The sequence below is a fragment of the Sulfuricurvum sp. genome, assembly GCF_028710345.1.
Taxonomy (GTDB): Bacteria; Campylobacterota; Campylobacteria; order Campylobacterales; family Sulfurimonadaceae; genus Sulfuricurvum.
In genome coordinates this window covers 57,672-115,342 of the sequence record NZ_JAQTUH010000005.1, presented here as the reverse complement: position 1 = coordinate 115,342, position 57,671 = coordinate 57,672, and the positions used below count along the sequence as shown (strand labels likewise).

Sequence of the window (57,671 nt, the reverse complement as noted above, 5' to 3'; positions counted from 1 at the left end):
AGTGAGAGACGCAAATCAATAAACCCGATATCTGCTTCACGTGCAATCTGTGCAACAATTGAGGATTTACCAATCCCTGGAGGTCCCCACAAAAATACGGGAACTTTTCGTTCACACAAATGTGCAAGAGAGCGTTTTGCGCTTTGAGGGTTCATAATGATAATCCTTAAAATGACAATATTTAGATTAATTATGCATTTATTGTACGAAAAAGGTAGAACAATAATTGTATAGAGAGTACCAAACAACCTAAAAGGAAACTCTATGTCAATACAAAGCTATATCGCTGACAATAAACTCGAATGGATGATCGTTTACAATGCCCCTACCGAAGCGTACAAATACGCATATCGCGGATGTCTCGTCGTTGTAGAAGGTAAAGTTATCACCGCTGATAAAAGTCTCCCTCCTAAAGAGATCGTGAAACAAGTTATCCTTGCTACCAACTCAGACAATATCGATTTCTTGGCGTGTGAACTCACATCATTAGACGTTTTTGAAGGTTTCGTAGCGAAATACAAAGAGTTCTTGACTCCTGAGGGGAAATACCTCCTTTTCGTCTCTGATATTATTGGAAAAGGCTCATTTGTATATGAAGGACTTACATTTAATACATTCGCACTGGATGAAAGTTCAGTTTGGAACGATTTACTCGATATCGCTGATCTTTCAAAAGGTGATTTGAAAAAGATGTCAGACAAAGAAAAAATCGATGCAGTAGTAAAAGAGACTTTACGTAGTAATCTCCGTTTGAGCGAGAAAACCTATGAAGATATCAAAGCATTACAACGTGGTGGAAAAGCTTCATTTGGAGCGGTGTAAATACACTATATGATCCTCATTGAGGGATCATATAATATAAGGCTCAAGTTGATGAACATCATCACTGTCACGGATAAGCATTGACTCAACCTCAACTGTTACAATACTCTCTGGATCATTATCTTTTAAATTAATCATATTCTCTTCAAAAAAAGTCAAAATAGATGATAAAATTAAAAAATCATCCCCCTCAAAACGGAAAATTTTTGCCTCAGGAAAATATTCTTTGAGCTGATTTGCTACTGATAAGAGTAGTTCATTCCCTTTATTCCATGACATATGTTTGTTAAACGTTGTAATATTGTGGAGACGTACAATATATACGTATAATTGAGTATCTATCTGATGCAACATAAGTTGCAAATATCCTTCATTATATAGCCCCGTGAGATTATCATTAAAAAAGTATGAAAAGCGTTGTTTTTCCAAATCACTTTGTGGCATTTGAGTTGTTTGCAAGATCACTTCATCGACTAAAACATGATTTGCCGCATCGACAACACTCGGATGAAATTGTATACCGCTTTTTTTATTTAATTCACTAATCGCATCTTGAACCGTTAGTCTCCCTTTGTAAATACGATTCGTCGTCATCGCATCAAAAGCATCAGCGACCATCATAATATGAGCTTCCATTGGGATTTCATCCCCCTTTAATCCATACGGATACCCTCTTCCGTCATAGTGTTCGTGATGAAACTTCATAATCTCCGCGAGTTCAGCATACATTTTGACTTTGGAGAGCATTTTATACCCTGCCGTAACATGATTTTTAATCAACTCGTATTCCAGAGCATTAAGACGTCCTGGTTTGAGTAAAATCGTGTCAGGAGTAGCGATTTTACCGATATCGTGGAGAATCGCCGCCTTTTCGATTTTATGGATCATCACCTCATCTATTTTTAAGTACGTCGCTAATTTACGTGAATACTTCGCCACACGTAAGGTATGTCCTGCTGTATACGCATCACGTTGTTCAATCATGTCTACAAATGCCAAAATGGTCTCTTCGTAGTTATTAATCTGCTCTTTTTGGAGATGTTCATTCATTTTACGCTGTTTATAAGCACTTAATGCCATTGTAATATCGTGTACTACGGTATCGAGTATATTTATCTCCTCTTCATCAAAACCTTCTTCTCGATTCGTCCAAAATGTCAAAATATCCAATCCGCTTTTATCATCTTCGATAAGCGGAAAAGCAATCGATGCACTTAACTCATAATCTTCGTGACGGCTACGGTTTCTGAAAGGAAGCTCTATAAGACAAGGATTTTGAATATTCCAATGGCGATTGATAACGGCATTATGGATAGAACAATAATTCGGGTAATTACCCAATTCTTCTAATGAGATATGCTCTTTGGTAAAAATTCCATAAATATCTCCCGAAATATAGCGTTGATGAAACACCTCCCCATCAAAGTGTCCAAACAAAATAATTTTATAGTTAGGATGGTGCTTGAGTGTCTCTAAACTAGTTTCGATAATTGAACCAAGTGAGTAGGTACTTATAAGAGATTCATTTAACTCGGTTATCGTTTCAAGAAGTCTTTTTAAATAATGTTCCCTAGTGTAAAGAACCTGTACCTCTTTGGTACGCTCTTTAACTTTTTTCTCCAACGAGCTATTTAATTCTTCGATTTTTTCTTTATTGTTGAATATATTATGGATGAAATAGAGGAGTAATCCCAGTCCGAAGAGATAGACTCCGATAACCATAAAATAAAAAATATGAAACTGCCGTTTGATGGTCTCTAGGGCATCATGGTATTTTGTCAACGGCAAGGTAATCTCAATCCCCCCACGCAACTCACCGACAACAAAATTAGAATGGCAGGTGATACATTTTGGTTGCGTATACAAAACCCCTACAAAATCGAATTGTCTATTATCGGGAGAAAAACGGTAGTAGAGTGATTGCTTTGGATTTTTTTTAAGATTAATCAGGGCATTTCTAACAAATCCGACAGCATGGTTTTGTTCATTTTTTGGTTTTAAACTGTAGATATTAAAATGATAATCGTCGTTGTTAATCCCCTCTTTAAAAACTCCTCCAAATTTATTGTGCCATATTTCCATCTCTTTAATCATAGTGTAATGGGCAGTTGCTTCTTGGACGACAAGATGCTGTGACTGTTCTATTTGCTCCGCTTTGGCATTATTTAGTATCAATAGAACAATCATTAAGCCGATAAAACTCAATATGGCGGTCAACCCTATAAATATTTTTTGTTCATTTCCTTTAATCATTATGTTTCCTTTATACATTGACTCGATTCAGAAACAATACGGGCTATTCCAAACAATCCAATTATCTCTCCATCACTATTCTTGATTGGGTACTTTCGATTATCAACCCAGCCTGAGTGACCATTATTATCGCGGTAGGGCTGAATTTCAGACGCAACATCGACTTCTCCGCTAAAAACCTTTTTTTCCAAGACAAAATAGTGATCCGCATACTCTCTAGGGAATACTTCATAGTCTGTTTTTCCAACCAAATCTTCTTTTTTTAAGACATTTGTCAATTTTAACAGAGTTTCACTTCCGGCAGTAAATACATGAAAACGGTCTTTAAAATAGATAAAATCATCACTATTTCTCATCATAGCTTCAAAATTATTCAGTAGCATTTGCTCTTCAACTGATTTTGCTAATGCAATAGGATCTTGAATCTGAATTTTCCAAATATCATCACGTACTATACATTCAATTTTTAATATTTTTATATGTCCTAGAAAATGATTTATCCGTATCGTAGTTAGAAAAGATTGAGATTCATTTTGTAATCGATCTAAAAAATCATTATCTTCACAATACACTAAATCTCTAAAAGTAATCTCACCTGACATCAGCATATCGTTACTATACCCAATCAAATCAATAATATCAAAATCGGCGTAAAGTGCTTTAAACGGTGGGGTACGTTGGAGGATAATGACACAATTCGATGCTATTGATGAGGTAAAGTTGCCCATTTGATATCGTGTACTGATGATTTGATTTCTACCGGAATGTTTTGCTTCATAGAGAGCTTCATCAACCAATTTTAAAACTTTTTGAATACTCTCTGGTTTTATCCAATTAGGGTGATATAATCCACCGCTAATCGTTATTTTTAAAGACTCACGAGCGGATACAAAATGGTGTTCCTCTATTAATAGGCGTAAATCTTCCATTTTTTCAACCGCTTTATAATCTTCGATACGATTAAAAATAATAACGAATTCTTCACCGCCGGCACGATAAGCGCTATCTTCAGGACGTATATTTTGTTCAATTAACTTTGAAAGTTCTATCAAAACTACATCGCCGATATCATGTCCATAATTATCATTAATCTTTTTAAACCAATCAATATCGATCATTGCCACGGCAAATGGGCGATGATGCTCTTTATAGTGATTAATTAATCCTTCAAGTTCTTGCTCTAAATTAAGTCGATTTTTCAACCCTGTCAAAGGGTCATGCGACGCCAGTTGCTGTAATGTATAATTACTCTGCTCTAAACTTATCATTCTTTGTTCTATCTCTTGTTCAAGATGGGTTTCATTCCATTGTAATTCTTTTAGTAGTTCATGAATTTTATGAACCATGGGTTGGAAAAGAAAAATAATCTGTAACAGAAAAATAAAAAAAATAGATACCCATATTAAAAATTCTATTTCGTTGATTAGCGCTATTGTCTCTTCACCCTCATGCTGATATTGCATAACTGCTTTATCCAAATCCGGCAGTAAAGAGTCTGATTGTAGAATTATTTCATGGGCTATCACCTCTAAATTATCACTGCTTTGAAGATTCATTAGCCGATTGACTAAGTGTAAATATTCATCAATGCGCACTTTTAATTGTGTTTTTCCAAAATAGATATCTTTTAATGTATCGGAGAGTTTTAGTGTTGTTTCGTGATCTAAATGTCCTGTGGAGAGCTTATGATTACCCTCATCCATATCAGATATTGCTTTAGTTAGAGAATATTCGATACTTCTAATATCATTCAAATCATGTTTCTCATTATGTAAATAATAGTGCTGAGTTAATGATGAAATACGTTGAGAGAGCATTCGCTGTTTTCCAGCTATATTAATGAGTGTAGGTGTAGATTTGGAAATATTTAATAATAGATGCAAGGGGAAAAAAGTAATACAGAAAAATACGATGATCAATATTGTTGCTAAAAGATAACGTTTTGTAAAAGGTAAATTCAAATTATCAATTTGATTCATCATTGCATTACCAACATTATTGCTATAAAATAATTTTTATGACATATTGTGAATATTTGATAATTATAAATATATAAGCTTATTGTATTCTTTAATAAAATAGTTGATTAATTACTCCGCCCTTTTTTCCAAACACCCTTTTTCTAAACAATTAATCTTCGGCATCGCTTCGACATAACGTTCCAGTAACTCAGAAACTTTTTTCTCATCAAATCCACACAACTTTTCTGTTCCTATTATCATCAACGGTCGGCGAATCAAAATCGGATTGGAGATCAAAAGCTCCATTGCCTCGACTTCATCCAGTGTTTCGGGAAAAATCTCACCATTTTTGATAGCAGGTGCAGCAGGATTGAACCAATCAGATATTTTTTTATCCCCCATAAAACTCCGAAGAGTTTGTGCATCTAAGCCGTGTTCGAGAAGATTACGTTCAATAAGGGTACAACCGGATGATCGTAGTATTTGTTTTTGTTTGGCATTAGCTGCACAAAAGGGTTTTTCATAAAAAATGACCAATTTGACCATCAATTTACCCCTATTAGGGCGCGCCCTTTTTTATTAAGATAGAATGTATCAAATCCATCATCACCCAATGTCATACATTCACCTAAATATCCCTCATCATAGAGATTACTGATTATTGTTTGTACTTCACCCACATCCATTTGAGCGTATTCAGCAATGTCAATTGCCTCGTAGATATTGTATTCGATCTCGTCACTGAGTGCGAATATCGCCTGCATGACTCGTAGCGTTGATTCATTCATAATTACCCTTTAACTGATGTATCTGTTTTGTCAGTACGATGGATTGAAGCGGATGGAGCTTTTCCCGTGAAATCCACGTTTTAAACTCTACTAAATAATGCGCTTTTATTTCATCATGCAACTTTTGTACTTGGCTAACCAATTCACTCAATAACTCCTTTGCCTCATCAAAAGAGTAGCTTTTTAGAGGTCTAAGTCGTCGTATTACACCCTCACACAATTTATCATCAATATCACCCTCTGCCAACTCCAAAAACTGTGATGCACGAAGTGGAGTTGCGTAGTTTTCATTCCAAATACGTCCATTTATCATCTGATCACATGCCTGATCCATAAAAACGGGAAAAAGTTTTAATACTTCCAACAGTTCACTAAAATCATTATCAACCAGAGCACGAAAGAGCATACGGCTACGGTTACGAATATGACGGCGAAGATCGGGGTTTTCAATCACCTGCGGATTGAGACGGGTGAAACGCTCCAATGCCCCTAGCCTAGAGTGATTAAACGCCATAATCGCCACCTCGGCGTTACGATCCCCCACTTGATGAGGATGAGAGCCACTGGGTCTATGAAATGCCCAAAGTAATCTGGCTTCATCATCGCTATGATTTAGATAAATCGCATCACCCTGCTCCTCGAAATCCAAATCGTCTTTGAGGGCTTCAATATGTTCTCTATAAGTCAAAGTAGACGACGTCTCCATAACGTTCAAACCTTTTCAAATTTTGTTTTTCGCTCAGTAAAAAGAGGGTTTGCATTGCGGGAGCCTTATCCACCGTAAAATAGCCATCACTGAGTATCACCGCGAGGTTCTTTTCCCCTGCATGGGTGTTTAAATACTCTAAAACGGGTCCAAACTGCGTTCCACCGTTCCCTTTTGCAAAACTAATATTAGGTAATATCCCCTGTGCGTCGTAGCTCTTTTTCTCTTCACTATAAACCCGCTCATCGAAAGGAATCACACTCACCTCAAAATCATGACTCATTCTAACAATAGAGTCGATAATCCCTAGAAACCTCGCAAACACTTCCCCTGTAATACTCATAGAACGATCCAAAAAGATGAAAAAACTCAGACGGTTACGATCAAAGCGGTATCCGGGAAGATAAAGCCCCTGATGGATAAAACGACGATTTGGACGGGAGAAATCGGACTCTTTATCGAAAAAACTCTCCGACATATAGGTATGTAACAGTGTATGCAGATCGATCGAGGGTTTGGTGATTTCATCGAACATCTCTAGCAGCGAGGCGGGGATATTACCCTGCTTCCTCGCCGCTCCCATCGCTTGGATAATCAGTGCATCGAGCTCTTCTTCGGCGACCTGAGTATCCCCCTCATGTTCGATAATGTCCATTTTTTGCTGATTGGGATTTTCATCGGATTGTTGCCCTTCCCCCTCTTCGCTCTCACGGTAGAGGGCATGGTACACCTCCTCTACACTTTTGTCGCGAAATGACTCGATCACCATCGCCTCTTCATCCGCTGATCCTACCCGCTGAAAATCGCTGAGTAAAAGTTCGATCACGATGTCACAACTGCGATTCCATGTCGGCTTTTCTCGTCCCTTCATTCTGAAAGGGTGTTTGAGGAGAATATGGAGCAGTACATGGGCGTAGAGATATTTGAGACGAGCATCATCATACCCAAGCGTTTTGGTATCATCCACACGGATACTCACCCCATCGGTCTCGAAAAGCATGTGTGGATTACTCTGGTATTTATGTGGAATCGAGAGTGCTAGGACGCTTAAAAACGGATGGTCAAAAAGAAATTGAACCCGTATTTTTTCAAGTCGCTCGTTAAAGGATGTAGTCGCCATAGCGCTCAATCCACGTGTCAAACTCTACACACTCCGCGATAGAGGCATCCTTAACAATAGCATCTTTGATCAACATCACCCCAAACTCAGTCGGCAAGATTTGGGCGAATCCGAACAGATGTTTCGAGGCTTCGTCTCCTCCCCGATAAAGTTCCACCATCGCAGAAACCAACGCATAGAGCAATGCCGGTTCGCTTTTATCGATGCTCGGGTATTCGCCCCGATAAATCGCTCCGACATCGGGGAGTTTTTCGTACACTTTCACATACGAGAGAAACTCGATTCCCGCTCCGTATCCGATCAAACCGTAGATGATAGGGGCGATGCGGGAGGTATCGTTGGAGGTTTTGAGAACATTGGAGAGCATATGGTAACTGCGCGGGGTTGCAAATGCGGGGTTGGAGTCATCCTCGCTCACGCTCTCAGAGGTGAGCAAATCGGGACGGAATCCTAAAAATCCAATCACAAACGAGTGCAATCCCTCTCGAATCGCGAAAAGTTTAAAATCTTCGAACCGTGCCTCGACACTCAAATGCACCATCCGATTCGCCAACGGTGTCGGGAGGCGAAAGACAACACCGCGATCGCTGATACGGTTCCCAGCACAGATGATACGCCAACCGTGAGGAAGTTCGTATTCCCCCATTTTACGGTTTAGCACCAGTTGATAGATTGCCGCTTGCACCGAGGGAGGAGCAGAATTAAGCTCATCAAGAAATAAAATGCCAGAGCTGTTTGTATCTTTCGGGAAAAAAACGGGGGGCATCCACACCGTCTGCTCATCACGTATCGCGGGCACACCACGTAAATCGACGGGATCCATTTGAGAGAGACGAACATCGACGAGTTCAAGATTATGTTTTTTCGCCACTTCAGCAACGATGTACGATTTTCCTATCCCCGGTGAGCCGTGGATGAATACAGGGATGTCCGCACCAATGAGGGTGTCGAGGTGGGTATAGAGTTCGGTCGTAGTAATCGATGGGGTCTTCACGCACTCGCCTCTGCAATCAAACAGGTAAAACAATGGAGCTGATCATTGCAGTTGGCACACGCAGGCGCGACCTTGCCGATGGCATCATAGAGGAATTTCTTCCAAAGTTTATCTTTGGGTTTGAGCTCGGCGAGGTGTGGAAAATGACGCGCCATATATTGACCCATTTCGATTCTATTTTTAAAGCCTAGGTCTTGGTATAGGTGGTTCATTTCCAACGATATTTTAGCGATGTGTGGTGCAATAACGTACCGTGCTTCATCATCAATCGCGTATTTTTTTAGGTAGTTTTCGATTTCAAAACGCATAAGATTGTGTTCATTCATAGCTTTCTCCTCAAAATATAAACACTACATGCATATTATGTTCGCAGAAAATTTCCATATAGAATAAATTGTTGTCTAAAAAATAAACATAAATAAAAAAAATAAATATACATATTGTAAAAATTACTCGTCATAATATATTGTTAATAAATTATGATAAATCGGAATGGATTGAGTATGGATAGTATAAAATATATAGAGATTTTTCCTTTTATCGAGAACAGTGTTAGACTCTTCGATGATCAAAACCGTTTTTTAAAAAAAATCATCCTTACCGGTAAAATCTGCGCATTAGAAAAAGCGGCAAATCTTTTTAGCTTTACCGAAAAAACAATCGATACTTTTAGTGACCTCAAAGAGGAACTTATTCCCCTTTTAATAAATGAAAATTTAAAGAAATATACCGAAGAGCTCCGTTCAAAAGGGCAGATTAGTATCGATGTTTTGATTCGTAATCTCTTTGAGCGGACGGCAGATGTCGGTTTTTTAGCTACAGATACGTCAATCATACAGTATCTCAATAATGAAGTCACATCGGAATATTTGCGTAAACGGTTAATTGAATACACTTTGAAATACAGTGTTTATAATGAAATAATCATAACCGATACACAAGGCAACATTAAACTCACGCTCCATGATAGTACGCAGATTACAACGACATCAGATCCTATCATTCAGAGTGCCTTAAAAAGTGATGGATATAGTGAACAGTATGCCCATACCGATTTGTTTCCTTCTCAGAAAAAAACATTACTTTTTGCCCAAAAAATTATTGATAATACGAAGAGTATTGGTGTTTTGGTTTTATGTTTTCGATTTGATGATGAGATGGAACGTATTTTTTCATCCCTTTTAAATCCGGGAGAACATATCTTTTTTACCGATGGGAAAGAGGTCATAACATCATCTTCACATGAAGCATCAAACATGAAAAAAGAGTATTATAAAATTGCTCAAGATGATGAAACCACCTATCGCGACGGAAATCTCTTTATTAGTGCAAAATCAAAAGGGTATGAGGGTTATTTCGGTGCCCCATGGCGCAGTGTTGCTTTTATCAATGTCAAAAAAATTACCCAAAAGCCCCCTCATCAAGATTCAGTGAGTGAAAAATGTACATTAAATGAAAATATTAAATCAATTATACGCAAAGCTGACGATGTGATAGAAGATTTGAGCGATGTTATCATCAATGGTGAATTAATCGCTTCGAAAGAGCGGGTATACGTCCTCACTCCTGTTTTAGACAATCTCCGAAATGTAAGCACCTCGATACTCTCTACCATCAAAGATACGGTTTCAAATCTCGAAAATACGATGATGGAGGGGTTGATATTTGACGTTGAAGCATCCTCCAAACTAGCCATTGAGATTATGGATAGAAACCTTTATGAACGGGCTAATGATTGCCGATGGTGGGCGATGACACCCGCTTTTGAAGAGGAGCTCACCTCTCTCACTCCCGATGTAAATCGCCTCACTGAGGTATTACACTATATCAACTCACTCTATACCGTTTATACCAACCTTTTTATTTTTGATCGTAATGGAACTATTATCGCATCATCCAACGATTCAACCGTTGTAGGTAAAAATGTCTCTGGGGAATACATTTCCAAAACGATTAACAATACGACAACTCAAAACTATTTTGTAAGCCCTTTTGAGAATACTTCGTTTTACGATGATACTGCAACCTATATCTACAGTGCAACTGTACGCCACAATAGCAAATCATTAGGGGGAATCGGTATCGTTTTTGATGCATATCCACAATTTCAAGCGATGTTAAAGGATAGTTTTCCACTGGAAAAAGTCGGTTTTTCGGCTTTTATTGACCGCAAAGGGGTTGTCATCTCTACAACGCATCCTGATAACTCACCGATGGATATAGTGGAGCTGGATGAAGAAATTTTACGATTTAATGCCAAAGAGACAACCCATCGATTTACTACCTATCGAGGGAAAAAATACCTTTTAGGCATTGCACTATCACAAGGGTATAGAGAGTACAAAATTAGCGATAACTACAAAAATGATATTCTTGCACTCACATTTATCGAGTATTAAGTAACTGACCTTACGCACTTTAACAAAAAGAGCGTATAAATACCTCTTAAATTCTCAAAAACGTAGTTTTTGTAGCTTTAGGGGGTTGCAAGGGACATTTGTCCCTGCCACTAAAACGGATAAATTCGTTTTAGTGCATAACATCAGTTAAGTAAGATAATTTTCAGTATTTACCAACACTTTTGAAAACGCATCAAGATAGTTCCAAAACGATTCAATACTCTCAGCCGATACCCCTTCACGCTCCACATCAGCTAACAATGTTGCGTAGCACTCCAACCATGCTCTACGCCCTTTATCATCAATCCGAAACCGTGTATGTCGGGCAAGCATTTTAGGATCACCGCGTGTTTGAGCGTAATAATCAGGTCCCCCGCACACTTGAATCAAAAAATCTGCCGCATGTTTTTTGACCTTATCAAAATCCTCTTCATAATCAACCGGAAACATAAAAGCGATGGGTGTTTGACGGATGAGTTCATAGTGATCGCTCACTAGTTTACGAAATCGCTCTTCCCCCACTTGCTGAAAAAACTGTGGATTTGGTTTGATGATAGTCGAATATTCTTGACCTAACGTTCCATCTGAAATCTGAAGATTCATCTAGTTACCCTTGCTCATTAATGACAAAAGTATACAGAATTCAAATAGATTATTTGCTATAATCGTTCTCATGAATAAAGAACAAATCTTAGATTATCTTAGAAATGTCAAAAGCGCGTATGCACAAGAGGGGTTTGTGATAGAAGCTCTCTTCGGATCATACTCACGTGATGATGCTGATGCAAAAAGTGACATCGATATACTCGTTGAAGCTACACCGCAATTTGCCTCAAAATACGGTTTTCAAGCCTTTGAACGTATCCGTCAAATACAAAATGAGCTGAGCAATGCACTCGGTGCGAAAGTCGATTTAGCAGATCGTACGGGAATGGGGAAAACAGCCAAAAAATTTATCATTGATCGGGCGATCTATGTCTAAAGAGTCAATCAGTAAAATTTATCTCGTTCTCGAAAAAATCGAATACATCGAAGAGATTGTCAAAGAAGCGGGAAGCATAACAAGAGCACTCGAAGATGTCGTTACCAAGCGCCCTGCAATTTTGATGCATCTCACCGCTATTGCTGAACAATTCAATAAACTCAAAATCGAAAAAGCAACTCATATCCTTGAAGCGTTTGATGTTGAAGATATAAAAGGGATTTATGATGTTCGTACGTACATCGCTCATGATTATGAAGGGGTAAATCTCGCCATTATCGAATGGATTATCCGTAATGGTTTACCGAAATTTAAAACATTATGTCAAAGTGTTATTGCTCGACATACTACAGTCTAATTCACCCGCAGTTTCGTCCGTCCCGTAAACAACTTCAAAAAATCATAAATATCACTCAGGAAAAAAGCGCGGGTGTCTTGATGTTCGAACCGTTGCAACCATGCACGTTCTTGATTGAGTATCCCTCTACAGGGGATAACGAATTCCGCCTGAGGTAAGAGAGGTTTGAGGATACCGCAATCGTTTATCGCATGCACTACCGCATCAAACAGCTCATCGAGTCGATCATCTTCATCGTAATGATAGAGTTTCCCATCCATTTTGTAAAAACGGTAGATTCCCAATATCTCGTGTGCTTTATCTATCTCACTCATATCTTTCCCCCTATTGCCACTGCATAGAGCAGTGATTTATCACTCCAACGTTTCGCATATTCATCATAAAACGCACCAATTCCACTACATCCTATAGTCATCTTTTCTGCTAAGGTGTAATATTCTTGTGCGATTATTCCCGCTTCAATATGGGTCGATGCATCGAAGCGGTCAGAAAAAATTAATGATACCATACTCGCATTGGCTAAAAAATGTTGATCTAAAAGTAAATGGACTATTTCAGCTATAAAGTTCCCCTCTTCGATGCATTTCCCCTCTTTATAAACACCCAATTGCATAGAGTGTGCTCGAAAGACGATATGAATAATCTCTAATGATGGTGGAGGCAATATGGCGAATAGCTCTTTTAACCAGTTATCATCATAAATCAAAGGGTTAAAATAACGTGCACTCCGTCGTGTGTGATTGATTGATTCAGACCAGTTGCTCCCATAATCGGGAAAAAAGTTTTGATAACATTCATCTTTTGTGAGGGCTTCGGTTAATACACTGTCTCGTTTAACGTAATCACAGGGGGATACAATCATTAACGGCTCATTTAACGCTTTAACGCTCCGATCGCTCATCTCCCCAAGTGCGTAGATTCCTCCGATAATTTCATCTTCTCCTAATCCAAGAATGCGGCATAATGATTGTTTGTCAATGTCAGACAATTTTGTAGGTTTAATCCTCTCATTATGGTAGACTCCATGCAATACCCCTAATTGATGACCTAAATCGAGATAAAGATAGCGCCACCCACGTAATCCATATTTCCAAAACGATCGGAACGGAACAAGTGAAAAAAAAAGTAAACAACCGCTAAATCGTTGCTCCATACCTAAGTATGGTTCACATCCACCCGAAGCAATCTCTTCAATCAATACCAACTCTTCGTGCAATACATCCCAATGGTAAACCCCGTTAAGCACCCCCTGAACATTGCGAATTTGGAGATAAATCTCTATCGGGTGTAAATTTCCGGCCGATGGGGTGTTGAGACGATAATAACTTTTTTTTGAAATGGATTGTATATCGGTGATAGAGCGCAGTGATTTGAGCCAGTACAACGCTGGAATAGTAGCGATAGGGAGACGATAGCAAAAATGTGGGTAGTGTTTAAAGGATGAGGGTTGCGAATCCCAATCGAGAAATCTGGTAGGATTGGCAACACCTTGCGGTGTTAGAAGGGTTTGTTCACGCACTGCGAAGTGCTTTGAAAACATCGCGGTTTGTTGCAAGTTCGAGCGCACTAAAACCATCTTCATTTTGAAGTTTCGTATTGGCTCCCAATGACAACAACATCTGAACACACTCTAATCGTGATGCTGAAGCAGCATACATAAGTGCCGTCGTCCCCTCCTCATTAGTATCATCAATATCAGCACCCGCTTCAATCAACAGTCGCACTACTTCGGGCGATGCAGAATAACAGGCATTAAAAAGGACACCGTTATAATCATTATTGATAGCATAGAGATTACTCCCCGCTTCGATGAGACGAGACACCATCATAACATTTCCCTCTAAAGCCGCTTGAAGCAGTGGCGTATTACCGTTAAAGCCACGATCTTCGAGTGTATCGGGATGATAACCATGATTAGTTAACCATGTAATGTATTGTTCTACCATGCTCAATTCCTTATGTATCTGTAACTTGCATAAAAAATGCAAATAATGTTCTATAAACGTAAAAAAATAAATTTTTGTATAGTTTCTCAAACTGAATTAGACGTTTTTATTGCTATAATTAACATTATAAAGAGCAAATCATATGGGGAAATGTTAAATGTCGAAAGAAAGTACAACGAAAAAGCCCCTCATTATTGTTGGTTTAGGCTCAAGTGCAGGAGGATTAGAAGCGCTACGGCTCTTTCTCTCCAATGTCCCTGCAGAAAAAGGGGAGATTGCTTACGTCGTTGTACAGCATCTCAGCCCTAATCATAAAAGTATGATGCTCGAACTCCTCTCTCGTGAAACACCTTTTGAAGTAATGGAGGTCAAAAGCGGACTCCTCCCAAAAGCGAATACTATCTATATTACCCCACCTGATCGTGATGTATTTATCTCCAACGGTCTTTTCCATTTGGAAAGACCGCCTGAAAATCGTATTGGACCCAAGCCCTCTATCGATAAATTTTTCATCTCCCTTGCTCAAGAACAAGGGGAACATGCCGTTGGTGTAATATTATCAGGAACGGGCTCGGATGGTTCGCAAGGAATCCGTGCTATCCGTGCTGAGGGGGGTATTACCATCGCCCAAAAACCCGAAGAGGCAAAGTTTGATGGGATGCCGATGTCGGCGATTCAAACCAAAGGGGTCGATTACATCCTCTCTGCTGAAGATATGGCAAAAGAGATTATTCATCTCCTACGTTATCCCAAATCGCTACGGGTTGAAAAAGAGGAAGAAAATGAGCTCTTTACCATTTTTGATGTTTTACAAGAACGTATCGGAGTAGATTTTAGCCAATACAAAAAAAGCACCATTACTCGCCGGATAGAGCGCCGTATGGCAGCAATCAAATCCTCCACACTCGAAGATTACACCCGCTATCTCCAAGAGAATCCCGAAGAGATTGAGCTGTTGTATCGAGATATGCTCATCGGTGTTACTGCATTTTTTAGAGATCACGAAGCATTTGAAGCACTAAGTACTCACATACAAGAGTACATTCGTACTCAACCGATTACCGATACTTTTCGTGTCTGGATAACCGCGTGTGCCACAGGTGAAGAGGCGTACACTATCGCTATTTTACTCGATGAGATTATCGGTTCACACAGTGCGGTGCATATCAAAATATTTGCCACCGATATCGATGAAGAGGCGATTAAAAAAGCGCGTGAGGGGATATACCCTGAAGTCTTGGTCGGTAATCTTTCCGAAGCACGGTTAAAACGTTACTTTAACCAAAAAGGGAATGAATTTGAGGTCAAACCGTTCCTCAAAGAACGGGTCATTTTTTCACGTCACAATATCATGGTTGATCCTCCGTTTGTCAATCTCGATCTTATCTCCTGCCGTAATCTGTTGATCTATTTTGAAAATGATCTCCAAAAAAGAATATTTACCACCTTTGCCTACGCACTCAAATCCCATGCAACGATGTTTTTGGGCAAATCCGAAACGGTAAGTGCTTCAAGCGATTATTTTGCGACGATTGACCCAAAAAGCAAAATTTTTCAAGCACGAACCACCGCGGAATCGCGTAAAATGCTCTATCCTCAGATGATTAATCGTCCGAAATATCTCAAACCGACCCAAATTACCCCCAAACGTCAACTCGGAACGATTGAAGATTCAATACGCCAAACGCTGTTTGATTTTTATGAAGATAAATGTGTGGTTATTGACAACGATTTTAACATCCATTACATCAAAGGAAATCTAAACGATTTACTAACGCTTCCGAGTGGAATGGTTCAAAACAATATCCTCAAAATGCTACCTGATGGGATTAGCTTGGAGATACGCTCGCTGGTTTATAAAGCTAATAAAGAAGAGACAAATCTTATTTTCCCTGTCATTGCCGAACGTACCGAGGGGGATCACGTAATCCGTCTTAAGCTCTCTCCACTGGAGGGGTATCGCGGTAATTATCTGATGTTTTTACTCTCATTTGAGTTATTAGAAGCACGAAAAAACGAAGCTGTTTTCGATGCGGTAGAGACAACAAATACCCGTATTATTTATCTCGAACAAGAGCTAATCGCGACACGTGAACATTTACAAACCGTTGTCGAAGAGCTTGAAACCTCCAACGAAGAGCTCCAAGCCTCGAACGAAGAGCTCCAAGCCTCCAATGAAGAGTTGCAAGCCTCCAACGAAGAGCTAGAAACTACCAATGAAGAGTTACAATCGACCAATGAAGAGCTCCAAACCGCCTATTCCGAAATACGGGCATTGTATGAAAAACAAAACATCCAAAAAAACCACTTAGCCGACAAAGCGGACGAGCTTAATGCACTGCGCGATGAACTAGAAGTGCAGTATCAGTTTATCAAACAAATCCTCGATACCGAGAGCAATATTGTTATCGTAACGGATGGCAAAGTGTTAAACTCTGCCAATCAATCATTTTTTACTCTTTTCCCTGAATATGCGACGTTGGAAGATTTTAAAAAAGAGCACTCTTGCATTTGTGACTTTTTTGAGAAAATCGATGAAGACGGTTATATTTACGAGAAAAAGAATGGCGCAAACTGGTTGCAACTCATCTTACACACAGCCCGAACTGACCTAAAAGTTAAAATCAAACGCAACGATCAAATGCGAACCTTTCATATCATGGCAAATGCCTTGGACAGTGATGAAACATTATACGTTGTAACACTAACCGATATTTCAGCTATCGATGATGCCAAAGAGAAGCTCCGACAGGCCCTCACCGATGAGATACAATTCAAAGTGAGCAGTTCACGGGTCATCCATCAGTTCTCCACGGTATTAGGGATTGATATTTTTGTACGACAACTTATGGATCAAATGAAACGACCACTCAATTCGATTAATCATTTGTACCATCAAATCGTCGAAAATCTCCCTGACAGTAACGATCACCACCACTATATTCAGCAGTTTCAACTCGAAAAAGAGAATGTTCTCAATGACATTCATTTTCTAAAAGAGTTTTTTATTCCACAAAAAGAAGAATATATCAATACGTTTGGGACAACCGAAAAAATTGCTCTTCTTTTGACACAATCCAAAACATTCCCGATAGAAATCGAAGTGATTGGGGATCAAGATGCCATCTATCTCGATAAAACAGGGCAATTTCACCAATTGAGCTTACTCTGGATGATGTTTTTTGTTCGGGTAGCTCAAAGTGCTCAACTCAAAAATATGAAACTGAAAGTGGAGATCAAAAAGGTAGAGAGCTCAATTGTTCTAAACATCACCCATCCAACTAGTGAAACCATATGCCAAGAGATTATGAAGTGCGAATCCGCAGTCGTTGACCCATCTGGGCAAACCTATTTACTAGATGATACCTTCCACGTCTTTAAAGGATTCCTCGAAGAGATATATCACGGTAATTTCAACATTAATGCCGATGATTGTAAGATAACGATACATTAATGAAAAAGCCTATCCTATTAGAAGAAGCATCCACGTGGTTTGAGCAATGGATGATGCCATTGCCCGTTCCCGTCATTATCACCGATCAAGATTTAAAAGTCTTACGGATTAATGAAAAAGCCAAATCGGTTTGTCAAGTCAATGATTTTCAACCCAACTATCTCGAAAACCATTTTAAGCCCGTTTTTCTCCCGATGCTTCTTGCCTTCAAAGAGCAATTATCGCAACAATTTTACGCCCAAATCGATCTAAAATTAGATGATGTGGGAGAGAGCAGACTTATAGGGCACCGCTTTGATGGTGATAAACCTTTTTTTATGATTATGATCTTCCCCGACTTTTACAAAGAGCGTTACAACGTACTCAACTCAAAACTTCATTTACTGCTTGAACATTTTAATGCCGGTATTTTAATGACCGATCGTGATTATAGAATCATCGAAGTCAATTCAGCTTTTAAAAAAATGACAGGATTTGATGTTGAAGATGTGATCGGTCGAATGCCTTCCATCCTCAAATCAGGAAAACAAGGTCTCGATTTTTACAAAAAAATGCATGCGGATTTAAACGAAAAAGGGCTTTTTCAAGATGAACTGATCGATAGGACTAAAAGTGGTGAGCTTATCCATGTCCGCTCCACTATCTTTCCGATTAAAAATGATTATAAAGATGTGACCAACTACATCGGAATACTCGAAGATATCACCGAACTCAAATTTTTAAGAACCAAGCTGTTGGCGACCTCTTTTAAAGATCCGCTAACAGGGGTATACAATCGAGAATCATTTCTAAACGTCTTAGAGATCAAAATTGATGTCTCAAGCGAAGAAAACCAAATTGCCCTCCTCTTTATCGATCTTAACAAATTCAAGCAGGTAAACGATACCTATGGTCACCAATACGGTGATTTGGTTTTATCCAAAGCGGCGAATCGAATCAAAAAAATCTTACGCTCCAACGATATGATCGGTCGCTACGGCGGAGATGAGTTTCTTATTTTATTGGAGCGAATCAATGAAGAGTCAGCAAAAGCAATAGCACAAAAAATCGATGAAGCCCTCAGCCGCCCCTATGAAGTGGATGAACAAATCATCGATTTTACCTCAGCGAGTATCGGAATAGCTATAGCCCCACAAGATGCCAAAAAAATGTCTGAACTGATAGAACGGGCAGATGCCGCCATGTACGAAGCCAAAAAATCGTCTCATTCCAACCGCGTCTTTATGGCAAAAGATTTTATTGTCGACAAAACCAAAGATAAATCGATTCGGACAGAACTCTTGAACGCCGTGGGGGGTGAAGAATTTTTTATACGGATACAGCCAATTATTGACATGGAAACCACGAAAGTCGTCGGAGGAGAAGTGTTGGCACGATGGCTTAACTTGACATTTAATAATGTTAGTCCGGATGTTTTTTTTACATTGGCTGAGAAACTGGGTGTTGAGAAAAAAATCGATTCCCATATCCTAAGTTTAACGGTCGATTTTTTGCAAAATAACCCCTTAGAGGAAGAAATATTTATAAATGTCAATTTTTCAGCTACTCAATTTGGAGATATCCATTTAATCGATAATATGCGCGCGCTGCTAGAAGCCACACCTGCCCTCAAAAATCATTTAGTGGTTGAGATTACCGAACACGTCATGATGAAAAACATGGAACTCACTTCAGAATACTTGTACGCACTTAGGGAGATGGGAATTCGAATAGCAATTGATGATTTTGGGACTGGTTTTTCCTCTTTGGCGTATCTCAAACATTTTGAAATCGATTTTTTGAAAATTGACATCAGTTTTATTCAACAAATCGAAGATAACCACAAAGACAGAGAGATCGTCCAAACCATTGTGACCTTAGCCAATGCCATCGGTGCAAAAACGATTGTAGAGGGGATTGAGCGGTTGTCACAGTATGAGATATTGAAAACCATGGGGGCAACCTATGCCCAAGGGTTTTATTTCGATAAACCCCTCTACCCCAATCAATTTTACAAAAAATTGGGGTAAGAAATTACACGCCCATCCAGTTTTCGTGGTCGTGCCCTTTTTTCTTGAAGTTTGCCGCTTTATCGACAGCTTCAATACACTTATCATAATCCACTTCATCAGTAATCTCAGGGACAACTTCCACATAGCTGATCATCCCCTCTTGATCAATGACGAATACCGCTCGCGCAAGTCGATCTTTTAATTTCCCCTCGCTAATCAACAATCCAAACTTTTTAGCAAAATCGCGGTTGGTATCGATAACGATTTCGGCACTGTCAATCCCTTCACGGGCAACAAAATCGTTAACAAATTCGGCATCATCGGTCGTTATCATCACAGTTTTGAGTTTTTTAAACTGTTTGATGAGGTCGTTAAACTTTTTAGCTCCCAATGAACACACTTCGGTTTTGAGCGATGGAATAGCGATTAGCAACTGTGCCGTAGGGGCAATCATCCCTATAACGTTTTGTGTTCCATCTAGATTAGTGACACGTGCCGCAGGTGCTTCACGCCATATTGTCATCTCTTTTCCCTCTAAAGGGGTTGGTGTTCCATGCACTGTAATTTGCATTTTTTCTCCTAATTGAGTCATTTTGTCTATAAAGTGCAAATATAGTTCTACAAATTGCCTATTTTTTATCCAAGTGAACGTTGATTCATTGTAGTGTTTTGTACTACAATAGTGTTTAACTTATACAAAAGATAACATTATGATGACCTATGAAGCCAATATACCCAATCGTGAAGAGTGCCAAACCTGTCCATTGACCTTTGCCTACAAAGAGATTAATCTCCTTTATGAGATTGCTCTACTGCTTACCAGTTCAACCGATGTGAACGAAGGGGTCGAGAAATCGATGCGCAAGCTCAAACAACACGGTTATTTGGAACGGTGTGCACTGTTTAAAAAGAAAGAAGAGGCAAAAGAGTTGGAACTTCTCCTCTCTATCGATTTGGAACCCCATCAAAAGAAAATGGCAACCTATCTTTTCGGTGAAGGTGCAACGGGTCTCGCAGCAGCCAGCGGTGAGCCTATCGTCATCGAAAATATCCATAACAACATCAACTACCTCAATAAAATGGGGAATATCTCAACCCGTATGGTCTCTTATGTCGCCGTTCCACTCCTTAATGAAGAAGAGGTTTTTGGTGTTATCTCTGCTAATATAGGGAAAAGTAGCCCACTCAATTTTGATGAGATAGTACGTATGCTCACCATTATCGGTACCCTCTTTATGGGATCACTCAAAGTTCAACAAACCATAGTCAAAGAGAAAGAATCGATTAGTGAACTCAAAACATACTACAAAGAGGAGATGCAAAAAGATTACAAATTTGAAAACATTGTCGGTCGTAGTACAAAAATGCAACAAGTTTTCAGCCTCATCAATACAGTAGCTCCCGCTGATGCAACTATCCTTATCCGTGGTGAAACCGGAACCGGTAAAGAGCTTATTGCGACTGCTATCCATAATCTCAGCCGTCGACAAAACGGTCCTTACATCAAACTCAACTGTGCCGCAATCAGTGAAACTCTTCTCGAATCCGAACTTTTTGGTCATGAAAAAGGGGCGTTTACCGATGCACGTGAAATGCGTAAGGGGCGATTTGAGCTTGCCGATGGAGGGACACTCTTTCTCGATGAAATCGGTGATATAACACCGTCGCTTCAAGTAAAACTCTTGCGTATTTTGCAAGAGCAAGAGTTTGAACGGGTTGGAGGAACCAAAACAATCAAAACCAACGTCCGTCTTGTCGCAGCAACGAACCGAAATTTAGAGGATATGGTGCGCAAGGGAGAATTTCGTGAAGATCTTTTTTACCGACTAAACGTAATCCCAATCAATCTACCGCCATTACGGGAACGATACGAAGATGTAAAACTTCTCACCGAGCACTATCTCCACCGTTTTATGAAAGAGCACCGTAAAAATATGCATATTACGAAACCGGCGATGGAACTATTGCTCGATTATCCATGGCCGGGAAATATCCGTGAGCTTCAAAATACAATGGAGCGAATTGTATTAATATGCCCTGATGGAGAGGTTGAGCCGGAGATGTTAGCGCATGTATTACCGTTTAATTTTCAAAAACTCTATATGAATACAGAGAGCACACCCGCACCTCAAACACAATCGATTTCTCAGACACCGGTGGTTCATCATGAGCCATCAGGACCGATCACTAAAAAAACACTCCATGAGCTTGAAAAAGAGTCTATAATACAAGCTCTCATTGATTCTCACGGTATCCAAACTAAAGCAGCTCGATTGCTCGGTATGACGGCACGTCAAATCGGTTATAAAATCAAACAATACGGGATAGAGGTCTAAGTAAGTTCCATACGGACAACATTTTTACCATCCTCTTTTGCTCGATACAGTGCCTTATCGGCACGGATAAATACATCTTCTAATGTATCATGTGGTGCAATCGATGTTAAACCAAAACTGCACGTAACATGAACAATCGTTTCAAAACTATTTTTATCAATCTTTTTTCGTATTTGTTCCGCAATCTTCATAACGGTCATCGGTTCAGAATAACGTAATAATATTGCAAATTCTTCCCCACCCCAACGGATAAAAATATCTGATTTTCGGATTGATTTTCCTACTAATGAGGCTAACTCTTTGAGTACCGAATCACCAACATTATGACCGAATGTGTCATTAATGCTTTTAAAATTATCAATATCAAATAGGAGCAAAAATAAGGTAACATCATATCGATCACCAAGTGATTGATGGGCTTGAAATATCTCTTCAAACAGTCGCCGATTTCCAATTCCCGTCAAAGCATCGGTTGTTGCCATTTTAAGCAAGCCACGTTCACCCTCTCCAACTAATCCCATTAAAGAGTGTACCATGTTGTATTCATGTTTGACCAATGGATTTAGTTGAGCATAGCAGATTGAATGAAGATCACGTTTATCGATAATTCCAATAATCTTATTATCTTCATGAACCACAATTTTATTGAATCCATTATCTTCAATTTCGTCAAGTATATCGATAATAGTTGTTGATGTATCAAACAGTTGGAGGGGAGAACTCATAAACTCTCGGATAGGAAGACCAGTATTGTCCAAACTATAAAGTGCTCGAAGCATATCTTTTTGAGTCAAGATTCCAACTGCTAAAGATTTTTGTGTAACAATCACTGCATCAGGGGTATGTGTTGAAAAAAACTCTAACACTTTTTGTAAAATCATATCTCCGTCAAAAATTCCACAACTATAACTTTTGTCGAAAATAGCACCAATCGGTGTTGAGTGCGTAATAGGTGCTATCTCAGATATCATTTAACCTCATGTGCAATAAACTTCATACGTATAAATATGTTATTATACGTTTAATTGCACCATTATAGCAGAAAATAGATACTAAAGATAACAAAATTATTACATCAGTTTTTATTACAAAAACTGATTACTTTTTTAGATTACTCTCCGCGTCGTATTGCAACCACTTCAGAAGGGAATTTTTTTGCACACGGCTCAATAAACCATGTCTCACCGTTTGAGAGTTTTACTTCTCCACCCCATTTTTCATCGGTATCAAATTCACTGGTAACAATGGTCTCTTCCATATCTTTTTTAGCAACATAAAAAGAGATTGCCCCTTTAGAGTCGTAACGTAACATAACTTTTGCCATAATTTTCTCCTAATTTAAATTTATAAAATCCATCATCACATGACGTGGAAAAACTTTCGCAACCGATGTAACCAATCTGATGAGAGGTGACCTTCAAAACTGATGCGTAAAAATGTGCCGCTCAGACGACGTATAATGGTGTTGGTTTTATACTCTTTATCATTATGTTCAGGAAAATCTTCCCGATAATGGACACCGCGTGACTCTTCACGCCCCAAAGCTGACATCACCATTGCTTCTGCCACCGTCAAAGAGTTACGAAATTCAATAATCGACATTAACTCGACATTATCGGAACGCTCTTTGTTGACACACGCTAGTCCACCTGTACGCTTCATCAAATAATGGACGTACTCTAATGAGGAGGCAAGGGTATCATGTGTTCGAAAAACTCCCGCATTTTTATAGAGATTATTCCCCAAGTTTTTACGCATGGTATTAATATTAAAGCGATTTTCACCCTCTAAAATCATCTCAATATAGCGGGATTCTTTATCGATTTGGGCATAATCGATGGGGTGGAACTCCCCTTTTTTTGCCACTTTAGCTGCTTCGTCTCCTGCAACACGACCGAAATATGCCGCTTCGAGTAAACTATTACCACCCAAACGGTTTGCACCATGCACTCCGCTGTAGGCACATTCGCCACACACAAATACATTAGCGATATCGGTAGAGGTATCATCCCGTGACCAAATTCCCCCCATCGTATAGTGTGCTGATGGGGTAATAGGGAGCAACTCGCTCAAAATATCAATCCCCGCACCCATAAGGGCATGTTTACGTGCTGAGGGGAGTTTTTTATCAATCAACTCTTCGCCAAGATGGCGAAAATCGAGATAAACTTTATGCCCCTCCAGCTGATGCTTGACAATGCTGCGTGAGAGTTTATCTCGTGTAGCGAGCTCATCGGTAAAACGCTCACCGCTCTCATCAACGATAGTTGCCCCCTCACCTCGCGCCGCTTCTGAAATCAACGTCCCACTGTTTAAAAGGGTCGTGGGGTGAAACTGCACAAACTCCATATTGACCAAACGCATTTTGGCACGTAGTGCAATCGCGAGTATATCTCCACTCGATTCTTGGGAATTGGTTGAGTGACCGCGATAAATCCCCGCATATCCACCACCTGCTAATACCAATGATTTACACGCAAAAGCAATCACTTGAGAATCACGGCGACGGAGCATCGTAAGGCCTGAGAGTTCCTCTTTAAAGGTTGCGATAGAGAGAATCATATGATTCGGAAATATTTTCACCCCCTCTTTACGACATTGTACCAAGAGAGTTTGGGTTATGGAAGCACCCGTTTTATCGGCAATATAACAGGTCCGTTTTGCTTTTGTCCCACCGAATGGGCGTTGCGCTACAGCACCGTTTTCTTGGGTATCAAACAGAACACCCATTTTTTGTAAATCTTCAATAACCGCTTCTGCTCCGACAACCATTGCACTTATCGGTGAAAAACGACCTAGATTATCTGCCCCTTTTAGGGTATCGGCAATATGTTCACGAACGTCATCATGAGCAGTGGTCTTTAAAACAGCATTGATTCCCCCCGATGCAACGGCGGAGTTGGAACGCAGAGGATTGCTTTTGGAGATAATAGCGACTTTAAGCCCTGCTCTACGTGCAGTTAGTGCCGCGTATAGCCCAGAGATTCCCGTACCGACTACTACCACATCATACAGCATAGCTTTCTCCCATTAAAGTATTCATCGCCTCATCGGTTGCAATAGGCACATACCCTAAAATCATATTGTCAATAACATGTGCTGGGTCAACCGCCCCAAATATTGCCGTGATTGCTCCGGCAGAGCGGGCGAACTGCAATGCACTGGCAACATCGTTCAACTCGCTAGTTTGCATCAATTCACCAATCTTAGCGCTAAACGGTCGTTGAAAGAGATTTTTTTGGAGCAATGGTGAGGAACCGAGCATACTCAAACCAAATCGTGCACATGCATGCATCAACGGATAGTAGTAACCATCATCACATTGTTGATTAGCATAGCCATAAGCGTGCGGTTTTGCCATATTAAAAGGGCTTTGGAGATATTTAAATCCGTGGTTCTCTCCACCCACTTTTTGGGCTATTTTGACAACTTTAGACAATGAAATATACTCTGTGTGATCCTCTTCATACAAAAAACCGTTCCATGATGCAATACCGTAGGAGACAATTTTCCCCTCAGCACGCAACGTTTCAAAAAGCTCAAACGCCACTTCGATACGTGCATAAAAGGTCTCATGATCGATATACCCTAACTGTGTTTCGGGATTATGGAGATAATAAATATCAATCGTCTCTAACTCCAAATTTTTGAGAGACTGTTCACAACTCCAACGCAAATATGCCGGAGTCATACAATGTTGATCAATAATCACTTCATCAGCACTCGCCAGTCCCGCTTTAATAACGTTCTCTTGTATCCAACCATAAGGATTATCGGGAAACGGAAAATCCAGAGGGATAAATCCCCCTTTAGAGGCGATAATCACCTCTTCACGCTTGAGTTCACCCTCATCAAACATCTCATTTAACGCTTCTGCAATCTCACGCTCAGACATTTGATAGCGGTAGTTAATCGCCGTGTCGATTAGATTAATCCCACGACGCAGTGCCATTTTTAATGCCTCCGCGTAGTTGATGATGTAATTATCCTCTTTGTACGGTTCAGCCTTGTACGTACCGATTCCCAATGAGGGAAAAAAGAGCTCTCCATTAAAGCGATAAAAATCTTTTGAATAATTACCAAATTTTTTGAGATATCCGAATGTCCCCTCTTTGGTTGCGTGCGCCATCTTTAAACCACCATCACTCGCAAATTAGATTTAAGTTTGAAATTGAGCATATCCTGCATACCGGCAAGAGTTGTTGTCGTGTTCATTGAACAGCTCATACATTCACCTTTGTATTGAATATAGAGTTCGTGTTCCCCATCCACCTCTTTGAGGTCGATTACTTCAACATCCCCATGATCGGCTTTGAGCGTTGGTCGAATATACTCTTCGAGAATTGATTCGATACTGCGGAGTTTTTGTACCAAACTCATTGCATTAAAGTTGCCATCCCCTTTTGCCTCTTTAATTTTTTTACTAATTGCCTCTTTTTGGAGTTCTGCGGTGATTTCAGCGAGCATATCGACGAGATAGACATCTTTTTTCTCATGTCCACCCGGTTTAATACACGATTTACAAAATCCGCCCGCTTTGGTGTAGTCGGTGATTTGCTCGATTGATTCGAGTTTATTGAGTTTAATCACCTCTTTGAGAGTATCGAGACTCACACGTGCACATTCACACACGATAAATTCGGTCTCAAACTCCGACATATCAACCCCTTTATAGATTGATGCCGCTTTTTTGATAACGTCATATGCCATAACCGAACAGTGCATTTTTTGCCCTGGAACCGCAGGGATATCTTCCTCATCACGAAGCGCTTTTTCGACATCGATGTTAGTAATTTTTAACGCTTCATCGACGGTTTTATCCATACAGAGTTCCGCCATCATGTCTGAAGAGGCGATTGCCGTTCCACACCCGAAACTTTTAAAACGGCTTTTAATTATGACATCATTTTTTGGATCAATCATCCAATACAAACGTACCGCATCACCACAACTTTCCGCACCAAAATCGGCAATAATGAGTTTCTTCTCAGCAGCATCTGCCTCTTCTTGAGTGATTTCTCCCATATTTATAGGATCGTTCATACGTCGTTGTACTTCACTCGAGTACTCTTCCCATAATGCTCCGCCGATTAATGTATCTCTTGCCATTGAATGCTCCTTTTGTTTAGAACGCCAAATGGGTAAACCCCTTTGGCTACGCTAACGCTAAGTTTACTTCAGCAGTAAGCTCAATCGCATTAACATGCTCTGTTTTGGTATTTCCAATGAGTATTGCAAACAGTGTTCTAGGTAAGGGATGACATTTTTGTAGCACTTTTATTTGAGAACAGTAAATGCATGGATATTTGTAAAAGTTGATTATTTTATAAGCAGTAAGAGAGTGAACACCCACTCAATTTCATCTTATAATGACACATCAACAAACCATTACAAAGGGGTCCACTATGGTCCAGATTACTGCTGTATTTAACCGTCATTGCCTAAACGATGTTCTTCGAGAACTTTTTGATAACGAAATTGAAGGGGTAACCGTAATGGATGTTATCGGGAAAGGTTCACTCGGTATTGCTGAGAAAAACAATGCACCCGATTTATTTCCAAAAGTGATGCTTTTAATCGTCGTTTCCGATGATAACCACAAAAAAACTGCTATGGAATGCATCCGCGCTCATACTCAAGATTTAGGTCACGGTGCAGGAAAAATGTGGGTCACGCCGGTGCTCGAAGTTGAACGTATCCGTACAGGTGAGAAAGATGAATCTGCTCTCGCTCAACCCGCACCTCGTACCACTCCAAAAAGTAACACCTTTTTTACTGCCGTCGATACTCCCTCGAGCTAATCCTATTTCTCCGTATATTACGGAGTAAATACTACACACTTTCACCATTTTTTACCTCTTTATATCCTATTATAAAGCCATATAACGGTACAATTTGAAGATAATGAAACATATACTCCCGAAACGACTCACCATCACTTTTGTCTTTTTTATATTCTCAGCCATTCTAATTATTTTATTTATTGGCACTGATCGCCTTCTCTTTTCAGCGCAAGTCAAAAAAACTGCTCTCAACAATGCAGTGGGAAAAACGGTCGAGCGTGAAACCTATTTTAAAAATTTTCTCTCTGAATCCAACAACCTCCTAAGCGGTATAGCTGAATCGAAACCCTTTCAAAACTATTTAGTACATCAAAATATCGATATTGAACCACTATTCTTTACCTTGGCAAAAAGTAACTCACTTATCATGCAATTACGTTACATAGATAAAAGTGGTATGGAAAAGATTCGTGTTGATCGTCAAACGATTGGTGATACTCCCTTTGTCGTTGAGCAAAATAAACTTCAAAATAAAGCAGATCGCTACTATTTTTCCCATTCTCTATACAAACCGCTTAATAAAGTATGGTTCTCTAAACTCGATCTCAACATCGAACATAATCAGGTAGAAAAGCCTTATAAACCTACCCTACGCGCTATATATCCAATCTCTGATAACAATGGACACTTTAACGGCATCCTTATCGTCAACTATTTTATGTCCTCTTTTTTAGATCAATTTTTTAATGCGCCCCTGTACGATATGATTTTGACAGACAAAGCGGGATATCCGCTCATCCACTATCAAAAAAATAAAAACTGGGGCTTTTATCAATCTCCACAATACAACATCCATACCGAATTTCCACAACAAATCCAAGCAATCCTCACCAGTACACTCTACCAAGACGATTCAATCGTAGCACGGAAACTCAATATTCCTCTTGATGATGAGCTATTTTTGATCTTACAACTCAAAAAAAGCTACCTTGCCAAAGAGGATGCCAATACCTATAATGAGTATTTAATTATCAGTCTCATCGTTCTCATCCTCTCTTTTTTTGTGAGCTGGTTTTTGTCAGGGATGATCCGAAAAGTGCTCGAATCACGATCAAGATTATTTACGAAACTTGCAGAAAGTCGTAAACTCTTACAAGAGACACTTGATGAGCAACAAGCATTGCTCGAAGTTAAAACAACCGGTTTCGTCCATATCAAAAATAGACATTTTGTCTGGACAAATGAAACTTTTGAAACTATTTTGGGATATGAACGGGGTGAACTTCAGGGAAAACCTACCCGTATTATCTATTTTGACGAAGAGGAATACCAAAAATACGGAGATCAATGTACCCTCTCACTCCCAATTGAGGGGATATATTCATCCGAAATCAAAGCTATTAAAAAAGATGGAACGCCAGTTATTTTAATCGCCAGTTTAACCGCATTAAAAAATACTCCCAATGAAGCAATGGGAGTAGCATTTGACATAACTGAGCAAAAAAATACCGAACAAAAACTACAAGAATCTTTGAGTAAAAATACACAGCTACTTAATATTATCGACAACTACGTATCATTTTTAAAAGTCAATTTACAAGGGTTTGTTACCGATATCAGCACGAGTTTTCTTCACCAAATCAAATGCAAAAAAGAACAAATTATCGGTGAACCCATCAGTATTCTCAAATCAGATTTCACCCCAAAACATCTTTACAAAGAGATATGGAGTGCAATCGCTTCAGAGAGAACCTACACTTTTGAAGTGCTCAATAAAAATTTCGAAAACGAACCCCACTGGTACCGTGTCACAATTCTTCCCGAATATGATCACAATCATACTATCGTTGGATATATCGCTTTTTATGAAAATATTGATGAGCAAATGATCTTTAAAAATAATGCTGAAACCGATAAACTCACTGGTTTAGCCAATCGGGTAAAAATTGATGAAATGCTCTTAAGCGAACAGTTGCGAGCCAACCGACACAAACAGCCTTTTTCTATTATTTTGGCTGATATTGACCTCTTCAAAGATGTTAATGACCACTTTGGACACCAAACGGGAGATTTGATTTTGCAAGAGTTTGCACAGACTATCTCCGACAATATACGTAAAACTGATTTTGTAGGTCGCTGGGGTGGAGAAGAGTTTCTTATTATTTGTCCTCACACCGATCTACGAGGAGCAACGGCACTCGCTGAGAATCTTAGAGCCACCATTATGGCACACAAATTTTCTATTATCATGAATAAAACCGCCAGTTTCGGAGTGAGCCAATATTCCGATGACCAACCGCTTGAAGCACTATTTAAAAATGTGGATGATGCATTGTATCAGGCGAAAGAAACAGGAAGAAATAAAGTGGTAGCGAAGTAAGTTTTTTATACGATATAATCTCTCATTATGAATTTTTGTTATGGAGTATGAGGTAATCTCTTCCACTCATGAATTCATCATACAACGATAAGGCTACCAAATGGGGTATGATTTAGAAAACAAACTGGTTATTGCCATCTCTTCGCGTGCATTGTTCTCTTTAGAAGAAGAAAATAGAATTTTTGAGAAACAAGGGCTAAAAGAGTACTACCAACATCAGCTCGAAAAAGAGCATGATATCCTGAAACCCGGCACCGCCTTCGATCTCGTCAACAACTTTTTAGCGATCAATACCCTGTTTGATGATGGAAAACACATCGAAGTCATTATCATCTCACGCAACAATGCCGCCACCAGTTTACGGATCACCAAATCGATAGAAGCGTACAACCTCGATATCGTTCGATCCGCATGGACGGGTGGAGAAAAAATCTCCAAATATCTATTACCGTTTAAAGTCGATCTCTTTTTATCCGCCTACGAAGACGATGTGCGTGATGCGATCGATGTCGGGATAGCCGCTGCGAGGATTTTACCGTTCGAGGGAGATCGACAAATGACCCTTTCTCATCAAGTGCGCATCGCGTTTGACGGAGATGCCGTTTTATTTTCAGACGAATCGGAACAAATCTACAAACTCCAAGGGCTCGATGCCTTCATCGCACACGAAAAAGAGAACGTCAGCAAATCACTCCCCGATGGACCATTCGCCAAATTACTACGGGTTATCTCCAAAATCCAAACTCATTTTCCAGATAATACCTCTGCCCCGATCCGAACCGCCCTCATCACCGCCCTCATCACCGCCCGCAACTCTCCCGCCCATGAGAGGGTTATACGGACACTCAACGAGTGGGGAGTCCGTATCGATGAAGCCTTTTTCCTAGGAGGTGTCGATAAATACGAAATCGTAAAGGCATTTCAAGCGGATATTTTCTTCGACGATCAAGACGTTCATCTCGAAAAAACTTCCAAAGAGACCCCCAGCGCAAAAGTGCCTTATGTCTCCTCCTCTCCCCTTTTTGAGAATCAAAGCTGATAGCGAATTGGTATTGAAATGAATATTAAGATGGAGAAAATGTATTGAAATTATTATATTTTTTTTTAGAAGATGACTACAAACATATACCTAAAGGCGGATACCAATTCGATAACGAATTCATTGTAGAAGAATTCAATCCAAATCCAGTAAACTATATTAGAAATATTCGCTTAAAACATAATACTGACTATCATCATCCATTTAATAACTCTATTTCAAATATTACATGTATTGTTGGAAAAAATGGAATAGGAAAAACTACTTTTTTTGAGTTACTCATTGCTTCATTACTTTGGAGATTAGATGGGGAATTGTTAAAAGATAAACTTCATTTTCTTTTTTATGACAATTCAACAGATAATTTTTTTATAGAAAGTTATATTAACAATGCACATGCATGGCAAATAAACTTAGATGGTACAAGTAAAGATATATATAAAAATACTTATACACAAAATAAAAGAGAAGAAGATAAAAATACGAAATATAATCTTAGAAACGATAAATTTTCTGTTTTGCCTTTTCAAATGAATCTTATTTTTCATAGTCTTTCGCCATTTGATAGGATATATTCTCTTTTGAAACAAAGGCTATCTTCTTCTCCTGAGATGAGAGAACATTATGTCAAACGATTTAAATACATTGGTATTAATCAAGTTGAAACTAACGATGTAAAATACGAATATATGACCATTATTAACCTGCTTAATTTATTTTTTAATGAAAATAGCAAAAACTTAATAAATCAGTTTGGCTATTTTTTTGAAAATATATTTTTCAATACTAATTCCTCATATGTTTATACCAATATAAAGTTCCCAAAATACACTGAATTAATTGAAAAAAATATGCAACTAGAGCTATTTGGTATAGATGAAAATAAGTATAGTCAGATTATTGAGATGATAAACAACCGTTATCAAATGTTTTTAGTAAGCAAACTCGATGCTGAATTCCTAAATATGATTTTATTAAAAAATTTAAAACTTAGTGAACCTAATGATTTTATGGTTTTTCTTCACCTTGCAATATTGCGAAATGATGCTAATAAGAACAAAGATATTCTTGAAGTCGTACAAAACGCTTTAGATGATTTAGAATCGTTTATAGAGAAGAATATGATTTTTGAATATGTGAACTATGCCATGATAAAAAATCTTGTATTAAATAAAGACAAATATTTAAAATTAGAGGAGTTAAAAGATCCTTCCAAATTAGAGAAAATAATAAAAGAACAACAAATATATGATTTATTAAAACTCCTAAAATCGCTTAGTATCATGGATGTAATTGACTTTAGCATTAATCTTAGAAAAAAAGATAATGAAAATAAAATTGATTTTTTCAAACTAAGTTCCGGCGAAAGAACACTACTGTCATATTTTGCAAATATTGTTGGTAGGATCAATGAAATATATGAGATACAGAAACAAGATGAAACTTATAACGATGTCTCAAACAAAACATTTTTAATACTTATTGACGAAGTGGAATTACATTTACATCCAGAATGGCAAAGAATGTTCATCAAACGTTTAAATGATTTTTTCAATTACGGTGAATTTCCAATCAATCTTCAATTTGTCATTGCAACACATTCACCTTTTGTAGTAAGTGACATATATGATCAAAATATTATTTATCTAGGTGAAACTGGCAAAGAAACAAAAACTTTTGGCGGCAATATCTTTGATATTTTTAAAGATGATTTCTATGTAAGTAACACGATAGGAGCTTTCAGCGAATCGATTATCAAAGATTTATCAGAGTTCTTATATTTTCTTTTTGTATTAAAAAAAGCGAAAAGTGAATCAAACTTTTTTATGTTAAGAGACTTCTTAGATTTGATGTATGCAGATATAAAAAATCGAGATAGTGAAAATATAGAATTAATTGAAAAAACAGAGAAGTTTTTATCTGGTCAAGCACCTGAATTAATTACTCAATATGACAGAATAGTAAGAAACAAGTATTTTGCAAATTATCGAAATGAAACATTTTTTTCTGAAGCAAGAAAAATTATTGACAATATTGGTGAAGAAGTCGTGAGACAGCATATCAACAAGATGTATTTATATTTACAAGATAGTCGCTAAATATGATAACAATAGATGCACAGTACCAAAACAAATTAGTTGAATATTTTCATAAAAATGATTATGACTCAATACAAATTCTCAATGACCCATCATATAATACTATGCTACAAACAACAAAAGATTTTTTACTAAATTTATCATTTGAAGAAAATGGAAAAATAAAACCAGATGTGTTATTTTCAGAACAATCCAATAATGCTTCAACTATTGAAACATTTTTTACTAGTTTAATCAATCAATTCGGGAATCAATCGAGAGATATTTTTATAATGACGCCTGAAAATATTGACTGTAATCACAGTTTAATGAATATTGATGAACAAGTAAAATGTATAAAAAAATTCATCATTAACAAATATTCAAAAATGTATCAAAACATGAGAAGTGTACATGGAAAAAAATTAATTCAATCAAGTAATTTGTTTGTCTGTCCATATTGCCACAGAAGCTATATCGGAGTCATAGAATCACAAGATGGTTCTCGAAATATTACACCTGATTTAGATCATTTTTATCCAAAATCTCGATATCCATTTTTAGCTGTTACACTTTCAAATTTAATTCCATCATGTTTATTCTGTAACCAGAGATCAAAAAAAAATATTGACTTTTATAAATCATCGATATATCCGCCACAAACAATATTTGATAAAATCGAGTTTGATTTTGATCCCTATACGCATAAAATTTATATCAATAACTATGCTGATTTAATAACCAATACAGCTTATAAGACGCATCTTGAAACATTTTTAATTCAAGAAATATATGCCTCACATACAGAAGTATTAAGTACTATTCTTGAAAAAAACCAAAAATATAGGCAATCCAAAATTGAAGATATTGCTGAATATACAATAGGTCTTTCAACCTCTGACATTAAAAAACTTGTATTTTATGAGTATGAATTTATGGATAAAAAGAAAGAACTATTATATAAGCTCAAAAAAGATTTATACAATTCTATTGTATTAAAATAATATAAAGTATCTAATCCATTTAAGATAAAAGCCAAAAATACTCTGTATAATTCTATTAATAGTACTATTAAGGAGACGATTATGGTAGTAATGGCGAATGAAGTCAAGACCAAAGGGGTTTCACTCTTTGATAAACTTTTCGAAAAAGCCGAAGAGGTCATCATAAACGTGCGCGGTAAAAACAAATACGTCGTGATCGATATGGAACGCTATAAAGAACTACGCGCTATGGAACTCGATAAAGCATACACCCAAGCGATGGCGGATATTGCGGCAGGACGTTATACCACTGATGTGGATGCACATCTACGTGAGATCCACGAGTTAGTAAATGAGCTATAACATCCATTTAACCGACGATTATCAAAAAAGAGTCAGAAAGTTTATCAAACGTCATAAGGATATGGCATCTCGATACGATAAAACCATACAGATTTTGAGAGAAAATCCCTATCACCCCTCTTTACGACTTCATAAATTGAACGGAGAGTTACACGAATATTACTCTGTATCTATCAATATCGAGTACCGAATCATCATGGATTTTATCGTTGTAGATAAAATCATCATCCCGCTCAATATCGGAACCCACGACGAAGTTTATTAGAGCAACTCCAACTTATACAAAAATGCCCGTTCTTTGTAGGAGGGAATATCGAGTTCTTGACGGTATTTGGCGATAACACGGCGTACCATCTTGACTCCAAAACGGTTTTCAATCGTCTCATGGAGATCTTTATCACTAAAAGGATTCTCTTTATCCTCACTGCTAACGAGACGTTGCAAGAAATGTTTGATCTCTGAGGTTGATACTTCTCCGATAGAGTTGGAGAAAAAATCTTTGAACGCGTACAATCCCCGCTCGGTTTGGATATATTTATCAGCAATCGCACGGGATATCGTCGATTCATTAAATCCTAACTCATCGGCAACGTCTTGGAGTCGGAGCGGTTTGAGTTCTCCCCCCATAAAAAAGCTGTATTGCTTTTCGAGTAAAACGAGTGCAACGTTATAAAGTGTCGCTTTTCGAAGATCAAGCAGTTTGACCAGTTCCCGTGCCTCTTTGAACTTTTGTTTTGCAAAGTTGTCGTATTTATCAATCAAGTTCACTTGTAAATCGGGATAAAAGGCATGATTGATACGGATATTGAGTTCTGAACCTGCAAATTCGATAAACAAATCGGGGGTGATTTGTGCTTCGGGTTCCATATACTCTAACGCAGGTGGGTTTTTGAGATGCTGTAACACATGTTTAGCATCGTGTAACCTAGGGTGATTGATAAATTTTTCCATTTTATCAAACTGTAAAATCATAGCACCGAGTAAAATAGAGAGTTCATCATCAAGTTCGTAATCGTTTAGCTGAAATAAAAATGACTCTTTATAATCTACTGCACCCACACCGGAAGGTTCCAAATGGGCAAAACGTTGACGCACCCTCTCTACCGTATGCGGATCAGTATCGCATTGCTGTGCTACCTCTTCGATTGAACCTTCAAAATACCCCTCTTCGTTAATATAATAGATAATTTGACGAGCAATTTTTTGAGAAATCGGTGTTGGAAAAAGGGGAGCTACAACTTGTTCATCCAGTTTTTCATACAAAGAGGTAGAGGAGATACTTAACCATTCGATTTGATCGCTGGAGGCGTTAGAAACATAGCTTTGAAAAGCTCCGTATGCTGAAGAACCACCCACTTGAGAGTTAGATTCTTCGAACCCTGAACGCACCTCTAAACAAGGGTTTTCATTGGTAATAACTTGCAAATGTTTTTCGAGATCGTTAAGTGAGCATTGGAGAAGTGGTAACCATGTTTGCATCGAAAGTCGAGGGAGTTGTTTTTGTTTAAAAGAGAGGTTCGTTTGCATAATAATCCACCTAAAAATTGCTCGAATATACGAAGTATATGCATATTCTGTTCTAATTAGTATTGTATGATATTATTTGAATTATAAGTGATTAAAAAGTAGGCAACTTGCCTCGAAAGAGGCAAATTTTAGTATTTAACGCGAACCAATCCATTTGGTGCAACGACTTTCATTTGACAAGCCAAGCGAGCTTTCGGATTACTCTCATTAAGTGTTTTAAGTACAGCGATCTCTTTAGCAGTGATTTCGCTCATATACTCCATACCTGATTCGATCATTACGACACAAGTACCGCATTCACCGTCACGGCATCCGAAAGGCAATGCTGAACCGGAAGCTTCAACGATATCTTGAATCGTTTTACCCGGTATGACGTTGATCGCCAAAAAGTCATTCATAATTTCTACACGTGTTGTCATCCCAACTCCTTTGTTGATTACGATTATTTAGCCGCAGGGGCACCAATATGATACGATATGCAAAAATCTCAAAAAGTGATGATTATTCCCCCTCTTCTTGAGATTGCGCTTCTTTTTCAGCGGCTTTTTTGGCTCGGTGTTCTTTGAGCCATTTTAACTCTTCGGCAACTTCATCGTAACCGTCATCTTCAAGGGCAGATTCGAGTTCCGCTTCACGACATCCGAAAATAAGCCCTTCGTCTATAAAGTTCACTTCATAGACACGAATAGTTTGTAAAAAATCACCGATTTTTCGAACATACCCCTCTGCACCTGCTTCGATTAATACATCACCGACCCGTGCATGAGGATAGGTTCCATCATTTCGGATTGCTTTGACGAGTCGTACCCGCTCACCGATACGAAAGAGCGAGAGGATCTCATCTTTAGTAGACATTTTATAGAGATTGGTTTTACGTGCCTCATCGTTGATGGGCATATCCTCTTCAGAATGTAATGGTGTTGTGGCTTGTACAGGCGTGGACTCCATGACTGACCTCCTCTACGTCGTTACAACTGCTTGATGTGGAACAGGTACCGCATGCACTCGGTTTATCAAACATCTCCCATACATCCGCAGCAGATGGGCTATAACCGTTTTCAAAATTTTTATACACCGTGATAAGGGCAAATTTGTAATATTCCAACAGCTTCTCATCACCGCCAAAATCGTGACCACTCGCTTTTTCCACAAGTTCTCCAAACTTTTTCATTATATGAAATCGTTTAGCATTAATTAAACGCTCATCAAATTGGAGATCGAAAAATTCAAAGAAATCTTCGGTATCGGTAATATTTCGAAATTCGGTTAATGTTCCCATCGTAAGCCCCTTTTTTATAATCCCATTTCAGATTTGAGCTGGCTTGCCCACTCTTTAACACGATCCTCTGTTAAATCTTCTTGATTGACATCATCGATACCCAATCCACAAAATTTCCCCTCACGCTCTGCAAGAGAAAACTCATACTCATAACCGCTTGTCGATGTAAAACCGTATGCTTCAGCACCCAATGAGACAAAAAGATCGTGCATTTTTCCCAGTGCACTTAAAAAGTGTTCCCCGTGAGTTTTTTGGTCACCCGCACCGAAAAAAGCTACTTTTTTACCGCTCATATCGGGTTGTTCGTTACCAAGTTCATAGAGTGGATCAACCCAGTCGCGTTGAGGATCACCTTGACCCCACGTAGATGAACCGATTAGCAATACATCGAAGTCTTCAAACTGCTCAATCCCATCGAAATCTTCTTCCATATCGATAAGTTCAGAACCTTTGAACTCATCCGCTAAAAGTTCTGCCGCACCCCGTGTGACACCGCTACTGCTACCGAAAAAAATACCGATTTTAGACATTGTTACTCCCCTTTAATACATGGTTGATATTGGGTATAAATCTCAATAGCACTTGCTAATGATTTATCACCGTCTTCGAAAAGTGCATCTAGCGTTCGAAAGCTAAAACGGTGAGCATCTTTAAAATATTTATTAACGATACAGATACGATCAGCAATCACGGCACATCGTCCGAACCCCTCATGACTCATCTCCATAATGACGTTACATACGACACCCGTTTTGCGCTCAAACGATAACGCTATGGCTTTGTAAATCATTTTGATATCATTAATCATCATCTCATCGATGTCGGCGATTAACGGAACTGCTTTGAGTTCCTCTTTGGTTTTAACGTATTTTTTGACAAGTAACTCTTCATCACTGATACGTGCCCAGTTGCCGAACTGATCGAGAGCACGAATTTGTCGTACAATCTCCATCCCAAACTCACTTAATTGTTTTTCTGCTTCCATAATAGTTATCCTTAATTTTGTGTAATAGAGTTATTCGCCCTCAGCCCAACGGTCTTGTCGTACGTCGTGCGGTGTTTCCATTTGAATGATATTTTTAATCCATGGGGGAGGATTGCCGTTAATCATGGCAACCAATGTTTTCAAAATATCTTCGATCGGTGTCGGTTCGTTCACTTTCATCGGATGGATTCCGGCACGAATCACTTTTGCCGCTGCCGTCCCACCGATGCTTTCACAGTACATGATGTTTATCCCTTTGAGAGCGCGTACACGAAAATCGGTTTTATCATCATCTTCGAGTTCGGAGGTATCGGTTTTAATCACCTCCGAAACAGAAAAACCATCTTTAGAGACGTTGTAAACAACAAACTCTTTAGCTCCACCGAAGTGAGCATTTACCTCTTCCATATCTTTGGTTGCAAAGGCAACTTTCATTGAATTTTCCATTGTTGTATCCCCTTCTACTGTGATTTTAGTGTTCATGCTTAACCTTTCGTAGTGAATTCGCTATTTCGAATAAAAAATACGTACTGCCTTCATACAGTTGATCGTTTTTGAGTTGATTCCCTAACTCTTCATAATTGGGGAAACCTCGGATGACGAGTGCTGTATGTTCACTACTATGCAAGATTCGTTCTGCATGGAAATTACTAATCACCATATCCGCACCCTCGAAAAACTGTCGTGCATCTTCTAAATCACCGACAAATACTTTTTCGGCTTCAATCAAGTGCAAGGAGTCACTAAACGTCGTCGATACCGCCGCATCGATGGTTCCGCCGACACTACGAAGCAATGCACACATCCCGACCAACATATCCGGCTCACCTGTAATCACAAAATGAGAACTTCCGATGAGAAAATGGGAATCGAGCATCGCATCTTGTAGGCGTGATCGCCACCGTTTTATCATCGGTTTTGGCTCTTGTTGTCGTATTTTCATGAGTGCTGCTACAAAATTGTCACACCCATCCAACCCCATCAGATGTTCAAAATGGAGATGCTCTATCGCGGGATTCTTTTTTAGAAGTGCCAAAGCCGATTTTTTCATCGATGCACCGATACTGACGACGACGCTAGAGGTAGCTAAATCACGTATTTGATCGACCGTGATTCCGCCGTTGGCGAGTTTCCCCTGCCCCGCTTCCCAATATCCATCGAGTGAGGTAGAGAGATCAGGGAGAGCATAGGTCTCAAACCCGAAATCCTCACACATACATTTGATTTTCTCTACCTCAATCGGCTGCATACTTAGATGCGGAAGAAATACAAGTTTGTTGGGTTTTATCTGAGATGAAGATTCGGTGAGCTGTTCAATCATCGCGGTGACGGTGAGGGACCATCCACTCTCCATCCCCCCCTCATAATCAGGAGTATTCACAAATACATAGGGTATTTCGATATGGGTTCCCACACCCCGAACATCATCCCCTTTGGTCTCAGTGAGTCCTGTCGTGTGTAGACCTATCATGGAGGGTTTGAGGTTTTTCTCTTTGTTTTGGATATTCTCTATCGCCATGAGTATCGAGTAATCACCACCATCAAGTACGGCAGTGATGTCGCTCACAGAGGTGTTGTTAATCGCGATAGGTTCATTAAAATGGCGAGTAAAGAAAACTTTAGTATACGAAGCACATCCTTGAGCCGAGTGCATCAGAGGCATACAATCTTTTACCCCCAGATACGCAAGCGTCGCTCCCATAGGCTGAGAGTGCTTTATCGGGTTGACTTGAAGAGGTTTATGTTCATGACGAGAGAGAGAAAATTCCATGACAACTCCTTGTTACCATAGCTATTGCAAGAAGTGTGCGAGAAGAGGGATTTTCTCCCATTTTTCTAACAATTACGCTATCATTAATCAAAAAAAGAGAATGCAATGATTCAACAAAAATACAAAACTCTCCTCTTTAGTACACTATTAGTAGGCACAATGGCATTCGCCGAATCTACCCCCGTGGGTATTTGGCTTACTATCGATGATACGACCCATCAGCCGAAATCGCTTATACAAATCACCCGAAGCAATGACGGTATACTCAGTGGAAAAGTAGTGCGCGGGATGCCCGTCGATCATCCTGAACGTATTTGCAGTAAATGCACCGATGATCGAAAAGACCAAAAAATCAAAGGGATGAGTATCATCCGTAATATGAAAAAAGAGGGTGATGAATGGGACGGGGGCAAAATTCTCGATCCCGATAACGGCAAGGAGTACAGCTGTAAAATGCGCCTCGAAGAGAACGGTGCAAAACTCGTCGTGCGAGGATATATCGGTTTCTCACTGCTAGGACGTTCTCAAACATGGGTACGCCAAAATGATGAGATTGCAGAACAAGCGAAGAAATAGATTAATATCTCTATTCCACTTCCCACGGTGCAGGTTTACCAACATTAGCAAATACCGGATTACGGAATGCGTATTTTAAATCTTGGGCAAGATTCAGCAATCCGTTATAACCTCCGTAGCTGGTTTTTTTCTCTTGATTGACATCGATAAAAGAGATTTTTTTCTTGATCGCGGTGTAGAGACTTCGACCTCCCGCGAGGAGAATATGCGCCCCAGTTGAGTCGATGATTTTCCCCTGCTCAGATGCGGGCTTTTTCATCAATACTCCGTTTTCTCCGAGATATTCACGTGCTTTGTCGATGTCATCCTGCGTCGATTTGGCGATGCTGGTTGCAACCACCTCAATCCCCAAATCCTGCAATCCCGATGCGATTGACCACGCTTTATTTCCACCTGTGTTGAGTACCGCTTTTTTCCCTGCAAAGAGGGCTTTAAAAGGGGCGATTTTTTCTTCTAAAGCCGCCTCTTCTTCGGCAATCACCGCTTCAGCTCGTGCAATGAGTGCAGGATCACCCAACGCACTCACGATTTCTCGAATCGCAAATGTCGTATCGCGTTTGCCGTAAAATGAGACTGAAATCCACGGGATGCCATATTGTTCTTGCATCTTTCTCGTCAACGTGATGAGTGATTTGGCACAAACAATGACATTGAGTTTAGCACGATGGGCGGTGCGAATATCCCCTACCCGACCATCCCCGCTCATGGAACTGAGGATTCGGATTCCAATCTTCTCAAAAATGGGTAGATATTGCCACATATCCCCAGTTACGTTGTAATCACCGATAAGATTAATGTCGTAAGGGGTAGTCAATTCGGGTTCTTTCGTACCTATCAGATGTTCCAACACCGCTTCGCCTGCGAGACGAGAACCAAGATTTTTGCTCCCGACAAACCCTGCCGCATGAACGGGGACAACAGGAACTCCGTGTTTTTCGCTCCCCAGTTTACAGGTCATATCGATGTCATCTCCCACAAGTGCCGTAACACACGTCGAATAGACAAAAATCGCTTCGGGATTATAGTGCTCCATAATATAGTCAATCGACTCTGAAAGCCGCTTATCTCCGCCAAAGATGACATCGTTGGTATTTATCCCCGTCGTAAAGCCCATCTGTGTATGATCACGCCCCGTGTACGACGTTTTTGTCTCACGGGTCTCCCATGAGGCACCAAGACACGTTTGAGGACCGTGAACGAGATGTACCGCATCAGCGTAAGGGAACAAAGAGATTTGAGCGCCGTCAAATGCACATCCCCCTGCCGCGAGTCCCGGTTTTGGCTTATCACATCCCTCTCCGGGTTTTTTGTCTTTAGAGTGCGAACAGGCACTCTCGTTCATGAGTTCTTTAATTTTCGCTCGACTAACCATGAAAAACTCCTCAGAGTGAAGTAATATATTAAATGCAAGAAGTGTGCGAGATAGAGGTTTTTTCACCTCGTAGTGCTATAATAAAGTGAAAATTTAGTGAATATAAAGAGGATAATCCTATGAACATTGCTATTTTTACCTCCGGTGGAGATTGTGCGGGGATGAATCCCGCAATCAAAACGTTCGTTGAAGAGTGCTATACTCGTAATATCACCCCATATCTAATTTATGATGGTTTAGAAGGGCTGATCGATAATAACATTAAAAAAGCAGAACATTCCGATGTCTCAGGGATTATCTATCGTGGTGGGACGGTACTGCGTTCATCCCGCTCCAAACGATTTTTTGACCACGAATACCGTCTTCAAGCCTATGATAATCTAAAATCTCACAATATCGAAAAGCTCATTGTTCTCGGTGGAGATGGAAGTTTTCGTGCACTTGATGCATTTTATGAGGATTTCGGAATCGATTTTATCGGTATCCCCTCCACTATCGATAATGATATTTACGGAACCGATTATTGTTTGGGTGTGGATACTGCTCTCAATGTTATCCGCGAAGCAATCGATGATATACGAGATACCGCTTCCTCATTTAAGCGAGCTTTTGTTATCGAAACCATGGGGCGCGAGTGTGGTTATTTAGCTCTTGTCTCTGCCCTCACTTGCGGTGCAGAAGTGTGTATTATCCCAGAAATCCCCTCAAATCTTCACACTCTGGGTGAAAAACTCAAAAACGAAGTCAAAGAGGGACGTAACTACGCCATAGCCGTAGTTGCTGAGGGTTGTGGCATGAGTAAAGAGGTGGAGCAGTGGTTTGAAGAGGAGATTGGTCTTGAAGCACGTATTACAACACTCGGTCATATTCAGCGAGGGGGAAATCCTACCGTCTATGATCGGCTCATCGCTTCAGAATTTGTTATCTATGCGCTAGATAAACTAATCAATACCGCTAACAACCACCATGCTATTGTTTATAAAAGCGGATCATTTGATTTTATTGATATCCAAACCATTAGTGAGGGTAAATATACCATTAAAGCTGAACTCCTAAAAATGGGACAAACGTTATGTGTTTAATCCCAATTGCCCTTGTGTAAAGATCGAATATGTTATTATTCTATAAATACAGCTAAAAGGGCTTGAATGAGTTTGTCGCCAAATGAACCTTTTTTACTCCATGAAAACAGTGTCTTTAGCAGCCTGTTTCAAGCAGCCATTGACACACAAAAAAATTTGATCGTTTTGATGCATAACGGCAACCCAATTTTATTTAATAAAGCATTTCAAAATTTTACCGGTATGAATACAGCACGAGAGTTTTTACGTGAATTTGGCTCATTAGAAAATCGTTTTGTCCCGCATGATGCCTATTTTCATGCTAACAAATGTGACAATCCCGGTGAATGGATTACAGAACTTCAAGAGATTCCAGAAGCCGATAGAATCGTCAGTATGATTAACTACCGCGCAGAACCTCACGCTTTTTCTGTGACTATAGAAGCTCCGGTAGAGGAGTATGTTATTATCTCTTTTACCGACATTTCTCAAGAGCTTATCAAACGGATCATGATTGAAAATGATGTCACGATAGATAAAGAGAGCGGTGCATATGACAAAGATTACTTTATTCATACAACCAAAAGCTTTCAAGATGCAGCATTGTTTAACCGAAAATCAATCGCTTTGACATTGATCGAATTAACCGATGATGATTCTAATTTAATCAATTTCATTATGACACTAAAAGCCAACATTCGTCAAAGCGATATGCTAATTCGTTGGGAGAAAAAATCTTTTTTACTTGCCTATCTGATCGATATTCCGGAAACTACACTCAATATTGTCCAAAAAGTGCGCCAAAAATCCCCCTGCACTATCCGTTTAGCAACAGTAGTACAACATGAGAATGAACCTATTCAACAAATGATTTTTCGAGTAGAGAAGTTAATCAAAGAATCTGTTCATCCCTAATATTTTTATTTACGATCCAGTTTTTCAAATCCGGGGAGAATTTTCCCCTCTAAAAGCTCTAAACTCGCTCCCCCTCCAGTGGAGATAAAACTAAATTTCTCTTTTTCACCCGCTTTCTCTACAGCATCAGCGGTATCCCCACCTCCGACAATACTAAAAGCATAACTATCTGCAATAATAGACGCGAGTCTAAAGGTTCCTTTTGAAAATTGACTTATTTCGTAAATCCCCATCGGTCCGTTCCAGATAATAGTGTTTGAAAGTTCAATAGCTTCAGAAAAAAGCTTCAATGTTGCAGGTCCGATATCGACGGCATGAAACCCATCCAACACATCTTGAACGGGGGTGATTTTAATATCGACGGGATGTTCGATAGAATCAGTTGAGACCACATCGACGGGGAGATACACTTTCACATTTTTAGATAATGCTTCAAACAAAACATCTTTAGCGATATCTACATAATCATCTTCTACGAGGGAGGCTTTCATGTCGTAGCCCAATGCTTTTAAAAAGGTATTACTCATAGCACCACCTATAATCAGCTTATCGATTTTCGGCATCACTGAGGTGAGCAACGTGATTTTTGAGGAGATTTTTGAACCACCAACGATAAGAGCTATTGGTCGGATTGGATTCTCGAGGGCTTTACTAAACGCTTCAATCTCTCGCATCATCAAAAATCCGGCTACTTTAATCGGTGCATAATCGGCGATTCCATAAGTCGAAGCGTCTTTACGGTGAGATGTCCCGAATGCGTCATTAACATAGACATCACATAGATCGGCTAATTGTTGACAAAAAACGGGATCGTTTTTCTTCTCACCTTCAAAAAAACGGATGTTTTCAAGCAAAAAGATCCGTTCAATCGAACAGTGTGCATTTTCCTCTTTGAGGGTTTCGAGATTATCAATGAACTCGATTTTTTTCTCCAATAGCCGCTCTAATCGCTTGAGAATATGGCGGAGCGTATAACGTTCATCATAGCCGCCTTTTGGTTGACCTAAATGACTTACCAAGGTAATGGAGCATACTTTATGATCGATACAATAGTTGATCGTTGGAAGAGCTGCACGAATTCTACTGTCATCGGAAATATTAAACTGTCCATCCATCGGGACGTTAAAATCAACACGAATCAGCACCTTTTTACCAGTTATATCAATATCTCTAAGGCTTTTTACACCACCCATTGTAATAATATTACTACTCATCATTTCCCCTTTACATTAAAAGTTATCGTGATCCATAGTCTTATCAGAACACATTATTATGTTCTCATAATGGCATTACTATAATGTTACACAAAAATATATTTAAAATAGTATAATTTAACTAATCTAATTTTTCAATAACCTATCTCTCGCATAATAGGCGGCACCTAAAAGTGCTGTCTCTGGATTTAGTGAGATTTTGACCGGTATATCACTTAAAATCTTCTCAAATCTCCCTTTTTTAACAAAAGCATCCATAAAGTCTCTAGAACGGATAAACGGCAAAATTTTAGGGGCTATCCCACCGCCGATATATACACCTCCGAGTGACATCGATTTAAGGGCTAAATTGCCCGCTTCTGCTCCATAAATTTCTGCAAATAACCTCAATGTCTCTCGACATAACGGATCATTCTCTTCGAGTGCACAGTGACTAATCATCGCACTGCGATCACTATCCTCTGAAAGATGTTTTATTTTCTCATTCTCTTTAGCAAAACCGCTGGAAACTAAAAAATCATAGAGTGCGGCAATCCCAGGTCCCGACAAAATACGCTCATAGCTCACATGATTCGGGTATTGGCTACGCAACCATACAAGCAGTGCATCTTGCTCTACAGAAACGGGTGCGAAATCACAATGCCCCCCCTCTGAACCGATAGGGTGATACCCCTCACCATCCCAAAACAATTGTGCTTCCCCCAAACCCGTACCTGCTGCGATAACGGCACGATTTCCTTGGGTTACTTTTGCTTTTGGGTTAAGTTCTACAAACTCATTTTCATCTAAATAGAGCATTCCATAGGCAGTTGCTTCGAGATCATTGAGTAATTTTACTTTGGTTGTATTGAGCTGTTTTTTTAGTTCACGGCCATTAATCCCCCATGGGAGATTAGTTGTTTTACAATTCCCCTCAATCACGGGTCCTGCAACACCAAGAGACGCCGCATCAATACTCGTGGTAAGAAAACGTTTTTTAAAATCGACCAGAATATCGCTAAATGAGGTAAACGATTGACTCGCATACTGATGTTGATGCTTAAGGTTCAAAACATTATCTACGACTTCAAAAAGGGCAACTATAGTTTTTGTTCCACCGATGTCTACTGCAAGTATATTACTCATGTGAATTCTCCTCAGGGGTCAATAGATAGATAAATGCTTCAGCAAAAGCTTTGTCACTCTCACGTGGTGAAAGTTTATAAAATGATTCCCATGCTAATCCTCGTTCTTCATCATAATGTTCCAATCCCTTATACTGTTTCCATGCAATACGGACGGCATGACCGATCAAGACATCTAAAATCAGGTCATTATTGATATGCAATTCAGGGCTTTGACGTAATAAACGCGACAGTGATTCAATCGCTTCGATATTCAGCTGACGATAATCAGGTGCATGAATCCCTTGCAACAGTGAATCAATTCGTAGGGCAAAGTTTTGTTCTCCAGCGGTAGAATCAAGTGTCAAATCAGCACCTATACGGCTTTGTATACTGTATTTGTCTCCGATAACAAGCCCTTTACATTGTTGAAGCAAATGCCAAACATTTTTATAAAAGAGTGAGGTGAGATTTCCTACCATCCCCATCTGTTCACGCCATAAATGCCAGTTTTCAATATCACTGGGTGTATTTTCTAATGGAGCCATGGCGATACCCTCTAACGTACTCACCCCTGAAGCATGAAGATTCTCTTGATCGATCAACTGTGTCACTTCGAGGGCAAATGACTTTAAAATATTACGGAGCCGATTGTAGATGGCATGAGGTGGTAAATCAAGCAATCTTTGATAAGCATCCCCCATCGCCAAGTGCTCTTCTCGACTAATATGCCCCACCAAAAGTTGCACAAAATACCAAGTACGTAGCGTTAACATGTTGGTAAAAAGTTCAGGTTCATGACGTATAAGCTCCCCTAAATGCAACAATATTTCCTGTGTCAATACCCTCTCAGCGAGATTATCACCGCAAAATTCGGAAATGGTTTTAATAATAGCCATACTATCATGGGGTTTTGAAAAGGTCGCCTGTTCACTATATGCTCTACCTACCGCTAAACGTTTTTGACGGATGACAATATCAATCAATGCATCTTCGATACGATCATCATAACTCCCGATTAAATCAGACATTCGACGCATCACCGACCATGAATGAGAGGTTGTAGCGGCTTCGTAAAGCTGATGACTCATCGATGATTCGGGGATAATATTTTTTTCGAGTTCGAAATTTTGCGGATTAAATTCATTCAAATACTCTATGCGCTCAATAGCAGCACGTTGCAATAAAGCTTCCACTTCTCCCGTTTCAATCTCACTACTACCGCACACTTCTCGAAGAAGTTCAACAATAATTTCACCTTCTTGAAGCATATCTTCACGAACTAAAAAAGGGACAATCGGTTGAGCACTTCGATTCCAGTGTTTATCGAGAAATTTTAATGATGAACGGAAATGTTCAGCCAAAAGGGTGTTGTCATAACTAAAATAAAACCCTTGAGGATTAAAATAATAGGGGAGAAATAGAACCCGATGACCCGATAAGAGATACAAACGTGAGGTGGTAATGGTCCGTGTCACCGCGAAAGTTCTTCCGCTGAGTGATAATTTTAGGTTTTTACCGATTTTGGTATGCACCTCTGAAAGTATTGAAGCATTTAGAATTTTGACATTTTGCAACTCATCTATCGTTTCACTCATAATCCCTAATGCAGACAATTTTTCTTTGATTGAACGGTTTTCAGCCAATATCGCTACCAATGGAGTTGTGTGGTTCTGATGACCTAAACGTCCACGCCGATTCAGGGGATCGATATCATTTGGTTGCAAAAGTCCATCGAGCATTAATTCACACAAAATAAAAAGACTTTGTCCCCAGACCAAGGGGATGTTTTCATTAGGTAACCGTTTTTGAGAACCGGGAGAGAGTTTCTCTGCCTCAATCAATTCACGAGGGAGCGCATAGAGTTCCGGTAATAAAAATTCACCATCTTGTTCAACAAAAAGGGGCTTTAGTTTTTCATACCAAATACTAATCTCTTCTTTATCACCCCGTATCAAAGCATCGAGCAATAGATAGGTAAAAAAGAGGGGCCATTCTGATTCTATATCTTCGAATTCACGCAGTTCTGAGGGTTCATAGTGTAGACGCGATGAATCTTCAAGTGCACTTTGGTGTCCGTCAAGTAAAAACCGTTTACACCCATATTTTCCTTCTAGTTTTTTGAGGACCTTCTCACGTGTTTGTTGATGCAGTTGAGTATCTTCGATTGCATATGCGGGATAACCGATGATGCTAAGAAGCGCAGCATCGGTCTCTTTAGAATTAGACTCACGAGGGAGAAGGGACTGGAGGGTTAAACGAGAGCGGGCGATATCACTGGGGACAACATGGATAACCCCTTCTTGAGAATCTATCTTACCAAAAAGATTAAATCCATCCATTGCTTCGAGTGCCGCTTTAGCCATCCCTACTGAGCTACAGTTAATCTCCGTAGCACCGTGATTGATCTTGTTTCCCCTCTCCCAAATACCATAATCAGGTACACAATATGCCCGACTAATGTAATGAACCAGATTTTGGACGAAATCAACTTCATCCGTACTATAGATGAGGTTCAATCCCGATTCGATCATTTGTGCCATCATGAGCAAATAAAGCGACGTAGCATCGAGCTGTAAATGTCCCCATTCATCATCACCGACAACCGCTAATCCGGTATGAGTTCCATATTTAGCATGAAGGGCATCCATCGGATCGAGCGAGTATTTAAAAGCTTCTAGCCGATTACTTTGGCGCATCATCGAACTTAGTAACCCACGCATCAACTTCACGACGCTTTGACTCAAAAGATAGCTTCGAGGGTGTGTCGGATCTACTTTTTTGTATGAGAGTGCCAACCCCCACACACTCATAATACTGTAAACGTTGTCTCGCACCCATGCATCGGTATAATCCCCATGCGCAGTGATTGCCGTACTTGCAGGTAATAAACCCGTTACGGCATCTTGACGAGAGAGGATGATGGTATTAATGGTCTTAAAATGGTGTTCAAGTAATTCTAAATCTATCAAGGAGTATCCATATTTTATAAAAAGTATCTGTTATTGTAACCCAATCTACCCCACACTTTTATTTCTAACATGGTAAAATTAAATCAGTATATTTCTCAAAAACACAGTTTTTGTAGCTTTAGGGGATTACAAAGGACTTTAGTCCTTGTCACTAAAACGGATATATTCGTTTTAGTGTATAACATCTTAGTAAAAAAAGAGAGAGTTTATGAGCATCCACCCTTATGCAGGCAAACAAGTTCCCAAATCAGCACTCACCAATATCCCTCAACTCATCAGTGAGTATTACACCAATATTCCAAACAGTGCAGACAATGAAGAACGTATCAGTTTCGGTACATCAGGGCATCGAGGTTCATCACTACTCAACAGTTTTAACGAAACCCATATCTTTGCTGTCACCCAAGCAGTGTGTGATTACCGTAAACACGCCAAAATCAGTGGGACGCTCTTTATCGGCATCGATACCCACCCCCTCTCCTATCCTGCTCAAATCAGTGCATTACAGGTTCTAGCAGCCAACGGAGTAGATGTTAAAATAGCTAAAGAGGGTGGCTATACCCCCACTCCCGTCATCTCTCACGCCATTTTGACCCATAATCGTACCGCCACAGCACTGTGTGATGGTATCGTTATCACCCCATCCCATAATCCTCCTAGTGATGGCGGATTCAAATACAACCCTCCACACGGCGGACCTGCCGATACCGATGTCACCGACTGGATTGAAAAAAGAGCTAATGCAATCATGGAGAACCAACTGCATGATGTACAAAAACTCTTCCTCGATGAGGTTCACACTGCCTCTAATATTATCGAATATGATTACATCACCCCTTACGTAGAAGATTTGCAAAACGTCATAAATATGGACGCTATTGCAGCATCCGGTATCCATATCGGAGCCGATGCAATGGGTGGTGCGGGTATGGTGTATTATCACGCGATTAAAGAGCACTATAATCTCAATATGGAGATATTTCACGATACTCTCGACTCAACATTCTCTTTTATGCATTGTGACAAAGACGGTAAAGTGCGTATGGATTGCTCTTCACCCTACGCGATGGCAGGTTTGGTCGCAATGAAAGATTCGTTTGATATTGCTTTTGGAAACGATACTGATTTTGACCGTCACGGCATCGTTACCAAAAGTGTCGGGCTCATGAATCCCAACCACTATCTCAGTGTCGCCATCGATTATCTCGCACGCCATCGCCCCCAATGGAGCCGTGATTTGGGGATTGGAAAAACATTGGTAAGCAGCTCGATGATTGATCGCGTTGCCGCATCATTGGATAGAAAAGTAATCGAAGTTCCCGTCGGTTTCAAATGGTTCGTAGAGGGACTCACCGAGGGGAAACTGTTTTTCGGCGGAGAAGAGAGTGCTGGGGCGAGTTTCTTACGTCATGATGGCACAGTATGGAGTACCGATAAAGACGGCATTATCCTCACCCTTCTCTCAGCTGAGATACTTGCCGTAACAGGACGTGATCCGGGTGAACACTATCATGAGCTCACCCAAAAATTCGGTGCACCGTTGTACACACGCATCGATGCCCCTGCCGATGCTATACAACGGATGGTTCTTAAAAATCTCAGCCCAGAAGATGTCAAAGAGCAAACCCTAGCAGGTGAGCCGATACTATCAATCCTCACCAAAGCCCCTGGAAACAACGCCTCCATCGGGGGGCTAAAAGTGGTAACCGAAAACGGATGGTTTGCCCTCCGCCCCTCAGGGACAGAACCAATCTATAAAATCTATGCCGAGAGCTTTATCTCACGCGAACATCTCAATACTATCATTGCTGAAGCACAGACGATGGTATCGAAGCTGTTTTAAATGGTATACATCTTCACATAATACTCATGTGCCATTCGCCCTGAGTCAAATGCGGGGATAACATCGCTCATCGTATTTTTCATAATTTGTGTCCACTGCTCAACATGATCGTAATACATTGGGATTATTTCATTTTCTAAAATATCCATCAAATTTTTATTATCTTCACGATCTTGTACCTCTATAGGGGTAGTATGATCTATTTCGGGGATAGTAAATGCATTGATACCATGTTTTGCATATTCAGGATGCCATCCATCATTCGTTGAAAAGTGAATAGATCCATTCATGCTCGCTGTCATACCGCTCGTTCCACTCGCTTCACGAGAAACACGCGGAGTATTAAGCCATACGTCTGACCCTTTTTTCAAAATTCGAGAGAGTTCAAGCTCATAGCCTACCAATACCGCCATATTTTTTATTCCATGACTAATATGAATCAATTCATTAAATGCATTGACAGCATTCGTATCAAATGGATAGGGTTTTCCTGCCCATATAACCTGAATCGGCTTTTCCTTGCGTTCTAGTAGCTTTTTAAAACGGGCAAAATCGTGCTTGAGCAATCCAGGACGTTTGTATTCTGCAAAACGACGTGCCCACACAATCGTTAATACATCTGGATTAAACATTTTCCCCGTTTGATCGGCAACAACATTAAAGAGTTCTCGTTTAAGGTGTTTTTTCCTTCCGATAAGGGCATAATCCTCATGATCATCAAGAGCAGTAAGCATCCCTCCATCTGTCCAAAAACGACGATTTTGAGCATTGGTAATATGGATAATTTCAGAACGACCTACACAATCGAGCCACATACGATTTGCTACTTCACCGTGCATTTTGGAAACAGCATTGGTGATTTTACTCGAACGCAATGCTCCGATAGTAAGATTAAACATCTCATCATTTTCCATTTTCATAATCGAACGTACCGTATCTAACTGCAACCCGTCAAAAAATCCGAATTTATGGAGCAGATTGATATTATGTTGTTCATTTCCCGCATCTTCAGGGGTATGGGTTGTAAATACAACCCGTTTTTTGACTTCGTCCATATTTTGATATTTGGCATAAAGTTCAAAAACAAGCGGCATTGCATGCCCTTCGTTCATATGATAAATATCAATCGGCTGTCTAAGCGCATCAAGAACTTTTACACCACCGATTCCCAATACGATCTCTTGAGAGATACGTGTCTCCTCATTATTATCATAGAGTTTATGAGTAATAGTACGGGCCAAAAAATCATTTTCAGGGATATCGGTAGAGAGCAAAATCATAGGAGCTGAACTAAAAATATTGGCGGGAAGATAAAAAGCTTTGATGTAAACATCTTGAGAATGAAGATGTACCGTAGCCTGTATCCCTAAATCTTCAAGGAAATAATAATGTTTACGGATAAATTCCGCTTCTAAAGAGCGGTCTTCATGACGTGATTGGTCATAGTATCCAAAACTCCAAAGAATACCGACTCCGACAACATTTTGACGTAGATCGTAGGCACTTCGCATATGCGAACCGGCTAAGAATCCTAATCCCCCAGAATAAATTTTGAGTGCTTGATGGATAGCAAACTCCATCGAAAAATAAGCGACACATGTTGTATATTTGGGGTCAATTTCATAATCATGTAAAATCATAGTAACCTCACGTATCAAATTTTTTGTAGAGAATCTGTTTGCCCAGTTCAACACCTGGCTGATCGTATGGATTTATCTCCATCATCGCACCAACAACAGACGTTAAGAGTTCATAGTAAAGGATCATCGTTCCAATATTAGCTTCATCAATTTTTTCAAAACTCAACTGGTCGGTTGGAACACCACTTAAAACTAAACTCTCCTTTGTCGCCGCACATTGGAGATTTATCAGTTCATTAAAACTTTTGCCATGAACAAAATCGGTTTTTTCGAGGTATTTCAAAGAGAGTGTCGGAATCATCAAATCACTCTCAAAATCGAGAATATTGATAAACGTCACACTCTTATCTTTAGGACCTTCTATGAGAAGTTGTAAAAAGGAGTGCTGATCCACCGAACCGATCAATGCTTGTGGGGTTAATCCGACGGTTTTTCCATGAAAATCGATTTTACCTAACGACTCTCCCCATAACTGAACATACCATTTACACATGTTTTCAAGTTCATTGGCATATGCGAATAGTATATTAGTGGTAATTGTTGCACTATTTTCAAAAAGAAAACACCCTTTTTCTAAAAGATGATCTTCGTGACGACTAAAAAAACTCTCTAAAAATGTCTGTGCACCAGCGAGAATAGCTTTAGTGTCGTATCCTGCCAATGTCAATGGAACGATACCAACAGCACTCAATACCGAAAATCGTCCTCCAACATTGAGCGGTATTGCAAACTGTCTCATTCCATGATGATCGGCAAATTTCGATAATGATGATCCCGCATCGGTTATAACCAGTATACGATTTCGATCATCCCCTTCAATATCAAGCCCATAGTAACTAATAACAGTTTTTAGAATCGAGATCGTCTCAATAGTCGTCCCCGATTTAGAAGCGACAATAAAAAGGGTATTCTCTTTTGTCAATGTGGATAATGTTTTAGAAATATTTGTTGGATCGGTATTTTCAAAAAAATGGAGATTTCGTGTGGGTATTTTTTTAGCTTTTAACAGTGAATCAATCCCTTTGACCCCTAATGAGGAACCACCAATACCGATCAGGGCGATATCACTAATCGTACCGGATGCTAAAAACGGATTTTGATCCTCTAATAATTTCACCTCATCGACTGTTTTAATTGAACTGATTGGGAGTCCATAATAACCGATTTTTCCACTCGTATATTCATGGGTGACAACGGTAAATGCTTTCTCTTTTCTTTGTTTAGACTCTTCATTCTCAGTACAACACAACTCTTTGCTAAAAATCATAGTTTTTCTTCCTTACTTATTAGTTTTTTTAGATAGACAACACCCAATGGTGGAAGTGTCATGGTAATCGAAAATTCTTTACCGTATATTGGTACATTTCGAGATATTATACTCTCTGAATTGTGAATATTCCATCCCTCATACACTAAAGATTGCGAGTTAAATATCTCAACATATTCCCCCTCTGCAACTACCCCAACCGGAAAATCATAGCGTGTCTCATCGGCAAAGTTGCACACCACATAAATATTTTCATCCGGATTATCACTTTTTCGGATAAAACTGAGACAATTATGGCTAGAATCACGATCATCGATCCACTCAAACCCTTCCCGTTTTTCATCATAAAGGTGTAGTGCTCTCTCACGACGATAAAGACTATTTAGCTCAGCAACCATTTTTTGTAGCCCTGCATGAAGTGGAAAATCACACAAATGCCAATCGAGGGAACGTTCAAAATTCCATTCTGCATATTGGGCAATCTCTCCTCCCATAAAGAGAAGCTTTTTACCCGGATGTGCCATCATATAAGCATACAATGCCCGTAGGTTGGCAAATTTTTGGTTGGTATCTCCCGGCATTTTATTGATGAGGGAACCTTTCATATGAACCACCTCATCGTGACTCAGCGGGAGCATAAAGTTCTCATCAAACCCATACCACATACTAAAGGTGAGTTGATGATGGTGATGTTGACGAAAAAAGGGGTTGTAACTCATGTATTTGAGTGAATCATGCATCCACCCCATGTTCCATTTAAACCCAAATCCTAGCCCCCCGACATCGACGGGACGGGTCACCATCGGATAGGCGGTGGACTCTTCGGCAATCATCACGATATCAGGATAGGCACCGTACAAAGAGGTATTGAGCTTTTTGAGAAACTCGATTGCTTCGAGATTTTCATTGCCACCGTATTGGTTCGGGATCCACTCCCCCTCTTTACGTGCATAGTTCAGATACAACATCGATGCCACCGCATCAACACGAATACCGTCGATATGGTAATAATCTACCCAAAACATCGCGGAGCTAATCAAAAAAGACTGTACTTCATTACGCCCATAGTTAAAGATGATACTACCCCACTCTGGGTGAAATCCCTGACGCGGGTCATCATGTTCGTACAATGCCGTACCGTCAAAATTAATAAGACCGTGCATATCGACGGCGAAATGGGAGGGGACCCAGTCCATAATCACCCCGATACCATTTTGGTGAAGCGTATCTATCAGATACATCAAATCCTGCGGTGTCCCAAATCGCGCCGTTGCGGCGAAATATCCGACCACTTGATATCCCCAAGAACCGAAAAACGGATATTCGGTGAGGGGCATAAACTCGACATGGGTGTAGTTCATCTCTTTTAGATACTCGACGAGTTCTACCGCCAATTCACGGTAAGTAAGATAACGATCCCCCTCCTCCACATGCCGTCTCCATGAACCTAAATGAACTTCATAGACACTTATCGGAGCATCATGGGCATTGTGTTGATACCGTGATGCCATCCACGCCGAATCTTCCCATCCGTAATCATCAATCTTCCACACCCGTGAAGCCGATTTCGGAGGCATTTCAGCATAAAATCCGAACGGATCGCTTTTATCATGAATAATGTTATGAAATTTGGAGACGATATGGTATTTGTAGGTGAGCCCTTGCTCAACACCTGAAATAAACCCCTCCCAAATCCCCGATTCATCCTCACGAAGTTTTAACGGATGGCTTTGAGTATCATAATTGTTGAAATCACCTCGTACACTCACATATGCAGCATTGGGTGCCCACACTGAAAAATATATCCCAAAGTCCCCTTGATGTACCATAGAATGAGAACCGAGCTTGTTGTAAAGATTTGTATGAGTCCCTTGCTTAAAAAGGTAAATATCCATCTCACTCAAGCGTGAGACCTCATAGCTCATTGGATGATTCATCATACCCCTTTTCTTCCATGAATAATACGACGATAAAGTGATTCATATTCGTGTGCCGCACCTTCCCAATCATAACGTTGAGACATCGCATTGTGTTGCATCTTTTTAAACCCGTCATGGTCATTGTACCATGTATAGACTGCCCATCCAACCGTATTGATTAATGCTTCAGGTGTAGCGTCGTGAAATTTGAACCCGTTCCCGTGTTCACCGTCGTTATGGTAGTTCTCTATCGTATCATCCAACCCGCCGGTAGCACGGACAATCGGGAGTGTCCCATAACGTAGGGAATAGATTTGATTTAGACCGCACGGCTCGAACAACGATGGCATTAAAAAGAGATCACTCCCAGCTTCTATTTGGTGGGCAATATCATTTCGATAGCCGATAAAACATCCAAACTTATGAGGATACATACCTGCAATCTCACTAAAAAATGATTCTGCCCATTTCTCTCCAGCCCCTAACATGACGATTTGTATGTCCATCTCTAAAAGTTTGTGAATGGATGAGGCAATTAACTCTATCCCCTTTTGTTCCGCCAATCTCCCCACAAATCCGATAAGTGGAATCTCTCCTCTTTGAGGGAGATTAAACAACTGCTGAAGAGTATTTTTGCACATCCCCTTACCCATCATATCATCGATATCAAAATGATAAGAAATCATACTATCAACGGCAGGGCTCCACTCCTCATAATCAACTCCGTTGAGGATTCCATGAAGTTTATATGAGTTAATATCAATAAGTCCCTCTAACCCCCATCCAAACTCAGCAGTACGAATCTCTTGGGCATACTTCGAACTGACGGTACTAATGGCATCGGCATGAACTATCCCCCCCTTTAGAAGGTTAATGCTTCCATGTTCTTCAAGCTCGAAATAGTGTTCCCATCCAATCCCTAAAACATCCATCACCCCTTTATAAAACTTCCCTTGATGTTGAAGATTATGGATAGTAAGCAATGAACCGGTATAGGCGAAATGAGGATCATAAGCATAAAGGGTATTGAGCATCATAGGGATAGCAGCGGTATGCCAATCGTTAGCATGAATCACATCTGGATGAAAATGGAGTTTTTTTGCCAATTGCATTACCGCACGTGAAAAGAACAAAAAACGGTTGTCGTTATCACTAAATCCTTCGCCATTCTCATCGTACAAGCCACTACGTCCAAAATAGTGTTCATAATCGATAAAATAAATCGGAATATCGGTAGCGGGAAGAACCCCTTCATATACCCCTGCCCACATTTCACCCATAGTCCCCATCGGTACACCCAACGAGCCTTCCATCAGTCGTAGGGAATATTTTTCACGATCAACAATGTAGTAACGGGGCATAACAAGGCGTACATCATGCCCCAGTGCACGAAGAGCTTTTGGAAGTGCTCCCGCAACATCCGCCAACCCTCCGGTTTTTGCAAACGGTACTACCTCGGATGCGGCAAAGAGAATATTTAATTTATCCATC

55 protein-coding genes (2 of these 55 cut by a window edge) are annotated in these 57,671 nt (G+C 39.7%); 19 read left to right on the top strand and 36 right to left on the bottom strand.

The genetic code is table 11. The features are described 5' to 3' along the window. A protein-coding gene (locus tag PHC76_RS08115; RefSeq protein WP_299974464.1) for a MoxR family ATPase crosses the window boundary here: on the bottom strand, positions 1-155 show its start. 841 nt of this gene lie to the left of the window's left edge; the window shows 155 of its 996 coding nt (coding positions 1-155); its start codon is at positions 153-155; its stop codon lies beyond the left edge, outside the window. Between the two features lie 109 nt (positions 156-264). On the opposite strand from PHC76_RS08115, the gene PHC76_RS08110 reads away from it, so the two are divergent. After that, positions 265-822: a hypothetical protein gene (locus PHC76_RS08110; RefSeq protein ID WP_299974461.1), complete on the top strand. Its 558-nt coding sequence runs from the start codon at positions 265-267 to the stop codon at positions 820-822. Positions 823-849: 27 nt separating this feature from the next. On the opposite strand, the gene PHC76_RS08105 is transcribed toward PHC76_RS08110, so the two are convergent. The 8 genes from PHC76_RS08105 to PHC76_RS08070 all read right to left on the bottom strand — a co-directional run bounded on the left by PHC76_RS08105 (position 850) and on the right by PHC76_RS08070 (position 8,970). Next, on the bottom strand, positions 850-3,075 hold the full coding sequence (locus tag PHC76_RS08105) for an HD domain-containing phosphohydrolase (RefSeq protein WP_299974459.1): 2,226 nt from the start codon (positions 3,073-3,075) through the stop codon (positions 850-852). Beyond that, positions 3,075-5,057: a diguanylate cyclase gene (locus PHC76_RS08100; protein WP_299974457.1), complete on the bottom strand. Its 1,983-nt coding sequence runs from the start codon at positions 5,055-5,057 to the stop codon at positions 3,075-3,077. The genes PHC76_RS08105 and PHC76_RS08100 overlap by 1 nt, the downstream gene beginning before the upstream one ends. Positions 5,058-5,165: 108 nt before the next feature. Next, the gene (locus PHC76_RS08095) at positions 5,166-5,582 is read right to left on the bottom strand and encodes an ArsC/Spx/MgsR family protein (RefSeq protein WP_299974454.1); all 417 of its coding nucleotides are present in this window, start codon (positions 5,580-5,582) and stop codon (positions 5,166-5,168) included. Beyond that, entirely contained in the window at positions 5,582-5,824 is a 243-nt protein-coding gene (locus PHC76_RS08090; RefSeq protein ID WP_299974451.1) for a hypothetical protein, read from the bottom strand. The genes PHC76_RS08095 and PHC76_RS08090 overlap by 1 nt, the downstream gene beginning before the upstream one ends. Then, positions 5,817-6,530 (bottom strand): hypothetical protein, encoded by a 714-nt coding sequence (locus PHC76_RS08085; RefSeq protein ID WP_299974448.1) that lies wholly within the window; start codon positions 6,528-6,530, stop codon positions 5,817-5,819. Before PHC76_RS08085 ends, PHC76_RS08090 begins: the two co-directional genes overlap by 8 nt. Continuing rightward, a complete protein-coding gene (locus PHC76_RS08080) occupies positions 6,502-7,650 on the bottom strand; it encodes a VWA-like domain-containing protein (RefSeq protein WP_299974444.1) in 1,149 nt (382 codons plus the stop codon). Before PHC76_RS08080 ends, PHC76_RS08085 begins: the two co-directional genes overlap by 29 nt. Then, positions 7,631-8,644, bottom strand: a complete 1,014-nt coding sequence (locus PHC76_RS08075; RefSeq protein WP_299974441.1) for a MoxR family ATPase — start codon at positions 8,642-8,644, stop codon at positions 7,631-7,633. Before PHC76_RS08075 ends, PHC76_RS08080 begins: the two co-directional genes overlap by 20 nt. Further along, entirely contained in the window at positions 8,641-8,970 is a 330-nt protein-coding gene (locus PHC76_RS08070; protein WP_299974438.1) for a nitrogen fixation protein NifQ, read from the bottom strand. Before PHC76_RS08070 ends, PHC76_RS08075 begins: the two co-directional genes overlap by 4 nt. 177 nt (positions 8,971-9,147) lie before the next feature. Between PHC76_RS08070 and PHC76_RS08065 the strand changes: the two genes are divergently transcribed. Further along, complete coding sequence (locus PHC76_RS08065; protein ID WP_299974435.1) at positions 9,148-11,043, top strand: cache domain-containing protein; 1,896 nt, start codon at positions 9,148-9,150, stop codon at positions 11,041-11,043. Between the two features lie 147 nt (positions 11,044-11,190). Here PHC76_RS08065 and PHC76_RS08060 read toward each other — a convergent pair whose 3' ends face one another. Then, positions 11,191-11,646, bottom strand: a complete 456-nt coding sequence (locus tag PHC76_RS08060; RefSeq protein WP_299974432.1) for a globin — start codon at positions 11,644-11,646, stop codon at positions 11,191-11,193. 70 nt (positions 11,647-11,716) lie between these two features. Between PHC76_RS08060 and PHC76_RS08055 the strand changes: the two genes are divergently transcribed. Next, positions 11,717-12,025, top strand: coding sequence for a nucleotidyltransferase domain-containing protein (locus PHC76_RS08055; protein ID WP_299974430.1), 309 nt, complete (start codon positions 11,717-11,719; stop codon positions 12,023-12,025). Beyond that, entirely contained in the window at positions 12,018-12,383 is a 366-nt protein-coding gene (locus tag PHC76_RS08050; RefSeq protein ID WP_299974427.1) for a HepT-like ribonuclease domain-containing protein, read from the top strand. The genes PHC76_RS08055 and PHC76_RS08050 overlap by 8 nt, the downstream gene beginning before the upstream one ends. Here PHC76_RS08050 and PHC76_RS08045 read toward each other — a convergent pair. From PHC76_RS08045 to PHC76_RS08035, 3 genes are read right to left on the bottom strand one after another with little or no spacing between them, the layout of a single operon-like run. Beyond that, the gene (locus PHC76_RS08045) at positions 12,380-12,697 is read right to left on the bottom strand and encodes a hypothetical protein (RefSeq protein WP_299974424.1); all 318 of its coding nucleotides are present in this window, start codon (positions 12,695-12,697) and stop codon (positions 12,380-12,382) included. The two genes, PHC76_RS08050 and PHC76_RS08045, sit on opposite strands and share 4 nt — an antisense overlap. Further along, positions 12,694-13,902, bottom strand: a complete 1,209-nt coding sequence (locus PHC76_RS08040) for a hypothetical protein (RefSeq protein WP_299974421.1) — start codon at positions 13,900-13,902, stop codon at positions 12,694-12,696. The genes PHC76_RS08045 and PHC76_RS08040 overlap by 4 nt, the downstream gene beginning before the upstream one ends. Beyond that, complete coding sequence (locus tag PHC76_RS08035) at positions 13,895-14,329, bottom strand: ankyrin repeat domain-containing protein (protein ID WP_299974418.1); 435 nt, start codon at positions 14,327-14,329, stop codon at positions 13,895-13,897. The genes PHC76_RS08040 and PHC76_RS08035 overlap by 8 nt, the downstream gene beginning before the upstream one ends. Before the next feature lie 157 nt (positions 14,330-14,486). On the opposite strand from PHC76_RS08035, the gene PHC76_RS08030 reads away from it, so the two are divergent. Together PHC76_RS08030 and PHC76_RS08025 are read left to right on the top strand one after the other, a co-directional pair. Further along, on the top strand, positions 14,487-17,783 hold the full coding sequence (locus PHC76_RS08030) for a chemotaxis protein CheB (protein WP_300209930.1): 3,297 nt from the start codon (positions 14,487-14,489) through the stop codon (positions 17,781-17,783). Continuing rightward, the gene (locus PHC76_RS08025; RefSeq protein ID WP_299973581.1) at positions 17,783-19,792 is read left to right on the top strand and encodes a bifunctional diguanylate cyclase/phosphodiesterase; all 2,010 of its coding nucleotides are present in this window, start codon (positions 17,783-17,785) and stop codon (positions 19,790-19,792) included. The genes PHC76_RS08030 and PHC76_RS08025 overlap by 1 nt, the downstream gene beginning before the upstream one ends. A gap of 4 nt (positions 19,793-19,796) precedes the next feature. On the opposite strand, the gene PHC76_RS08020 is transcribed toward PHC76_RS08025, so the two are convergent. Beyond that, positions 19,797-20,345, bottom strand: coding sequence for a redoxin family protein (locus PHC76_RS08020; RefSeq protein WP_299973584.1), 549 nt, complete (start codon positions 20,343-20,345; stop codon positions 19,797-19,799). A 139-nt stretch (positions 20,346-20,484) separates the two neighbouring features. Between PHC76_RS08020 and PHC76_RS08015 the strand changes: the two genes are divergently transcribed. Next, positions 20,485-22,110 (top strand): sigma 54-interacting transcriptional regulator, encoded by a 1,626-nt coding sequence (locus tag PHC76_RS08015; RefSeq protein WP_299973587.1) that lies wholly within the window; start codon positions 20,485-20,487, stop codon positions 22,108-22,110. Here the strand turns inward: PHC76_RS08015 and PHC76_RS08010 are convergent. The 5 genes from PHC76_RS08010 to PHC76_RS07990 form a co-directional block, all read right to left on the bottom strand. Further along, entirely contained in the window at positions 22,107-23,081 is a 975-nt protein-coding gene (locus PHC76_RS08010; RefSeq protein ID WP_299973589.1) for a GGDEF domain-containing protein, read from the bottom strand. The two genes, PHC76_RS08015 and PHC76_RS08010, sit on opposite strands and share 4 nt — an antisense overlap. A gap of 140 nt (positions 23,082-23,221) precedes the next feature. Further along, positions 23,222-23,434, bottom strand: coding sequence for a putative nitrogen fixation protein NifT (gene nifT, locus PHC76_RS08005; protein WP_299973592.1), 213 nt, complete (start codon positions 23,432-23,434; stop codon positions 23,222-23,224). 35 nt (positions 23,435-23,469) lie between these two features. Further along, positions 23,470-25,128 (bottom strand): FAD-dependent oxidoreductase, encoded by a 1,659-nt coding sequence (locus tag PHC76_RS08000; protein WP_299973595.1) that lies wholly within the window; start codon positions 25,126-25,128, stop codon positions 23,470-23,472. Further along, the gene (locus PHC76_RS07995; RefSeq protein ID WP_299973598.1) at positions 25,118-26,239 is read right to left on the bottom strand and encodes an aldo/keto reductase; all 1,122 of its coding nucleotides are present in this window, start codon (positions 26,237-26,239) and stop codon (positions 25,118-25,120) included. The genes PHC76_RS08000 and PHC76_RS07995 overlap by 11 nt, the downstream gene beginning before the upstream one ends. Positions 26,240-26,241: 2 nt before the next feature. Beyond that, positions 26,242-27,219, bottom strand: a complete 978-nt coding sequence (locus PHC76_RS07990) for an iron-sulfur cluster assembly scaffold protein (protein WP_299973601.1) — start codon at positions 27,217-27,219, stop codon at positions 26,242-26,244. Positions 27,220-27,515: 296 nt separating this feature from the next. On the opposite strand from PHC76_RS07990, the gene PHC76_RS07985 reads away from it, so the two are divergent. The 7 genes from PHC76_RS07985 (at position 27,516) to PHC76_RS07955 (ending at position 35,001) form a co-directional block, all read left to right on the top strand. Beyond that, positions 27,516-27,911, top strand: a complete 396-nt coding sequence (locus tag PHC76_RS07985; protein ID WP_299973604.1) for a P-II family nitrogen regulator — start codon at positions 27,516-27,518, stop codon at positions 27,909-27,911. A 103-nt stretch (positions 27,912-28,014) separates the two neighbouring features. After that, on the top strand, positions 28,015-30,273 hold the full coding sequence (locus tag PHC76_RS07980) for a GGDEF domain-containing protein (protein WP_299973607.1): 2,259 nt from the start codon (positions 28,015-28,017) through the stop codon (positions 30,271-30,273). A 100-nt stretch (positions 30,274-30,373) separates the two neighbouring features. Then, positions 30,374-31,312, top strand: coding sequence for a 5'-nucleotidase (locus PHC76_RS07975; protein ID WP_299973610.1), 939 nt, complete (start codon positions 30,374-30,376; stop codon positions 31,310-31,312). A 44-nt stretch (positions 31,313-31,356) separates the two neighbouring features. Further along, positions 31,357-33,411: an AAA family ATPase gene (locus PHC76_RS07970; RefSeq protein ID WP_299973613.1), complete on the top strand. Its 2,055-nt coding sequence runs from the start codon at positions 31,357-31,359 to the stop codon at positions 33,409-33,411. A gap of 2 nt (positions 33,412-33,413) precedes the next feature. Continuing rightward, positions 33,414-34,394, top strand: coding sequence for a hypothetical protein (locus PHC76_RS07965; RefSeq protein WP_299973615.1), 981 nt, complete (start codon positions 33,414-33,416; stop codon positions 34,392-34,394). A gap of 81 nt (positions 34,395-34,475) precedes the next feature. Next, a complete protein-coding gene (locus PHC76_RS07960; protein WP_299973618.1) occupies positions 34,476-34,736 on the top strand; it encodes a type II toxin-antitoxin system prevent-host-death family antitoxin in 261 nt (86 codons plus the stop codon). Further along, complete coding sequence (locus PHC76_RS07955; RefSeq protein WP_299973621.1) at positions 34,726-35,001, top strand: type II toxin-antitoxin system RelE/ParE family toxin; 276 nt, start codon at positions 34,726-34,728, stop codon at positions 34,999-35,001. Before PHC76_RS07960 ends, PHC76_RS07955 begins: the two co-directional genes overlap by 11 nt. Here the strand turns inward: PHC76_RS07955 and rpoN are convergent. From rpoN to nifN, 8 genes are all read right to left on the bottom strand, one after another. Then, positions 34,998-36,263, bottom strand: a complete 1,266-nt coding sequence (rpoN, locus tag PHC76_RS07950; RefSeq protein WP_299973624.1) for an RNA polymerase factor sigma-54 — start codon at positions 36,261-36,263, stop codon at positions 34,998-35,000. The genes PHC76_RS07955 and rpoN overlap by 4 nt on opposite strands. Before the next feature lie 128 nt (positions 36,264-36,391). Beyond that, on the bottom strand, positions 36,392-36,682 hold the full coding sequence (locus PHC76_RS07945; RefSeq protein WP_299973627.1) for a 2Fe-2S iron-sulfur cluster binding domain-containing protein: 291 nt from the start codon (positions 36,680-36,682) through the stop codon (positions 36,392-36,394). A gap of 82 nt (positions 36,683-36,764) precedes the next feature. Then, entirely contained in the window at positions 36,765-37,211 is a 447-nt protein-coding gene (locus PHC76_RS07940) for a nitrogen fixation protein NifZ (RefSeq protein WP_299973630.1), read from the bottom strand. Then, positions 37,168-37,542 (bottom strand): nitrogenase-stabilizing/protective protein NifW, encoded by a 375-nt coding sequence (locus tag PHC76_RS07935; RefSeq protein WP_299973632.1) that lies wholly within the window; start codon positions 37,540-37,542, stop codon positions 37,168-37,170. Before PHC76_RS07935 ends, PHC76_RS07940 begins: the two co-directional genes overlap by 44 nt. Before the next feature lie 14 nt (positions 37,543-37,556). Beyond that, positions 37,557-38,072 (bottom strand): flavodoxin, encoded by a 516-nt coding sequence (locus PHC76_RS07930; RefSeq protein ID WP_299973634.1) that lies wholly within the window; start codon positions 38,070-38,072, stop codon positions 37,557-37,559. A gap of 2 nt (positions 38,073-38,074) precedes the next feature. After that, positions 38,075-38,527 (bottom strand): NifX-associated nitrogen fixation protein, encoded by a 453-nt coding sequence (locus PHC76_RS07925; RefSeq protein WP_299973637.1) that lies wholly within the window; start codon positions 38,525-38,527, stop codon positions 38,075-38,077. Positions 38,528-38,557: 30 nt separating this feature from the next. Continuing rightward, positions 38,558-39,010: a nitrogen fixation protein NifX gene (nifX, locus tag PHC76_RS07920; protein WP_299973639.1), complete on the bottom strand. Its 453-nt coding sequence runs from the start codon at positions 39,008-39,010 to the stop codon at positions 38,558-38,560. Next, entirely contained in the window at positions 39,000-40,298 is a 1,299-nt protein-coding gene (nifN, locus tag PHC76_RS07915; protein ID WP_299973641.1) for a nitrogenase iron-molybdenum cofactor biosynthesis protein NifN, read from the bottom strand. Before nifN ends, nifX begins: the two co-directional genes overlap by 11 nt. Here nifN and PHC76_RS14925 point away from each other — a divergent pair. Then, the gene (locus PHC76_RS14925) at positions 40,297-40,407 is read left to right on the top strand and encodes a hypothetical protein (protein WP_366519971.1); all 111 of its coding nucleotides are present in this window, start codon (positions 40,297-40,299) and stop codon (positions 40,405-40,407) included. The two genes, nifN and PHC76_RS14925, sit on opposite strands and share 2 nt — an antisense overlap. Beyond that, a complete protein-coding gene (locus tag PHC76_RS07910; RefSeq protein WP_299973644.1) occupies positions 40,404-40,874 on the top strand; it encodes a DUF2147 domain-containing protein in 471 nt (156 codons plus the stop codon). The genes PHC76_RS14925 and PHC76_RS07910 overlap by 4 nt, the downstream gene beginning before the upstream one ends. A 10-nt stretch (positions 40,875-40,884) precedes the next feature. Here the strand turns inward: PHC76_RS07910 and nifE are convergent, their stop codons facing one another. Further along, complete coding sequence (nifE, locus tag PHC76_RS07905) at positions 40,885-42,246, bottom strand: nitrogenase iron-molybdenum cofactor biosynthesis protein NifE (protein ID WP_300209927.1); 1,362 nt, start codon at positions 42,244-42,246, stop codon at positions 40,885-40,887. A gap of 119 nt (positions 42,247-42,365) precedes the next feature. Between nifE and PHC76_RS07900 the strand changes: the two genes are divergently transcribed. Beyond that, on the top strand, positions 42,366-43,328 hold the full coding sequence (locus PHC76_RS07900) for a 6-phosphofructokinase (protein ID WP_299972613.1): 963 nt from the start codon (positions 42,366-42,368) through the stop codon (positions 43,326-43,328). A 66-nt stretch (positions 43,329-43,394) separates the two neighbouring features. Then, positions 43,395-44,222 (top strand): hypothetical protein, encoded by an 828-nt coding sequence (locus PHC76_RS07895; RefSeq protein WP_299972615.1) that lies wholly within the window; start codon positions 43,395-43,397, stop codon positions 44,220-44,222. A gap of 5 nt (positions 44,223-44,227) precedes the next feature. Here PHC76_RS07895 and PHC76_RS07890 read toward each other — a convergent pair whose 3' ends face one another. The 3 genes from PHC76_RS07890 to PHC76_RS07880 form a co-directional block, all read right to left on the bottom strand. Then, complete coding sequence (locus PHC76_RS07890; RefSeq protein WP_299972617.1) at positions 44,228-45,436, bottom strand: phosphoglycerate kinase; 1,209 nt, start codon at positions 45,434-45,436, stop codon at positions 44,228-44,230. A 126-nt stretch (positions 45,437-45,562) separates the two neighbouring features. Further along, complete coding sequence (gene glk, locus PHC76_RS07885; RefSeq protein WP_299972619.1) at positions 45,563-46,561, bottom strand: glucokinase; 999 nt, start codon at positions 46,559-46,561, stop codon at positions 45,563-45,565. Continuing rightward, the gene (locus PHC76_RS07880) at positions 46,554-49,511 is read right to left on the bottom strand and encodes a glycoside hydrolase family 15 protein (RefSeq protein WP_299972621.1); all 2,958 of its coding nucleotides are present in this window, start codon (positions 49,509-49,511) and stop codon (positions 46,554-46,556) included. Before PHC76_RS07880 ends, glk begins: the two co-directional genes overlap by 8 nt. 208 nt (positions 49,512-49,719) lie before the next feature. Between PHC76_RS07880 and pgm the strand changes: the two genes are divergently transcribed. Next, positions 49,720-51,354, top strand: coding sequence for a phosphoglucomutase (alpha-D-glucose-1,6-bisphosphate-dependent) (pgm, locus tag PHC76_RS07875; RefSeq protein WP_299972623.1), 1,635 nt, complete (start codon positions 49,720-49,722; stop codon positions 51,352-51,354). Here the strand turns inward: pgm and glgP are convergent. The 5 genes in view from glgP to PHC76_RS07850 are tightly spaced (at most 7 nt apart) and all read right to left on the bottom strand, a layout consistent with a single transcriptional unit that may run on beyond the window. Next, the gene (glgP, locus tag PHC76_RS07870; protein ID WP_300209925.1) at positions 51,351-52,994 is read right to left on the bottom strand and encodes an alpha-glucan family phosphorylase; all 1,644 of its coding nucleotides are present in this window, start codon (positions 52,992-52,994) and stop codon (positions 51,351-51,353) included. The genes pgm and glgP overlap by 4 nt on opposite strands. A gap of 7 nt (positions 52,995-53,001) precedes the next feature. Further along, on the bottom strand, positions 53,002-54,261 hold the full coding sequence (locus tag PHC76_RS07865; RefSeq protein WP_299972627.1) for a glucose-6-phosphate isomerase: 1,260 nt from the start codon (positions 54,259-54,261) through the stop codon (positions 53,002-53,004). Beyond that, entirely contained in the window at positions 54,258-56,198 is a 1,941-nt protein-coding gene (gene glgB / locus PHC76_RS07860) for a 1,4-alpha-glucan branching protein GlgB (RefSeq protein ID WP_299972628.1), read from the bottom strand. The genes PHC76_RS07865 and glgB overlap by 4 nt, the downstream gene beginning before the upstream one ends. Beyond that, on the bottom strand, positions 56,198-57,670 hold the full coding sequence (locus PHC76_RS07855) for a glycogen synthase (protein ID WP_299972630.1): 1,473 nt from the start codon (positions 57,668-57,670) through the stop codon (positions 56,198-56,200). The genes glgB and PHC76_RS07855 overlap by 1 nt, the downstream gene beginning before the upstream one ends. After that, position 57,671 carries a 1-nt sliver of a glycogen synthase gene (locus PHC76_RS07850; RefSeq protein ID WP_299972632.1) on the bottom strand. The gene runs 1,421 nt beyond the window's last position, so a 1-nt sliver of its 1,422-nt coding sequence is all that appears in the window; its start codon lies beyond the right edge, outside the window — the gene reads right to left on this strand; only part of the stop codon is in view: it crosses the right edge, with 1 base visible at position 57,671. It lies immediately after the preceding gene.

What these genes read in the sequence shown, in the direction of transcription:
- PHC76_RS08110 (WP_299974461.1), top strand. Translation starts at nt 265, where the DNA reads ATGTCAATACAAAGCTATATCGCTGACAATAAACTCGAATGGATGATC.
- PHC76_RS08105 (WP_299974459.1), bottom strand. Translation starts at nt 3,075, where the DNA reads ATGATTAAAGGAAATGAACAAAAAATATTTATAGGGTTGACCGCCATA.
- PHC76_RS08100 (WP_299974457.1), bottom strand. Translation starts at nt 5,057, where the DNA reads ATGATGAATCAAATTGATAATTTGAATTTACCTTTTACAAAACGTTAT.
- PHC76_RS08095 (WP_299974454.1), bottom strand. Translation starts at nt 5,582, where the DNA reads ATGGTCAAATTGGTCATTTTTTATGAAAAACCCTTTTGTGCAGCTAAT.
- PHC76_RS08090 (WP_299974451.1), bottom strand. Translation starts at nt 5,824, where the DNA reads ATGAATGAATCAACGCTACGAGTCATGCAGGCGATATTCGCACTCAGT.
- PHC76_RS08085 (WP_299974448.1), bottom strand. Translation starts at nt 6,530, where the DNA reads ATGGAGACGTCGTCTACTTTGACTTATAGAGAACATATTGAAGCCCTC.
- PHC76_RS08080 (WP_299974444.1), bottom strand. Translation starts at nt 7,650, where the DNA reads ATGGCGACTACATCCTTTAACGAGCGACTTGAAAAAATACGGGTTCAA.
- PHC76_RS08070 (WP_299974438.1), bottom strand. Translation starts at nt 8,970, where the DNA reads ATGAATGAACACAATCTTATGCGTTTTGAAATCGAAAACTACCTAAAA.
- PHC76_RS08065 (WP_299974435.1), top strand. Translation starts at nt 9,148, where the DNA reads ATGGATAGTATAAAATATATAGAGATTTTTCCTTTTATCGAGAACAGT.
- PHC76_RS08060 (WP_299974432.1), bottom strand. Translation starts at nt 11,646, where the DNA reads ATGAATCTTCAGATTTCAGATGGAACGTTAGGTCAAGAATATTCGACT.
- PHC76_RS08055 (WP_299974430.1), top strand. Translation starts at nt 11,717, where the DNA reads ATGAATAAAGAACAAATCTTAGATTATCTTAGAAATGTCAAAAGCGCG.
- PHC76_RS08050 (WP_299974427.1), top strand. Translation starts at nt 12,018, where the DNA reads ATGTCTAAAGAGTCAATCAGTAAAATTTATCTCGTTCTCGAAAAAATC.
- PHC76_RS08045 (WP_299974424.1), bottom strand. Translation starts at nt 12,697, where the DNA reads ATGAGTGAGATAGATAAAGCACACGAGATATTGGGAATCTACCGTTTT.
- PHC76_RS08035 (WP_299974418.1), bottom strand. Translation starts at nt 14,329, where the DNA reads ATGGTAGAACAATACATTACATGGTTAACTAATCATGGTTATCATCCC.
- PHC76_RS08030 (WP_300209930.1), top strand. Translation starts at nt 14,487, where the DNA reads ATGTCGAAAGAAAGTACAACGAAAAAGCCCCTCATTATTGTTGGTTTA.
- PHC76_RS08025 (WP_299973581.1), top strand. Translation starts at nt 17,783, where the DNA reads ATGAAAAAGCCTATCCTATTAGAAGAAGCATCCACGTGGTTTGAGCAA.
- PHC76_RS08020 (WP_299973584.1), bottom strand. Translation starts at nt 20,345, where the DNA reads ATGCAAATTACAGTGCATGGAACACCAACCCCTTTAGAGGGAAAAGAG.
- PHC76_RS08015 (WP_299973587.1), top strand. Translation starts at nt 20,485, where the DNA reads ATGATGACCTATGAAGCCAATATACCCAATCGTGAAGAGTGCCAAACC.
- PHC76_RS08010 (WP_299973589.1), bottom strand. Translation starts at nt 23,081, where the DNA reads ATGATATCTGAGATAGCACCTATTACGCACTCAACACCGATTGGTGCT.
- nifT (WP_299973592.1), bottom strand. Translation starts at nt 23,434, where the DNA reads ATGGCAAAAGTTATGTTACGTTACGACTCTAAAGGGGCAATCTCTTTT.
- PHC76_RS08000 (WP_299973595.1), bottom strand. Translation starts at nt 25,128, where the DNA reads ATGCTGTATGATGTGGTAGTAGTCGGTACGGGAATCTCTGGGCTATAC.
- PHC76_RS07995 (WP_299973598.1), bottom strand. Translation starts at nt 26,239, where the DNA reads ATGGCGCACGCAACCAAAGAGGGGACATTCGGATATCTCAAAAAATTT.
- PHC76_RS07990 (WP_299973601.1), bottom strand. Translation starts at nt 27,219, where the DNA reads ATGGCAAGAGATACATTAATCGGCGGAGCATTATGGGAAGAGTACTCG.
- PHC76_RS07985 (WP_299973604.1), top strand. Translation starts at nt 27,516, where the DNA reads ATGGTCCAGATTACTGCTGTATTTAACCGTCATTGCCTAAACGATGTT.
- PHC76_RS07980 (WP_299973607.1), top strand. Translation starts at nt 28,015, where the DNA reads ATGAAACATATACTCCCGAAACGACTCACCATCACTTTTGTCTTTTTT.
- PHC76_RS07975 (WP_299973610.1), top strand. Translation starts at nt 30,374, where the DNA reads ATGGGGTATGATTTAGAAAACAAACTGGTTATTGCCATCTCTTCGCGT.
- PHC76_RS07965 (WP_299973615.1), top strand. Translation starts at nt 33,414, where the DNA reads ATGATAACAATAGATGCACAGTACCAAAACAAATTAGTTGAATATTTT.
- PHC76_RS07960 (WP_299973618.1), top strand. Translation starts at nt 34,476, where the DNA reads ATGGTAGTAATGGCGAATGAAGTCAAGACCAAAGGGGTTTCACTCTTT.
- PHC76_RS07955 (WP_299973621.1), top strand. Translation starts at nt 34,726, where the DNA reads ATGAGCTATAACATCCATTTAACCGACGATTATCAAAAAAGAGTCAGA.
- rpoN (WP_299973624.1), bottom strand. Translation starts at nt 36,263, where the DNA reads ATGCAAACGAACCTCTCTTTTAAACAAAAACAACTCCCTCGACTTTCG.
- PHC76_RS07945 (WP_299973627.1), bottom strand. Translation starts at nt 36,682, where the DNA reads ATGACAACACGTGTAGAAATTATGAATGACTTTTTGGCGATCAACGTC.
- PHC76_RS07940 (WP_299973630.1), bottom strand. Translation starts at nt 37,211, where the DNA reads ATGGAGTCCACGCCTGTACAAGCCACAACACCATTACATTCTGAAGAG.
- PHC76_RS07935 (WP_299973632.1), bottom strand. Translation starts at nt 37,542, where the DNA reads ATGGGAACATTAACCGAATTTCGAAATATTACCGATACCGAAGATTTC.
- PHC76_RS07930 (WP_299973634.1), bottom strand. Translation starts at nt 38,072, where the DNA reads ATGTCTAAAATCGGTATTTTTTTCGGTAGCAGTAGCGGTGTCACACGG.
- PHC76_RS07925 (WP_299973637.1), bottom strand. Translation starts at nt 38,527, where the DNA reads ATGGAAGCAGAAAAACAATTAAGTGAGTTTGGGATGGAGATTGTACGA.
- nifX (WP_299973639.1), bottom strand. Translation starts at nt 39,010, where the DNA reads ATGAACACTAAAATCACAGTAGAAGGGGATACAACAATGGAAAATTCA.
- PHC76_RS14925 (WP_366519971.1), top strand. Translation starts at nt 40,297, where the DNA reads ATGACAACTCCTTGTTACCATAGCTATTGCAAGAAGTGTGCGAGAAGA.
- nifN (WP_299973641.1), bottom strand. Translation starts at nt 40,298, where the DNA reads ATGGAATTTTCTCTCTCTCGTCATGAACATAAACCTCTTCAAGTCAAC.
- PHC76_RS07910 (WP_299973644.1), top strand. Translation starts at nt 40,404, where the DNA reads ATGATTCAACAAAAATACAAAACTCTCCTCTTTAGTACACTATTAGTA.
- nifE (WP_300209927.1), bottom strand. Translation starts at nt 42,246, where the DNA reads ATGGTTAGTCGAGCGAAAATTAAAGAACTCATGAACGAGAGTGCCTGT.
- PHC76_RS07900 (WP_299972613.1), top strand. Translation starts at nt 42,366, where the DNA reads ATGAACATTGCTATTTTTACCTCCGGTGGAGATTGTGCGGGGATGAAT.
- PHC76_RS07895 (WP_299972615.1), top strand. Translation starts at nt 43,395, where the DNA reads ATGAGTTTGTCGCCAAATGAACCTTTTTTACTCCATGAAAACAGTGTC.
- PHC76_RS07890 (WP_299972617.1), bottom strand. Translation starts at nt 45,436, where the DNA reads ATGAGTAGTAATATTATTACAATGGGTGGTGTAAAAAGCCTTAGAGAT.
- glk (WP_299972619.1), bottom strand. Translation starts at nt 46,561, where the DNA reads ATGAGTAATATACTTGCAGTAGACATCGGTGGAACAAAAACTATAGTT.
- pgm (WP_299972623.1), top strand. Translation starts at nt 49,720, where the DNA reads ATGAGCATCCACCCTTATGCAGGCAAACAAGTTCCCAAATCAGCACTC.
- glgP (WP_300209925.1), bottom strand. Translation starts at nt 52,994, where the DNA reads ATGATTTTACATGATTATGAAATTGACCCCAAATATACAACATGTGTC.
- PHC76_RS07865 (WP_299972627.1), bottom strand. Translation starts at nt 54,261, where the DNA reads ATGATTTTTAGCAAAGAGTTGTGTTGTACTGAGAATGAAGAGTCTAAA.
- glgB (WP_299972628.1), bottom strand. Translation starts at nt 56,198, where the DNA reads ATGAATCATCCAATGAGCTATGAGGTCTCACGCTTGAGTGAGATGGAT.
- PHC76_RS07855 (WP_299972630.1), bottom strand. Translation starts at nt 57,670, where the DNA reads ATGGATAAATTAAATATTCTCTTTGCCGCATCCGAGGTAGTACCGTTT.